Raw genomic sequence first — 44,594 nt, forward strand, 5'->3', positions numbered from 1 at the left:
CTGTTCAAAACAGAAATGGACTGCGAACGCTTAGTCATTCAAGAATCCCACCCGTACACCGCAAGGTGGAAGGCTTGTGGCTTTAGCCGTGGGAGTCTCAAGAGTGCAAAAACCATCTGTTCATGCCGCGCGTCATGACTGATAACGTCCGCGAAGCGTATGTGATGGAGCCGGGCAATGTGCGAGTCACTTTTGACAAGCAGTTGATGACCACCGTCCATTCCCTCGACATTTTTGACGAGCAGCTCATGATGGTCAACGCCATTCACCAGCCGCTGATGATTATGGAGGTCAAGTTCGAGCAGTTTCTGCCCTTCAACATCCGCTATTTGCTGCAACATGTAAGCAATCAGCGCTCGGCGATCTCCAAGTACGCCATCTGTAGAGAGGAGAGCAAAAATACGATGATTTCTAGCGCGAGGAGATCATCAGCGACAACGAAACCACCAGCGACGGGCTGAACGTCCAGTTGAAAAAACTGAAGCATGCGCAAAATCCCTTTTCGACACTCTGGTTCGGGAAGGGATTTTTTTGTGCGATGGACGGGTGACCTGTGCGCTGCCAACAACAACTGCTTTGACGGGCGTCTCCTGCGTGACGGAGAAGCGATAGCCGATCGTCGTCAAGAAGCGGTCTGCTGAACCACTCTTTTTGGCGTACAGGCATTTTGTCCCCTGCACCATTCGACAGCAACAATCTGGCGGAAAAGGTGCCGGATACAAGGAAAATGGACCTGTTTACAGCAGAAAAAAGGGAGAGAGAAAAAAAGATTTTACTAAGATAAACCAAAAATTTTCCCGTTTGCGCAACAAAATTCCCCAAATGACCGTCTGTGATGGTGAAATTTTCCTCCAAAAGAAGGGGGGAGGAGCGAGCGTGCCGACTTTGTATGTCATCGTTCCCATTCTTTTCGTAATGGCGGTGGCTGTGTACACAGACCTACGCTACCGACTGATTTACGACTGGCTGACACTGCCCGGGATCGCCTATTTTCTCATCGCGCATGCAGTGCTTCGGCCGGAAGACTGGGTGGCGCACGTCCTGGGAGTCGTCGTGCTTGTCGGACTGTCGCTCGGGATGGCCGTCATTAGCAATGGGCAGGTGGGGGGTGGCGACATCAAGCTGCTCGCAGTGGTAGGAGCAGCGCTGGGCTGGCAGGCGGGATTGTTTGCAATGGGGCTTACCTACCTGCTTGCCGGAATCATCATGCTTCCTGTGTGGCTTGTCTCCAGGCTGTCGCGAAGGGTGACTTTTGATCGGGAAATCCCGCTGGCTCCATTCATTGCGGGGGGAACCGGGCTGTTGCTGGTAATGGTTATCTATTACTAGGCGGTGATTCTTGAGGAATAGTCCGACAATAACGGTGAGTATTTTTACTTATTATGGAGGGTCAGGCGCGTGCAGCATGATTTGACATCATTCTAGCTACAGAAAAAGAGAGGGAAGCTTTTCATGTTGGAATCGAAACGACGGGCAATCATTTTTCTGGTGTTATCCTTTTTGCTTGCGGCGCTGGCGGGTTTTCTGTTTTTGAAGAAAATCAAGGACATGAACGCGCAGCTTGGGGAGATGGTGGAGATTTACGAGGCGAATGTCGATATTCCCTCTCGGGCGTTGATCCAACCCGATCAATTGACCACAAGGCAAATTCCGAAAAAGTACGCGGATGACTCGTATGTCGTCGACAAGCTCAGTCTGAAAAATCAGGTAACGGTCGTTCCTTTGTCGAAAGGCGACGTCATTACGAAAAATATTTTAAAGCCGGCGAACATGGTCCGCGATCAAAACAATCGGCTGATTACGGTGTACGCGTCGGGAAACATCATGTTTGACCAGGAACTGGAGGCGCTGGACCGCGTCGACATCATCATCTCGACGACGAAGGGCGGCCAGCCTGTAACCGAGGTGTTCATGAAAGACGTGCCCGTCGCCATGGTTGCGAAGTCGGACAACAAATTCAAAGGCGTGGCGCTGGAGCTGCCGTTCGAGGATGTGCCCAAATTCATTCATCAGCAGCACTACGCCGAACTGATGCGCATTCTAAAAGCAAACGTCGGCAAAGGAGAGCTGGGGATTCCCGATCCGTTTACTACAACCGAGCCGGGCAAGACGGAAACTGCGCCAAAGCCTGCCGAAGCAAAGCCGCAGACGCCGCCAGCCTCTGCGCCAGCGAAACCGCCAGCGACGGCACCAGCGGCTCAGCCAGCCGGGCAAACTCAGCCAGCACCGACCAATCAGCAGCCGCCAGCCAAACCGCCAACTTCGGTACAGCCGCCAACCAATCCAGCACCAAAAACCGGAGGGTAAGTCATGAGCAAAGAAGTGAAAATTCTTGTCGTCGCAGATCAGGATTCGGTCAAGGAGATGCTCACGGAGTTTCTGGCCGGGTATGAGCCGGTACGCTATACGACGTCCAGCGAAGTGAAAAAAGAAATCGACCGGATCGGACCCGATGTCGTGTTGCTCGTCCAGCCCGAGGAGGGGGCCGGAGTCGAGCTGGTGCAGTACATACAGAGCGAGCTGCCAGAGGGAATTGTCATTTTTCTGACGGAAAAGCAAGATTTTGTCCTGCTGCGGGATGTCGTCCGCGCCGGAGCAGTCGAGTACATCGTCATGCCCGACGAGTTGAACCTGCTGACCGACCGCCTCGAAAAAATATCCGAGCTGTCCCAAATCCAGCAGCGCAAAAAAGGCGCGGATGCTTCCGGCAAAGCGTTTGTGCGCGGGCGGGGCAAGGTGTATTCGTTTTACAGCGGCAAAGGAGGAAGCGGCTGCACACAGCTTGCCACCGGATTTGCCCAGTCGCTGAAGCTGGAATCGACGGCCAGCGTGCTGTTGATCGACCTCAACCTGCAGTACGGGGGCGTCGAGACGTTCCTGTCGTTTGACAGCAACCGCACGCTGGGGGACCTGATTCCGGTCATGAACGAGATGAACGAGTTTCACATCCGCAACGTAGCGCAGCGCGAGGCTCACTCCAAGCTGGAAGTGCTGGTCAGCCCGCGTGACGCCGAGATCGCGGAAAACATGTCCGAGGCGTTCGTCACGCGCCTGATCCGGGCGAGCCGCCGCAGCTATGACTTTGTCATCATCGACTTGCCCAGCCATATGAACGAGCTGGTGTATGCCGCCTTGTCGGAGGCCGACATGATTTACTACGTGATGAACCTGGATACGCCGTCTGTGCAAATTTATCGGCTCGTGGAAGACTTGTTCAGACGGCTGCGCATTGATACCGAGGGCAGGCTGGAAGTCGTCGTCAACCAGGTGGGCCGGGATAACGAGTTGGTCGTATCCGATCTGAAAGGGCTGTTCAACGCTCCGATTACTGCGGAAATCAGGAGAGATCACGCGGGAGTGCAGGCGGCCGTCAATCAGGGCAGGCCGTTGCAAAAAGAAGCGAACGAGAAAAAACTGACTCCTGCGGCAAAAGACATCCGAAAATGGGTCCAAAGCAAACTGTCTTGAGGGGGGAGCTAGATGGCTTTATTCAAGCGCAAGCAAGAGCAGAAGACAGCAGAAGACGAGTCGCCACGAGCGACGCTGGCAGCGACACTTGCGGCTCCCGCCTTCAACCCGTACATTGACGAGCTGGCAGAGCATTACAAGACGCGGCTTTTGCGGGAAACCAATCTGGAGAGGCTGACCAGCCTTGGCTCGCAGGAAATGCGGGTGGCGATTGAGCGGCTCGTGTCGCAGTACATGTCGGAAGAAAAAGTAGTGATCCCGCGCAGCGAAAAAGAATTGCTGCTGACTCGCCTGATTAACGAATCGGTGGGGCTGGGGCCGCTGGAGCCGCTGCTTGCGGACCCGGAGATTACGGAAATTTCGATCAACGGGCACAACCTCGTCTACATCGAAAAGCGCGGGCGGCTGGAGCTGACCGATCTGAAATTTCGCGACGAGGAGCATTTGCGGCACATCGTCGACCGGATCGTGGCGCCGCTCGGCAGGCGGATTGATGAGAGCTCGCCGATGGTCGACGCCCGCCTGAAGGACGGGAGCCGGGTGAATGCGGTCATCCCGCCGATCAGTTTGAACGGAACATTGGTGTCGATCCGCAAATTCCGCAAAGAGCCGTATTTAATGGAGGATTTGCAACAATTCGGCTCGTTTGACGAGGCGATGTCGCGCTACATCCAGGCAGTCGTGGAAGCGAAAATGAACGTCCTGATCTCCGGCGGGACCGGGAGCGGGAAAACGACGCTGCTCAACGCGGCCGCGCGAGCGATTCCCCACTACGAACGGATCATCACGATTGAGGACTCGGCGGAGTTGAAGCTGACCCATCCGAACTGCGTCGGGCTTGAGGCGCGCCCGCCGAACATGGAGGGAAAAGGCGAAATTACGATTCGCCAGCTTGTGCGCAACTCGCTGCGGATGCGGCCTGACCGGATCATCGTCGGGGAGGTGCGTGGCGCGGAGGCATTCGACATGCTGCAAGCGATGAACACGGGCCACGAAGGCTCGCTCACCACCGTTCACGCCAACTCGCCACTGGACGCTTTCAACCGGCTGGAAGGGATGGTCGTCATGGCGGGGATGGATTTGCCCTCTGCCATCGTCCGCGAGTACATCGTCAGTGCGCTCGACATCATCGTGCAGGTCATGCGGCTGTCGGACGGGACGCGCAAAATCGTCTCGATCTCCGAGGTGGCGAAGTCGGAGGACAAACGGGTAGAGGTGCAGGAAATTTTCCGCTTTCACCGGACCGGAATCGGCAGCAATGGCGAAGTACTCGGATATTTTACGCCGACCGGAATCATCCCGCGCAGCCTGGAGCGGCTCAAAGTATTCGGAATTGATCTGGACGAATCAATGTTTACGGCGAAGGGAGGGAGCAGACGTGAGCCTAGCTATTCTGTTTAGTCTGGCGGTGCTGTTCGGAATTTGGGGCATGTACGAATACCTCGGATACCGCTCGAAGAAAAACGAGTGGAAAAAGAAAGCGGAAGACTGGTACGAGGTAAAGACTCAGCGCAAAAGCTTCATCGTCGTCTGGGGCGACCGCTTCGACCAGAAGCCGTACGCTCAGGAGATCGGCAAAAAGCTGAAAAAAGCCAACATTCCGCTGACCCCTTCCGAATTTTTCGCGGGCATGTTCGTCGGCACGATGGGGCTTGGGTTTTTCCTGCACAGTGTAGTGGCGATTCCGGCTCCCTACAACTTCATGGCGGGCGGAGCTTCGATGTATGTCATCCAGAAAGCCGTCTTTTTTGCCCGGCGCCACAAATATTTGGAGAGATTGAACGATCAGCTCTCGGAGGTGTGCCGCCTGCTTGCCAACTCGTTGCGCGCAGGGCTGACGCTGACCCAGGGGATCGCGATTGTGGCCAAAGAGCTGAATGCTCCAGCCGGAGAAGAGTTCAAGCGGATGTCGCGGGAGCTGGCGCTTGGCGTCAGTTTTGACCGGGCGCTGCTGGAGATGGAAAAACGGATTCCGACGCGCGATTTCCGCATTTTCGCGGCGACGCTGCTCATCCAGCGCAGGGCAGGGGGCAACCTGAGCGAAGTGCTGCAGGAGATGGCCGAGACGATGGAGGAGCGCCGCCTCGTCTCGCAGGAAATCAAGACGATGACTGCCGAGCAGCGCTACGTCTCGTATCTTGTCCCGATCATGCCCGTCGCCCTGGTGCTGATGATGAACATGATTAACAAAGGCTTTATCGATCCGCTGTTTACGCCGATGGGGCTGGTGCTGCTCGGACTGTTTTTGATCGGAACGCTTTTGTCCTACATCCTGGTAAAAAAAGTGACCAACATAAAGGTGTGAAACGATGGATGCACTAATCATCACCTGCCTGTTTCTGTTTTTATTGTTCTTTGCCATATTTTTAAAGGAATGGTATTTGTTTTCTGTGCAAAAACGCACGCTGATCGAGCATATGTACGAAGTGACGGGTCATCGGACGTACGATGTGCGCAAGCCGGAAACCGCCTCGGAACGACTGGTCAAGCGGCTGCTGCGCTACGGGGATGACTATGCGGTCCTGGGCCAGCGCTTCAATTTTTTCAGCGAATCGCACGAAGTGGAGGACTGGCTGCTCAAGGCGGGCCGCCCGCTCGATCTGACGGTAGCCCGCTTTCAAGGGGTAAAAATCGTGCTGACGCTGCTCGGCATCATCGTCGGGGCGCTGCTGTTCGTCCTGGGCTTTCCCTTCGCCCAGTTCGGGCTGATTCTGTGGCCGCTGGCCGGCTATTTTTTGCCGATCCTCTGGCTGAAGAAAAAGGCGAGCGAGCGCCAGCAGCAAATTCGCTACGATCTGCCCGAATTTCTCGACACCGTCAGCGTGACGCTACAGGCCGGGGTCAGCCTCGATCATGCCCTGCGCGAAGTCATTCGCTTTTTCAGCGGACCCATTCAGGAAGAGTTCTCGCGCTTCAACCAGGAGATCGACCTTGGCGTGCCGCGGGAAAAAGCGTATGAGCAGCTGCTCAAGCGAAACGACAACCCGGAATTTCAGATGTTGATTAAGGCGCTGATCCAGGGGATGCGCCTGGGAGTGCCAATCTCGGTGACGTTCAAGGTGCAGGCGGACAACATGCGGAGAATGCGCAAAGAGCTGGTCAAGGAAAAGGCGGCGAAAGCCTCGCCAAAAGTGACGCTGATTACCACGCTCGTCGTCGCGCCAACTGCCATGCTGATGATCGGCGGGCTGATGGTGCTGAACATCCTGGAAAATGCCAAAACGTTTACCGGCATTTTTCAATGAATGAAGAAGCGGACGCCTGTAAGGGAGGTGATGCAGGCAGAGGCGTCCGGGAGTCATTTTTGTACCTATTAAATACATTCCCGTTTGGAGGAAAAAACGATGATGACAACCATGATGCAAAAACTGTTTGTAAAAGCAAGCTTTTCCCTGCGCAACCAAAAAGGCGCGCAATCAATCGAATGGATCGCACTGGCTGCGGTCGTTTTGGCGGTGCTTGGCGCTGTCGCAACCTTTTTCAGCAAAGACGAGAATGTGGGTAACGCCGTTTCCAACACGCTGTCGGAAGTCATTGGGCACATTGGTGACAAGATCACAGGTGACTAATGCCAACATGTTGATGCCAGTGCCGACGGTTAGTGGTGAAAGCTGGTTTTCACCACTAACTTCCCCGTTCTTCTGCCAGGCGAACGCCAAAGCAGCTCTGATATGACGGAGGTACATACAGATGAAAGCTATCAAGGTACTGATTGCAGCCTTCGGGCTGATGGTCTTCTTGCATGGTTGCTCCAGCGAGGAGTCGCCGAGTACGCAGGAACAGACTGAGCCGGTGGTAGCGCCCAACGAACAGGGTGGAAAGCCGATCAATCAAGAGCAGAACCTGTCGCGGGAGGAGCAGATTGCTGCCCTGAAGGCGCTGCTCCCTGAAGGGGCAAGCAAAATTCCCAAGACAGCTGCCGAGATTGCCAGCTTTCCCATCGGGCGCTATGCCGGAACGAACTTTTCCGAGCATGAACAAGAGCTTCGGACGTTTCTGAACGATTTGCCTGCGATTGAAAACCCCGATCAGGAAGTAATCGACCTGTACTACTTGGCGCTGCTCGGGCTGTTCGCCGAGGATTATCCTGACCCGGAACGGCTGATAGAAGACATCAAGATGGCTTCGTTTGGAAGTCCCGACATCGACGATCCGCGCTTTCAGTTCAAGGAGCAGTACAACGTGGAGATCATTCTCGACGCGAGTGGCAGCATGGCTGGGCAAATGGACGGCAAAACGAAAATGGATGCGGCCAAGGAAGCGATCAAAGCGTTTGCAGAGGCGTTGCCCAAAGAGGCGAATGTCGCCCTCCGCGTTTACGGGAACAAAGGGAGCGGTAAAGAGTCCGACAAGGCGCTTTCCTGCAGCAGCAGCGAGCTGGTGTACGAGTTGCAAAAATACGACGCCGGAAAGCTTGCCGCAAGTCTGAACCAATTTCAGCCGACAGGCTGGACTCCGATAGCCTATTCCTTGCAGGAGGCAGAAAAAGACTTGAGCCAGCTTGCTGGGGACAAGAACACAAACCTGATTTTTCTCGTCAGCGACGGAATCGAGACGTGCGGTGGCGATCCGGTGGCAGCAGCCAAACAGTTGGCTGACTCCAACATTACACCTATCTTGAATGTCATCGGTTTTGACGTGGATGGAGAGGGGCAAAAGCAGCTTAAGGCAGTCGCAGAAGCAGCGCGCGGCCGCTATGTGTCTATTCGCGACAAAAAAGGGCTGCAAGATGAATTTTCCAAAGCAAAAGAAATTGCTCTCGAATGGCACAATTGGAAGAGCAAAGAGTCCAGTAAAGCGCACTCCCGGAAAGTCAAGCAGCTCCTAAACAATACGCAATACAAGCTGAAGTGGAATTTTTTGGCCGACGATGAAAAGCGAAACATCGACTGGATGATTCGGCAAATCAAACGGGATAAACGGTTCCCGCAGCAGCTTGCCGAAGAGTTGGGCCGTCTGCAGGATGAGCATAAACGAAACGTGGATAAGCGGGCGGACGAACTGGAAGATTTGCTCGATTCCCTGGCCAAAAAATCTTACAAGGAAACCATTGAAGCCATTTCTGAGCAGTACGGCACCAAGGCAGGCGGTAACTAGCGCCGCCGATCGGCGGTTTGCCAGGGACTAATGAAATCGGGGTGAATGCTGTGAATCGTCATGTAAGACGCACGAACTGGGCAGCGATCGTGGCCCTGTTCATTCTGGTGATGAATCTCTTCCCCTTTGCAGCTTTTGTGCATGCAGAATCTTTGGCGCCTGGGGACGTGCGTCCAGGCGCAGTCCAGCCGGGAGAGATCGGGCCGGGAAATATTTCGCCAAATGACATACAGCCCGGTAGTTTTCAGTGGGAAATAGGAGAGATTTCGCCCGGCGAGATCCAGCCGGGGAGTCTGGATACAGGAAACACACGACCTGGCAATGTGCAGCCTGGCAACGTCACGCCGGGCAATGTGAACCCGGGAGCTTTCCAGCCGGGAAGCGTCAATCCCGGTGATACCCAACCGGGGAACGTCAATCCGGGAGATACCCGTCCGGGCAGCTTAACTCCTGGAAATACGCAGCCAGGCAGCGTCACACCGGGCAGCTTTTCCGGCAAAGGCGATTCCAAAGCATACGACTATGTCAACTGGTCGATCAACAGCGTGTTCGGCGGCAGCCTCGGCATGGCGGCTGATCTCGCGGAAGGAAATGTAGACCCGGCTACTTTTGCCAACATGCGCAGCCTGTTCCTCGTCGAGTTGGGCGTCAAGGCAATCGACATCCATCTCAAGGACACTTCCTTCGACTGGGTGAGCGGCTTGCCTGTCGACGGCTTCGACGCTGCTTCCGCCTGGATGAATTTCAAGTTCATCAAAGACACGGCAAGCGGCCTGCAAGTGACAGGGCTGGTCAAAGGCTTGAACGTCGCAACGGCGGGGATCAGTCTCGTGTTTGACAGCATCGACACCTTCACGAACTTCCAGGATGCGTTTGATTCAAGCAACAGCCAGGATGAACGCATCGACTATGCTATCGACGGAACAGGCAGTTTCGGCAGCACGCTCATGGATGCCGGCGTCATCGCCGCGATGATTCCCGGAGGACAGACGGTCGCTGTCGTGCTTGTCTCGGTCGGCGGCGTTCTGTGGGTAGGCAGCAAGCTGGCGAAATGGGGCCGCAAGCTGTTCAAACTGTTTGCCTAGCGCCTGACGCTGGCTGTGACTGGTCGCCAAAACGTTAGATGGGAATGAGTCAGAGTGAAGCATCCGATCAAAGAAAGCTTCCTGTTTTACACGCGCAACATCGAGTCCATGCTGCTCTTGTCAGCAGTCGTCGTTCTGCCTTTTTTGCTCATTCACAATTTTACCGTCAACTATATCCACTTTATCGCTGCCTTGACAGGCGGGCAGGTGGTGTCAGCCTTTTTCAACATGTTTTTGCTGCTCGTGTTTTTGTCGGTCGTTCAGCTTCCGTTTGCCCAGTATGTGCAAAGCGAGCTTGCGGGAGAGGAGCGGCCGATTCGCCAGGCACTGCGCACGTTTTTGGATCAAAGCTTTGCCGTGTTTGTCTTCGGGATCGTCTACGTGCTTGCAGTGTCGTTTGGCATGCTGCTGTTTGTGGTGCCAGGGGTGGTCATCCTCGTGCTGTTTTACTTGACCCCGTACTTGACTGTCATCAAAAAACAGCCGGTGCAGCAGTGCTGGAAAAAGGCGTTTGCGCTGGGGAAAAAGCACTTTTTCTCCATCCTTGGCGTGATTCTGCTGATTAGCGCCATCGAGTGGGCCATCAGCGTGATCGGGCTGTTTACGGTCACGTACATTACGACCAGCTTTGGCGCAGTTTTCTTTACGCAATTGCTCTTGAATGTCATTTTCTTTCCGCTCATGGCGGTGATGCTGACGATGTACACGCACAAATGGATGAGCGAGTCAGCGAACGCGGAGAGCGTGGATACTGGGAGGAGGGACACGGCTTGACGACAAAAGAAGCGAAGAGGCAGCGGTTTTGGAACGGGATCGCGATTGTTTTGTACGGCGTGCTCCTGCCGCTCTGCTGCCTGCTCATGATAGTGGGGGAGACGATTCCTTATCCGTTGCTGCTTTTCTGGTTTGCGCTGCCCTATATTGAACAGTCTGGCATGGAGTACGCACGCCGCAAAGAAGTGAAGCGGTAAAGCTTGGCGCCAAGCGAAAAAGCATGGAGGGGGAAATGACATGTCCAAGCAGGAGAAAAACTGGCAGCGTTTTTGGAATTTCATGCTGCTTTACTTTTACGCCTTGATTGTGCCTGCGACGATCATCGGCGCCATTTACCGGGGAGATTTTCCGATCCAGCTAGTCATTTTGGCGATCGGGCTGCCGTTCATGAAAAAAAATCATCTGGCTTTTCTCCGGAAGAAACATGCGTCTGTTTAACCGTACGCCCAGGCAGTGGGTGATGCCGGGCGCAAGACAGGGGCGCGCCGACGCGAGGGACGCAGGGAAGCTGGCGCGTGCGCTGTCTGATGAAAAAGGCTCGGTCACGATTGAGTTTCTCGGGATTTTGCCGCTGCTTTTTCTCATCATGCTCGTATGCTGGCAATTTTTGATCGGCGTGTACGGGGTAATCGCTGCACAATCGGCTGCCAATGAGGCGGCAAAAGTATTCGCCATTACGGGGAGCGAGTCCAGTGCGCTCGCTGCGGCGGAAAAAGTGCTCGCCGGAGCGGGCGGCGGTATCGGCTTCAATAAAGGGGAGTCGTACATCGAGTCGACAAGTGACGGGTATTTCAAGGTCATGATCGGCGCGAACCTGGAAATCGCCTTTTTGCCGGATATTTTGACGCGGAACATGGATGAAGCAGACAAGACGATTTCGTTTCAGCGCGAGATTACGAGCAGGGTGGTTCACTAGATGAGAGACTGGCTTGCGTTTTTGCGGAATGAACGAGGGAATGTCACGATTTTTACGCTTACGATCTTCATGCTCATCATGCTCGTCCTGTTCATGGCGCTGTTTAACCTCTCGACTGTTTTCGTCGTCAAGGAGCAGGCGTCAGACAGTGCGCAGCAAGCGGCGTTGGCGGCGGTCAAGCCGATCTACGACGAGATGGAAAAGGCGCTTGCTCGCTACGATCAATCTCCTATGCGCTTGAAGGACGAGGCTTACATCAAGCCGTTCGTGGATCAGGCGGAGGCTTCCATCCGCGCGAGCCATCCGGACTGGGCCAGGAGCGAGGTGCGGTACGAAGCGATTGACCAGGTGCTCTCAAACTGGCTGCCGGCAAACGTGGAGCTGCTGTTCTACGTGCAGACAGGTTTGGCACAAGCGGCTCCGAAGCTGCGGGATGTCGTCGTCACGATACTGGAGGCCAACCACGCCACAGTGCCCGGCTCGCAAATTGTCGTCACCGCGGATGAGCGCATCCAGGTGCAGACCTCTGTCCGCTTCCGCTCCACTACATTTGACTTTTCCTTCATGCCTGACCCAAAGCACGAGGAGGAAGTGTACCAGACGGGATCGAGCAGACAGATTGGCTTTCTCCATGCGGCAGGGGGCCTTTTTCTCAGTTCCATCACGCTGTAAAAGCAAAAACGGTTCATCTCGTCATATCCGATGATGCAGAACATACACACGACAAGGAGGCTATGACCGAATGCACGGTACGTACAGGCGAATGCTTGGCCTGGTAAACAGCTTGATGATAGCCCTGCTGCTGTGCGGCTGCACCCTTGGCGCATCTGGAGCAGGGCCGCGAGTAGGCGAGGTGAAATGGCCGCAAAGCACGCAGGAGTTGATCGCGGAGCAGCCCGGGCAGTTGGCGGGTACGCATTTTTACCTCGCCCAACACCCGCATCGGCCTGCCATCTCGGCTATTCTCGACAAAATGCCTACCGTGGTGGACGGGATGGACGAGGCGTATTTGCAACTGTACTGGAATCAGTTGCTCGGTTTGTTCTCCGAGGACTACCTCAGTCCGCAGATGGTTGTGGATCGCTGGAAAATGGCTTCGTTCGGAAGCCCGGACATCGGGGATGCGCGGTTTCAGTTTCGGGAGCATTTTAACGTCGAAATCATTTTGGACGCGAGCGGCAGCATGGCTGGCAAAATGGGAGACAAAACCAAAATGCAACTGGCCAAGGAAGCGATCAAGGAATTTGCCGAATCACTCCCGGAGGAAGCAAACATTTCGCTGCGCGTCTATGGACATAAAGGGAGCAATGCCGATGGGGACAGACAGCTCTCCTGCTCCAGCAGCGATCTGGTCTATCCGCTGCAATCGTACGAGCCGAAGCGGCTGGATCAGGCGCTTGCGCTGTTTGAGCCGACTGGCTGGACGTCGATCGCCCATTCTCTCAAGCTTGCCCAGCAAGATTTGGCCGCGTTTTCGGCAGATAAAAACACGAACGTCATCTACCTGGTCAGCGATGGCATTGAGACTTGCGGCGGCGATCCGGTGGCCGTAGCCAAAGATCTGTCCCAGTCGCAAATCATGCCGCTCTTAAACGTGATCGGCTTTGACGTGAACGCCGAAGGGCAGAAGCAACTGAAGGCGATTGCCCAGGCATCGGAAGGCTTGTATGCCAACGTGACGAACCGCGAGCAATTCAAAAGAGAGCTGGAGCGGGCAAAAGAAATCGCCCAGAAGTGGGAGCAGTGGAAGCGGGACGCCCTGACGGAAGTAGGCGCGGTGCTGATCGACCGCCGCAAGTGGATCGACGCCTACAACCGGGACTGGTACGACAAAAGCTGGCGGGAGAGCCTGAACCTCGGGACTGCAATCGAGTATTTGGCGGCAAGCGGCAAGATCGGCCATCAGGCCAAGGAGTATTTTACGAAGCAAAGACAGGCCAGGGAAGCGTTAGCCGCGCAATCGAAAGAGGAGCTTACCGATTACTTGGTGAACCTCACCAACAAGACGTATCAGGAAATGAAAGAAGAAATCGAGGAAAAATACAGTGGGAGCTAGTGGAAAAGTCCCGTTGCCTGAGTAAAGTGTCCTCTTTGGAATGGACATTTTTTCGCTTGTAATATTGAGAAATAAAAAGGAGAAGGAATTTTCTTCCCTCTCCTTTCACGACATTTTACCAATCAGGTTCAACTCGATAAGGCTCCGACTTCGGATCACACGCTTCCGATACTACAGGCGAGGAAAAGAACACCACAAGAGCAAAAACCACTAGTAGCTTCTGCATTAAACTCTCCTCCTTCTATATGTTACAAAATATTATCACATATGTTTTCGATTAACTCCATGTGTTCAAAGGTTAAATTTTTATTGTTGGTTCGATGATGGCGCAGGAAAAGTCGGATGCCTTCGATGACCTCTGTCGTTATGCCTATGTGCTTGTAATACTTGATACTTTCGATCAGGCTATGAAAACCCTGATCATATTTCTCCATGGAGATTAGGCACAGCGCCTTGCGTCTGTAGTATTGGGCCAGTGTCTTAATTCGGTACGGATGCTGCGGCATCTTCTCTGGCAGAAACTGATCCTCCGTTTCGAGCAAGAGCATGAGATCGTCTGTCTTTCCGGCCTGCAAATACGATTCCATGAGGTCAACGACGATGGAGATACGCCCTTCTCTGTCAGTCTCGTTTAAACAGACGTTGAACAAACTGATTGCGTCCTCATGCTGCCCTTTTTTCGCAAGCAAAGTAGCGCGAAAATGATTCTTTCGGAAATCAGCATATTTGCTGTTTTCGTACTCTTTTAGGTAGATGTCAGCAATATGGAAGTCTCCAAAATAAATACACGAGTTAAACAAGGAGATATATGCAGATGCTTTAGGTCTGCTATCTGACCGATCCTCTCGTAAACCGAGCCTGCATAAATCGATACTTTCGTCGTGTAAGTCGAGTATGTTGGCGTGAACACCCATTTTATAATAGTAGTCGATTCGATCTTCAACATAGAGATGCTCGACATAGAGAAGCAGTTCCTTCCCACGTCGATATGTTTCCTCGAAACGAGCGAAGTCGTCACGCTCAATCAAATACCTTTCATACAAGGCGTTTGCCAGATATGAGGGTATTCCCCTGCTTCTTGTGAAATTAATAATCGTATCCCACAAAATGCGTTTTATTCGTTTGTTCTCCGTATCCCTGGCAGTACGGTCGATATGATCTAACGCTCTAAATGTATCGACCTTGGGTGACTCTAAATAATGCGTAGCAACTTTGGAGACAAGAGCTTCCCATCCTTCGGTGATAACCTCTGCGAGAATGAGCTCTAATGTTCTAGGATGATGAGTAGTGTCTACAAATGCGTTAATGATGACGCTAGGTGCTATATCGATTGCCTCCGCTATCTTTCTCCAAGTGGCATAGCTGGGACGCTTGGTTTCTCCTGTTTCAATTAGCGATATGGTACTTTTACTGACTCCCGACATTTCCGAAAGGTCTGCTAGTGTTAGATTGCGTCGACTACGATGACTGCTAATTAGTGCACCTAGTGAAAGCGACACCTCACTGAGTCTCCCTTCTTCCAAAAAATGTATTTTATTTCACTTTACCATAAAAATCCGGTTGGGTATATATTTCTCCCGGAAATCCAAAAACTTTTGCTTTTTTCGTTTATACATTGTTCAATGTAAGACTATTGTAACGTTAATGAAACAAGCTGGCTCCAGGTGGGTACCGTCACCAGCTTGTTGCCCAGGGTTTACTATGTCCGTTAAATAGGGTCTTGGCCAGAGACGCTGTGTCTGGCACTACATGAGAGGCGGTCGGTCGAGTCTATCAGTCATAGGTGAAAGTGACGACCTGCTTCAACGCAGTGTCTACGCCAATCGCGATGGAGTTGTGGCCGTCTGAATAGTAAAAGTAGCGCTTGAGGTCATTGTCCGTCGGCTCTGACGTCCGAATGAGCTGAAAGTTTGCCGTTGCCAGCAAGTTTTGCGAGCGAACGAAGTCGGCTGCGGCTTTTTCCAGCTCCGCTTCGGCGATTGTTTTCGTCGCTTTTTCGCCGTCCTTGCCGATCACGTCAATCGAGAGCGAGAGAAGCTGCTTCGTCTTTGGCTCGATAATCGCGTGGTAGCCGGAAATATCGCGCTTTTCGGCTCGCCGCGAAGCAGGGCGTGAACGGGCACTCCTTTGTAGATCGGCTCGCCAGTGGCGGCATCAATCAGCTTGGCAGGGTCTTCGAGCGTAATCTCCCGGTCGGCGGTATCTACGGAAACGTGGTAATATTGACGGACAGCGGCCGCAGCGATTTGCGCCGCTTCTTCTTTTCCCAGCCCCTGCACCTGTTCGGGCGTGCTGGGCTTGGAACAGCCTATGATAAACAACGCCAGGATCGTCGTCGCGAGTAAAAATGTTGCCAGTTTTTTCATCGGTCAAGCCTCCGTGCCTGTTGCGTAATCTTTTTTTATCCTAACAGGAATCGGGATGGAGAGATATTGATTTTCCTTTCCACTACCTTACGAAGTTGTAAGCTTGCAAAGAAATAGGGCGGACAGACAGGACATAGGTATAGAAAAGACGAAAAATTCTGTGTACGGATATTTTTGCGCGAGGCGAGTTTGTTTATTCGAGGAGGAGAGCGCTATGAGTACGAGTACGATTACCGCCCTGGAGCTGAACGAGGCTATTCAGACGTATGTGCGGACGGAAACGTTTCCCGTGGGCGTTTCGATCATGCGCGAGGAAGCGGCATTGCCGTCAAAGGCAAAGCGGCCGCAGCGGGACTTGGGGTATCCGATCACGATTTGCCAGGCGGTCGGCTTTTCGCGGCGTTATGGCTGGAGTATTGCCATGAACGGGGCAGACCTGTCCTGTCCGATCGCGCAGGTGGCGTTCGGCTACGAGGAACAGCCTGCGTACTACACCGAGGGCCATCTCGCCTGCGGGATGTACACGGATTCGCTGGAGACGGGAGCGAAAAGCGAGGCGGATGTCCCGAAATTTTCGGCGGAGGAAAGCGGCTACTACGTGTCGTACCCGTTGGAGCGGGCGCAGGTCGAGCCGGATGTGGTCGTCATTTACGGAAACGCGGCACAGGTGATGCGGCTGGTGGCGGGGATGCTCTACAAGCGCGGCGGCTCGATTCCTTCCACTTTTTCCAGCCGGGCGGACTGTGCGGATATCGCGATCAAGCCGATCCAGACCGGACAGCCGCAAGTGATCGTCCCCTGTTACGGGGATCGGCTGTTTGCCCAGACGCAGGACCACGAGATGGCGTTCAGCTTTCATTTTCGCGACGCAGCCGAGCTGGTGGAGGGATTGGCCGCCACGCAAAAAGGCGGGATACGCTATCCGATCCCGTCCTTCCTGCGCTATCAGGCAGAGTTTCCGCCGACCTACCAGAAGCTCGCTGGCCTGTTCGGGGAAAAAAGCTAGCCTTTCAGCCTGTTCAATTGGTGCAGATGGTGGCGATAGTGCATCTCGACTAGCGCAAACCATTCTTTGGCAGCGAGCGGGCCGAAGCCAGAGTGCTCGACTTTGTGGTGGGCCGGGATATCGTCCACCGTCGGCGCCAGCGCGTGCATGCGCTCAAGCACAGCCTGCATGCCGTTGACCAGTTGTTCCTTGCTCGCAGGCTGGGCAGGTGTGTATTCGGGCGAGGCAGGAACGTGAATGCGAATCGGCGGCAAAGAGCCTTGGGCAAGAATCGCTTGCCCGTTTTCACGCTTCTCGGCACCCGGCATGTTTACTTCGTCCTCGCTCGGCTTTTTGTGCAGTTGCTCCATGCTGAATGCTTCGAGCTCTTGCAAGTAATGCGCGGTTATCTTTTCCAGACTGTGCACGATTTCCACTGGATTCATGAGAATGTCAGCTCCTTTTCATTTGTGTAGCCTTAGCATACAAAAACGCTACTGACAGCAGTATGTCAGTAGCGTTTCAGCATTTTTTCCGCTTCCTCGCGAATTTTTTGGCGCAGCGATTCCGGCGCAAGGACAAAGGCATTTGCCCCCAGTCCCAGTACCCAGGACGAGATTTCCTCCAGTTGCCGGACGCGCAGCGTGACCAGCACGCCGTCCGGATGCTCGGCCATCTCTTCTATATAAAAGGCCTTTGCTTCCAGCACCTGATCGGCTATCGCTGGCTGGACGAGCAGGCGGACTTCCTACACCAGATTTTCCGGGTTCAAGCCTTCCAACTCCGGCAGGACAAAGCGGCCGTCTTTTCGAATCAGCACGTCGTCGAACCAGATTTCGCCGCCGCCGTATTCAGGGCGCTGGATTTGTACCAGATCCCAGTGGACAGAGGAACGGTTTCCGTTGTCTGCTACTGTGTAGGCGTTGCCAGGCGTGAAGTGGAAGCTGCCTGCGATCTTCTCGTCGAACAGGATGTCGAGCATCGGGTGGAGGATGTGCGGGTTGAAGCCGATCGCAAATTCCCCGATGTAGCGAGCGCCTTCGTCCGTGTCGAGAATTTCATTCAGCGCTTTTGTGTTGGAACTGGTCGCTTCCACGATTTTTCCTTGCTTGAAGGTGAACTGGACATCGGTAAAGGAAATGCCGTGGTAGTTGGAAGCCGCGTTGTAGTAGATGGTGCCCTCTACAGAGTCGCGGACAGGCGCTGTGTACACTTCGCCGTCCGGAATGTTGCGTTTGCCGTCGCATTTGACCGCGTTAATGCCTTTGATGGAGAAGCGCAGGTCTGTTTTCGGTCCGACGATGCGGACGCGGTCGGTGCGCTCCATCAGCTCTTTCAGCGGAGTCATGGCCTGGGACATTTTCGCGTAGTCCAGGTTGCACACGGAGAAATAGAAGTCCTCGAAGCCTTCCAGGCTCATGTTGGACAGTTGCGCCATCGATTTGTTCGGGTAGCGCAGAACGACCCAGCGCTTGTTTGGCACGCGTTCGTTTGTATGCACAGGCTGGTACAGGATGCGGGAATAAATGCCCATCTTGTCTTCCGGAACGTCGGCGAACTCGTTGATGTTCTCGTAAGCGCGGATCGCGATGTACGCGTCCATGTCTTTCATCCGCTCGTATTCGTACTTCGCCATTAAGGCCATGTGTTCTTCACTGGTGCCCTGGTAGAGCGCGCGCAAAACTTCCTGGTCTTTCAGAGTCACGAGCGGCAGAGCGCCGACCGCAAACGATTCGCGGACGAGTGCGCGTACAAGCTCGGGTTGCAGGCCAGTGTTTTCGATCAGGACCTTTTCCCCTTTTTGCAGGTTGAGAGAGTAGCGGACGAGACGGCTGGCCAGTTCATTGATACGTGGATCTGCCATATGTACGACCTCCATATAGTAAAAAAAATTTTTATTAATTGTATTATCGCACAGGAAAGAGCGGGCTTGCCAGTATGTTCGACGTTTACAAGCACGCTCGATAGATGGCGATGACGTCATCTGCGTTCAGCTTTTTGGCGCTGGCCAGGTAGCCTGCGCCGCGTCCGCCGATGGTGACGGCTTCTTCGGCCATTTTCGGCAAGGCGTCCTCGGTCACGCCGAAGTCGGAGAGTCGTTCGGTGATGCCCATGCTTTCGTACCAGCGTGAAACAGCGGCGATAGTCGCGCGCGCTGCAGCGCCTTCGTCTTCCGCGGTGACGCCGAAGCAGTGACGGCCCATGCGCGCCAGCCGTTCCGGGCGAAGCGGCAAAATAACCTGCTCGAAGTAAGGGATGGACAAAATCGCCAGGCCGCGACCGTGGGCCATGTCGTATATTCCGCTCAGCGGGTGCTCGATGCCGTGCAGAGGCATGCCTGCGCCGCGTCCGGCGTTTGCGAACGGACTGATGCCCAGCGTGCTCGCCCATAGCAGAGTGGAGCGGGCTTCCTCGTGATCCGGATGGCGAATGGCTGTGAGGGAATGCTCGGCGACAAGCCGGATGAGCGTTTCGGTAATCCCGTCCTGCACGTTTGTTTTGTCCGCGCTGATGAGATAGGTTTCAAACAGATGGGAAAAAATATCTGCGCAAGCTTCCGCTGTGACGCGCGCAGGAACCGTAAAGGTGATGGACGGGTCGAGAATGGCGATTTTCGGGAAGAGAGCCGGGCCGTTGATGGAAGATTTTTCGTGCGTCTCCCAATGGGTCAGGACGCTGATGTTGTTCGCTTCCGATCCGGTAGCGGCTACTGTCGGAACCGTCAGGAGAGGGAGCGCCTCCTGCACAGGTACCAGCCATTTGCCTGTGCCGCTCGGATTGCCGCGCATGTAGTCGTAGATCGGACGGCCGGAAAGCGCTGCGGCTGCAATCGCTTTGGCAGCATCCATGACCGAGCCGCCGCCGAGCGCCAGCACGAAGTCGCACTGTTCTTTCCGGGCGAGCGCTGCCCCGGCATCGACGGTAGCCGTGCGCGGATTCGGTTCGATTTTGTCAAAGAGAGCAAAGGCTACTTGCGCTTCTTGCAAAAGCGTAATCGCGCGGTCGAGAAGCCCCGTGCGCTTGGCTGCGCTGCCACCCGTGACAAGAAGCGCCTTGTTGCCGAGAGTTTTCGCTGCCTGGCCCAAACGCGCAAGTTCGCCCATGCCGAAGTAGATATGGGTAGGAAACGATACTTCAAAGGGAAACATCTGATATTCCTTCTTTCACGTGTAGGTTGTACCAAAAACAGTGTAACACAAAGACGGCAAAAGGGTCTTCCGGCAGCGGGAAAACGGGGGACAGGCTGCGGAAAAAAGCATGAGCGGCTCTTCCAGCGACGGGGAACGGCCGCATAGAACGGGATGTAAAACTGATATGAATAACGCGTAAACGAATGTTAACGAAAGTTTAACATCCGATTATGCAACAATTCCCGAACGTTTGTCGAAGTCTGTTCACGCTTTTTTCGTTGATAAATGCGTATGTTTGTGTTTTAATGTAGTTGAATCGTTCGTGAATTAATCGCAACTCAACCTTTTTATCTGGGAAGGTGACTCCTACAGTGGAAAAACAGGAACAACTCTACGAAGGTAAGGCGAAACGTATTTATCGGACATCTGAGCCTGAGCAATACTGGGTAGAGTATAAAGACGACGCAACAGCATTCAACGGAGAGAAGCGGGCGCAAATCACCGGAAAAGGTGAGCTGAACAACCGCATTACCGCTATCTTTTTCACCATGCTAAAGGAGAAAGGCATCGACAACCATTTTGTCCGCCTGCTGTCCGCAACCGAGCAGGTTGTCCGCAAAGTGGAGATCATTCCTTTGGAGGTCGTTGTCCGCAATATCGCGGCAGGCTCGCTCGCCAAACGCCTTGGCATGGAAGAGGGCACCGTTCTCCCGCAGCCGGTTGTCGAGTTTTACTACAAGGACGACGCATTGGGCGACCCGTTGGTGAACCCGTCCCATATCAAAGTGTTGGGAATTGCGAGCGAAAGTGACCTGGCGACGCTTGAGCGCATGGGGCTGGCTGTAAACGAGGTTCTCGTGCCTTACCTCGCCGAGCGCAACATCACCCTGGTCGATTTTAAACTGGAATTTGGAAGAACGCCGGACGGGGAGATCCTCCTCGCCGATGAAATATCCCCGGATACATGCCGTTTCTGGGACTCGGTAACAAAAGAGAAGCTGGACAAAGACCGCTTCCGTCGTGATTTGGGCAATGTAGAAGAAGCGTACCAAGAAATGCTGAAGAGACTGGGAGGAGACGTACATGTTTAAAGCTGTTGTTTATGTAACGCTGCGCGAGAGCGTTTTGGACCCGCAAGGCCACGCTGTAAAAGGGGCTCTGCACACCCTTGGTTTTGACGAAGTAAACAATGCGCGGATCGGGAAGTACATGGAGCTTACGCTGAACTCAGCGGACCGTGCGCAGGCAGAAGAGCGTGTACGTGAGATGTGCGAAAAGCTGTTGGCCAATACGGTGGTTGAAGACTATCGCTTTGAAATCGTGGAGGGCTAAGGACATGCGAGTAGCGGTTATCGTCTTTCCAGGCTCCAATGCCGACGTAGATTTGTATAACGCAGTTGAAGACGTAATGGGAGTGCCGGTCGATTACGTATGGCATTCCGAGACAGATTTGTCCGGGTATGACGTGATTCTTTTGCCGGGCGGTTTCTCCTATGGAGACTATTTGCGCTGTGGCGCGGTCGCTCGCTTTTCGCCTGTCATGGAGCAGGTGGTCAAGGCAGCGGAGGAAGGCAAGCTGGTGATGGGAATCTGTAACGGCTTCCAAATTCTCACGGAGGTAGGGCTGTTGCCAGGAGCGCTTTTGCGCAACCGTTCCCTCAAATTCGCCTGCAAGCTGTCCGGCCTGCGCGTAGACAACAACGATACCCCGTTTACCCGCGACTACGCGGCCGGGGAAGAAATTCAGATTCCGATCGCGCACGGCGAAGGAAACTACTACTGTGATGAAGAGACGCTTGCGAAGCTGAAAGCAGGCAAGCAGATCGTATTCCGCTACAGCGGCGAGAACCCGAATGGTTCGATTGACGATATTGCAGGCATTTGCAACGAGCGCGGCAATGTGCTCGGCATGATGCCTCACCCTGAGCGCGCTGTCCACAAATGGATGACTTCCGATGACGGACGCCGCATGTTTACCTCGATCCTGAAGACGTGGAGGGAACAAAACAGTGTCACAACTCACGCATAAAGAACCGACCGCAGAACAAATTGCCGATCAGAAGCTCTATCGCGAAATCGGGCTGACTGACGAAGAATACCAACGTGTTGTCAATATTTTGGGACGCCAGCCGAACTGGACAGAGACAGGTCTGTACAGCGTGATGTGGTCTGAGCACTGCTCCTACAAAAACTCCAAGCCTGTCCTGCGCAAGTTCCCGACAAAAGGTCCTCGCGTGCTGCAAGGTCCAGGCGAAGGCGCAGGGATCGTGGACATCGGCGACAATCAGGCAGTTGTTTTCAAAATCGAAAGCCACAACCACCCGTCTGCTATCGAGCCGTACCAGGGCGCAGCGACTGGCGTGGGCGGCATTATCCGCGACGTGTTTTCCATGGGCGCGCGTCCAATCGCCCTGCTCAACTCGCTTCGCTTCGGGGAGCTGAAAACGCCGCGCGTCAAATATTTGTTTGAACACGTGGTGGCTGGTATCGCCGGTTACGGAAACTGCATCGGGATTCCTACCGTGGGCGGAGAAGTGAACTTCGACCCTACGTATGAAGGCAACCCGCTCGTCAATGCGATGTGCGTGGGCCTCATCGACCACGAAAAAATTCAAAAAGGGGTAGCCTCCGGTATCGGCAACCCTGTCATCTACGTCGGCGCAAGCACAGGCCGCGACGGGATTCACGGCGCAACGTTTGCGTCCGAGGAGCTGACAGAGGAATCGGAGAAAAAGCGTCCGGCGGTACAAGTGGGCGACCCGTTCATGGAAAAACTTTTGCTTGAAGCGTGCCTGGAGCTGATCGACACAGGAATCGTCGTCGGGATTCAGGACATGGGCGCGGCTGGCTTGACCAGCTCCAGCTCCGAGATGGCGTCCAAGGCAGGAAACGGAATCGAGATGAACCTCGACCTCGTGCCACAGCGTGAAGCGGGAATGTCCGCTTACGAGATGATGCTGTCCGAGTCCCAGGAGCGCATGCTCGTCGTCGTGGAAAAAGGCAAGGAAGCAGAAGCCATTGCTATTTTTGACAAGTGGGGCTTGGCGTCCGCTGTCGTGGGCAAAGTAACGGAAGACAGCAAGCTGCGCCTGCTGCACAAAGGCGAAGTCGTGGCAGAAGTGCCAGTAAACAGCCTGGCTGATGACGCGCCTGTCTACCACCGTCCATCCGCAGTACCTGCTTACTACGAGGCAAACGCGAATGTAGACGTGCTCGCTGCCATCCAGGAGCCGAAAGATTTGAACGAGACGCTGAAAAGCATTCTGGCACAGCCGACTGTTGCCAACAAGGCGTGGGTGTACGAGCAATACGACCACATCGTGCGGGCAAACACAGCGGTCAAGCCTGGCTCTGACGCGGCGGTTGTCATGGTGCGCGGTACGCGCAAGGCGCTTGCCATGACGACAGATTGCAACGGACGCTACGTCTACCTCGATCCAAAAGTGGGCGGCGCCATCGCTGTAGCGGAATCCGCTCGCAACGTGGTCTGCTCCGGTGCCGAGCCGCTGGCGATCACCGACTGCCTCAACTTCGGCAGCCCGGAAAAGCCGGAAGTGTTCTGGCAGTTCGAGAAAGCGTGCGAAGGCATGAGCGAGGCGTGCGTGGCACTCGACGCGCCTGTGATCGGCGGCAACGTATCTTTTTACAACGAACGCAGCGGTGACGCGATCTATCCGACTCCAACCGTCGGCATGGTCGGTCTGATTACCGATGTTGACCATATTACGACCCAAGACTTCAAAAACGAAGGCGACGCGATCATCCTGCTCGGCGAAACGTTCGCAGAGCTGGGCGGCAGCGAGTATCAAAAGCTCGCAACAGGCTCCATCTCCGGCCGTCCTCCGCAAATTGATCTGAACAAGGAAGCCGCTGTACAAAAGCTCGTGCTCACAGCGATCCGCAAAGGCTTGGTCAACTCCGCTCACGACCTGTCCGAAGGCGGTCTCGGCGTGGCTCTGGCAGAGTCTTGCTTCGGCAAAGGCATCGGCGCTCAAGTCGAGCTTAGCTCCGAACTGCGAAGCGATGTACTGTTGTTCAGCGAATCCCAATCCCGCATTTTGCTCAGCGCAAGCCCTGAGCAGGCGGAAGCGATCCTCGCATTGGCAGGTGAGCATGGCGTACCGGCTGAAAAAATCGGTACGATCGGCGGCGATCGTCTGGTAGTGAACGTGAACGGTGCAGAAGCGATCAACGCTTCGATTCAAGAGGTGAAAGCAGCCTGGAAGGATGCGATTCCATGTTTGATCGGGTAATCTGGGACAAACTTAACGAAGAATGCGGCGTCTTTGGCATCTACAACCATAAGGAAGCATCCCAACTGACTTATCTCGGTCTGCACGCCCTTCAGCATCGCGGTCAGGAGAGCGCAGGTATCTGCGCCTCCGACGGCGAGAAGTGGTATAAGCACCGCGGAATGGGGCTTGTATCGGAAGCGTTTGGCAAAGGCGACCTGGAAAAATTTCGCGGTCACATCGCCATCGGCCACACCCGCTATACGACTGCCGGCTCCAGCAAGATTGAAAATGCCCAGCCGCTGTTTTTCCGCTACGCGCAAGGCAGCATGGCTGTTGCCCATAACGGTAACCTCGTCAATGCGGCCGTCCTGCGCAAAGAGCTGGAAGCAAAAGGGTCGATTTTCCAGACGACCAGCGACACCGAGGTGATCGCGCATCTGATCGCACGCTCCGAGCGCCGCGACCTGCCAGGTGCGGTAAAAGACGCGCTGCAGCACATCAAGGGCGCGTATGCGTTGCTCGTCATGAACGAGAAGCAGCTCGTGATCGCACTCGATCCGAACGGCCTGCGTCCGCTGTCGCTCGGCCGACTGGGCGACGCGGTGACAGTCGCCTCCGAAACCTGTGCGTTTGACATCATCGGTGCCGAGTATTGGCGCGACGTGCAGCCAGGGGAAATGATCGTCATCGACCAGGACGGCATCACCGAGACGAAGCACACCGAGACGACACAACGCTCGATCTGTACGTTCGAATACATTTACTTCGCCCGCCCGGACAGCGACATCGACGGCATCAACGTCCACATGGCCCGCAAACGGCTGGGCAAGCAGCTCGCTCTGGAATCGGCAATTGACGCCGATGTAGTCACAGGCGTGCCGGACTCCAGCATTTCCGCCGCGATCGGCTTTGCGGAAGCGACAGGCATTCCGTACGAGATCGGCTTAATCAAAAACCGTTATGTAGGCCGGACGTTCATCCAGCCGAGCCAGGAGCTGCGCGAGCGCGCGGTGTACCTCAAGCTGTCGGCGGTTCGCAAAGTAGTCGAAGGCAAGCGCGTCGTCATGATTGACGATTCCATCGTGCGCGGCACGACGAGCAACCGCATTGTCCGCATGCTGCGCGAGGCTGGCGCCAAGGAAGTACACGTGCGCATCAGCTCTCCGCCTGTCATGAACTCGTGCTTTTACGGCATCGACACCTCCACGCGTGACGAACTGATTGCCGCGACCAAATCGGTAGAGGAAATTCGCCAGATCATTGAAGCCGATTCCTTGGCCTTCCTGTCTGTAGAAGGCATGATCGAAGCGATTGGCCGCCAGGATTCCGCTCCGAACAAAGGGCATTGCCTCGCCTGCTTTACCGGAGAGTATCCGACCGAGATTGAATTTGAAGAGGCGCTACCAGCGTCCAAGTGCTAATACAAGCAACCTCTTGTAAGGGGGAGAAACGATGAGTGAAGCATATAAACAAGCGGGTGTCGACATCGACGCGGGGAACGAAGCCGTCGAACGCATGAAAAAACACGTGAAGCGGACATTCCGCCCCGAAGTGCTGACCGATTTGGGCGGCTTCGGAGCGTTGTTCCGTCTGGACACGAAAAAATACGAAAAGCCGATTCTCGTATCGGGTACCGATGGGGTAGGCACCAAGCTGAAGCTGGCTTTTGCCATGGACAAACACGACACGATCGGGATCGACGCCGTCGCGATGTGCGTCAACGACGTCGTGGTGCAGGGCGCGGAGCCGCTCTTTTTCCTCGACTACCTGGCAGTAGACAAGGTGATCCCGGAAAAAATCGAAGCGATCGTAAGCGGGATCGCAGAAGGCTGCGCCCAGTCCGGCTGCTCGCTGATCGGCGGGGAGACGGCGGAAATGCCAGGCATGTACGCTGAGGGCGAATACGACATCGCCGGATTTACCGTAGGGGTTGTCGACGAGAGCAAAATGATTACGGGTGCGAACGTAGCAGCAGGCGACGTGCTGATCGGGCTGGCGTCGAGCGGCGTGCACAGCAACGGCTTCTCGCTCGTGCGCAAGGTGCTTTTGGCCGACAAGGGCATGTCTTTGCACGACCATGTAGACGTCCTCGGCAAAAAGCTCGGCGAGGAACTGCTGACGCCGACCCGCATCTACGTGAAGCAAGTACTGGCTGTGCTGGAATCGCATGAAGTCAAGGCTTTGGCTCACATCACAGGCGGCGGCTTTACGGAAAACATCCCGCGCGTGCTCCCGGAAAACACGCAAGCGGTCATCAACGTCGGCTCCTGGCCTGTTCTGCCGATCTTTTCGCTCGTGCAGGAAGCCGGAAACATTTCCTTCCCGGACATGTACAAAACGTTCAACATGGGCATCGGCATGATCTTGGTCGTGAAGGAAGCGGATGCGGCGAGCGTCATGGAAAAGCTGCAAGAACTCGGCGAGCAGCCGTACCTGATCGGAAACATTCAGGCGGGTGAGCGCAAAGTCGTGTACAACGGGGTGGAATGGTGAGAAAGCTGGCCATTTTCGCCTCAGGCAGCGGCTCCAACTTCGAAGCGATCGCGCAGGCTGTTCAGGCAGGACGGCTGCCGGGCGTGGAAGTCGCCCTGCTCGTCTGCGACAAGCCGCAGGCGAAGGTGCTGGAGCGCGCCGAACGTTTGGGAATCGAAGCTTTTGTGTTCCAACCGAAGGAGTATGCCAGCAAGGCAGCGTTTGAAGCGGAGATTGTCGCAGAGCTGCAAAAGCGCGAGATTTCTCTGGTCGTGCTGGCAGGCTACATGCGGTTGGTAGGAGAGACGCTGCTGTCCGCTTACGAAGGAAAAATCATCAACCTGCATCCGTCGCTCTTGCCTGCTTTTCCAGGCAAGGACGCGATCGGCCAGGCACTCGCTTACGGGGTAAAGATAACGGGGGTAACGGTCCATCTGGTCGATGCCGGTCTCGATACGGGTCCGATCATCGCCCAGGTTCCCGTAGCAGTGCATGACAACGACACGGCCGAGACGCTGGCAGCGCGCATCCACGAGGTGGAGCACGGGCTGCTGGTGGAAGTCATCGGCATGCTGGCGGAAGGCCGGGTGCAGGTTACAGGGCGGCAAGTTCAGGTGATAGCATAGCGTCAAAAGAAAGACCGGCACAGGATAGATGTGCTGGTCTTTTTCCTTTTTCTGTTACAATTGAGAAAGGGAGGGAGAATGATGAAAGAACCGATGACAAGAGCAGTCCTGATCGTAAGTCTCGTCATGCTGGTCGGCGCGTGGATGATTGCCGACGCTACCAGAAGTATTTCTGCCTATGCTGATTCAGCCACCCACAATACGGCAGAGATTGCGACTGCCCTCACGTCCTTCGACAATCGACTGAATGATCTGAACCAGTCTGTGCATTCAGTGGAAAAGCAAATCATGAACGCGGATGAAGTCGCTGTCTATTTGGGAATAACCGATCAGGTGCTGTCCAAATTGCTGGAAGACAAGCAGCTTCCAGCGATTCAAATCAATGGGATTTACCGCTTCTCGAAGCGGGCCATAGACGAGTGGGTGTATGAGAAATCAAAGAACAAAGCCAGCTATCAAAACTGGTAGCGCTAATTGCCCGCCAGCAGCTTCTCGTTCATCCGCCGGAACGGGCTTGCTGAAAAAATAGCCCTGCACCGTCAGGCAGCCAAGCGAACGCAAAAAAGCGAGCTGCTTCGCCGTCTCGACGCCTTCGGCCACGAGCGAGAGCTGCAGGCTGTGCGCCATGGCCGCGATGGCGGTCACGATCGGCATGTGAGACGACGAGTCCGTCATGTTGCGCATAAACGACTGGTCGATCTTCAAGGAGTTGATCGGCAAAAGCTGCAAGCAACTGAGCGAGCTGTAGCCCGTGCCAAAGTCATCAATGGAAATCTGGATGCCCATTGCCTGTAGCGTTTGCAGACGCGGGATGACGGCATCGAGCCTGTGCATGGCGATGCTCTCCGTAATCTCCAACTCCAGATAGCGCGGATGCAGCCCGGTTTTTTGCAAAATTTGCTGGACCATCGGCACCAACTGCTTGTCCTGAAGCTGGCGCATGGACAAGTTGACGGCGAGGCGAACGGGCGGCAAGCCTTGCTGCTGCCACTTCACGCATTGCTGGCAGGCCATTTCCAGCACCCAGCGACCGATCGGGACGATCTGCCCTGTCTCTTCTGTCTGCTTGCGCTCCGTAATGTCCTTGGCAATGACAAAATATCCGACCACGTTTTGGCTGACCACGATGGGAACGACGGTGACGTTCAGCTCGATTTGCGTGCCGTTTTGATGAAAGGCGGAAATATCGTAGTTATCCGATGCGCCCTGCTGAATCGTGCGGGACATGGAGAGGACGCGTCGGACGCCTTCCCGGTTCAAAAGCCGCTGGAAGGACTGGTTGCGCAGATCGCTCATCGTGTAGCCCGTCACGCTCTCGAAAGCCGGATTGACGTTCAAAAACCGGCCGGACAGATCCAGCCAGCAGACGATGTCCGGGTTGTGCTCAAACAGCGACTTGTAGCGCTGCTCGCTCACCTCCAGCCGCTGCTGGGCCCACTTGCGCTCCGTAATGTCGTGCGTGACGATCAAGGCCCCGACAGGCTCCCCGCTGGAAGCGTACAGCAGCTTGCCGTTGGCGACGAGGATGGAGACAGCTTTTCCGGGCGGCTGTACCCAAATCTCCTGATTGTAGACATTTTCTTGGTGCAACACGCGAACAGACGGCAACTCCGCAAACGATACGGGAGTGCTGCCGTCGGGATGGTAAAACGAATAGGAGCCGTACGTTCGTTCATGCAAGTCTATGGGCTCGGACATGCCAAAGCGTTTGGCTGCCTCTTTGAAAAAAGGGATGCGTCCATCCAACCCGTAGACAGTCACGCCTGCCTCCATATGCTCCAGAATGGGCTGCAGCAAGGCTTCGTGCAAGGCGGAGGATGAGGAGCCTAAGAAAGCGTCAACTGGTGGAGAAAAAAGCTGATGGCGAGTTGACTTCATGTAAGCCTTCGGGCAGATGCATGTAATCGTACCATTTATGTTAATGAAAGTGAGAATCATTGTCAATAAATGGACTGCTTTTCCCTGCCAACGATTGACAGGAATGAAAGCAAACCAAATCTGCCCTCCCGACATACTGTAAAAGGAAGCAGGAAAAGAGGAGGGGCCGATTTGAGCGGAGATTTCGTTGCGGATTTGCTGGGCAAGCTAAGCAAGAGAACAGGGCGGGAATGGACGCTGAACGATATTATGAAGCTCGCGCAAAAATTCCCCAAAGGCGGGGGCAACGTCGACGAGTTGATGAATGAGCTGTCCGAGATGGGCCTTGACGTGCCGGAGGAGACAAAAGAGCGTGTCAAGGAACGGATGAAAAGTGGAAAGTCGCTCTCCATGGAAGAATTGGTGTCGAAGGTTCCGAAAGAGGTCAAGGCAAAAAGCAGCAAGCCGAAAAAGCCATCCAAGGCTGCTGGAAAAAGCAAGCACCTTTCTCTGGCGGAGCGTGTGAAAAAGCTGTCTGGAGGAAGCAAAAAAAAGCGGTAAGCTTCCCGCGTCGGGAGCGAAACAGGGCAGTCGCGAGTGCCGAACAGGCATGGGCGGCTGCGTTTGTTTTCGCTGAGGAAACTCTTGATAAAAACGTACAATTATGTTTTAATATGAAAGGAATGTTCGTGTTTTAGTGTGGCGCGAAAAGCTTTCCGTCATGTTTTCTTATTAAAAGTCAGGAGGTTCTATCCGTGAGTGTGAAAAAGGCGTTGATTAGCGTTTCTGACAAGACAGGATTGATTCCGTTTGCCCGTCGTTTGGCAGATGCCGGAGTAGAGATCATTTCCACCGGAGGTACGGCTGCTCTCTTGAAAGCAGAGGGGGTTCCCGTCATTGGCATTTCCGAGGTGACCGGATTTCCCGAAATTTTGGACGGACGTGTCAAAACGCTGCATCCGAATATCCACAGCGGCCTCTTGGCTGTGCGTGACAACGAAGCGCATCAAAAGCAGTTGAAGGACCTGAACATCGAAACAATCGATCTGGTCGTGGTCAATCTGTATCCATTCAAGGAAACGATTGCCAAGCCGGACGTGACATACGAAGATGCGATTGAGAATATTGATATTGGTGGGCCGACGATGCTGCGCTCCGCGGCGAAAAACCATGCGTTCGTGAGCGTTGTCGTGGACGCTGCCGACTATGACAAGGTAGCCGAAGAAATCGAGGCAAACGGCGATACTACGCTGGAAACGCGCCGTCGTCTGGCAGCGAAAGTATTCCGTCACACAGCGGCCTACGATGCCCTGATCTCGCGCTATTTGAGCGAGCAGGTAGGCGAGCTGTTGCCAGAGAGCTACACGGTGACCTACGAAAAAGCGCAAGACCTGCGCTACGGCGAAAATCCGCACCAGCGCGCCGCTTTTTACCGCGAACCGCTGTCCAGCCAGTTGAGCATCGGCTATGCGGAGCAACTGCACGGCAAAGAGCTTTCCTACAACAACATCAACGACGCAGACGCGGCTCTGGCGATTGTGCGTGAATTTACCGAGCCGGCTGTTGTCGCGATCAAACACTCCAACCCTTGTGGCGTGGGGATCGGCGCAGACATTCGCCAGGCGTACCAAAAAGCGTACGAAGCGGACCCCGTATCCATTTTCGGCGGCATCGTCGCGGCGAATCGCCCGATTGACAAAGACACGGCGCTCGCGATGAAAGAAATTTTCCTGGAGATCATCATTGCTCCTGATTTTACCGAAGACGCATTGGCTGTGCTGACCGAGAAAAAGAACCTGCGTCTCTTGCGCATCCCTGCCCTGAATGAGCCAGCGAAAAAAGCGGACAATCTGTTCCGCATCGCTCCGGTCGCGGGCGGCGCGCTGATTCAGGATTACGATTACAAGCAATTGGCAGAAAGCGAAATCCAGGTCGTGACAGACCGCAAGCCTACAGCCGAAGAAATGGCCCAACTGCAATTCGCCTGGAAAGTTGTCAAGCACGTGAAGTCTAACGCGATTTTGCTGGCAAAAGACAACATGACGATCGGGGTAGGCGCTGGTCAAATGAACCGTGTCGGCGCAGCGAAAATCGCCATCGAGCAGGCGGGAGAGCTGGCAAAAGGCGCTGTGCTCGCTTCCGATGCCTTCTTCCCGATGGGAGATACCGTAGAGGCGGCGGCTGCGGCCGGAATTACCGCGATCATTCAGCCGGGCGGCTCGATTCGCGATCAGGAATCCATCGACGCCTGCAACCGTGCGGGCATCGCCATGGTGTTTACTGGCACGCGCCACTTCAAGCACTGATTCATACAGATCCCTTCAATAACAGGAGGATATCCCCATGAAAGTATTGGTAATTGGCGGCGGCGGCCGCGAACACGCCATTGCCTGGAAGCTTTTGCAAAGCCCGAAGGTAGAAAAGGTGTACTGCGCTCCGGGAAACGGCGGCACAGCCGAGATTGCCCAGAACGTACCGATTGGCGTCAATGACTTTGCGGCGCTAGCCCAGTTCGTCAAAGACGAAGGCATTGATTTGACTGTCGTAGGACCAGAAGATCCACTGCTCGGCGGCATCGTGGACTTTTTCCAGGAGCGCAACCTGCCGATCTTTGGGCCGAATGGCAAAGCGGCGATGATCGAAGGCAGCAAGTCGTTCGCGAAAAGCTTGATGAAACGCTACAACATCCCGACCTCTGCCTACGAGTCGTTCATCGACTACGAATCGGCGAGCGCGTATGTGCGCCAGCAAGGGGCGCCCATCGTCGTCAAGGCTGACGGCCTCGCCGCAGGCAAAGGCGTTGTCGTGGCCGAGACCGTAGAGGAAGCGGAAGAAGCGCTCCGCCAGATCATGCAGGAGAGCGTTTTTGGCGCAGCGGGTACGCGCGTGGTCATCGAGGAGTGCATGTTTGGCGAAGAGCTGTCCCTGCTCTCCTTTGTCGACGGCGAAACCGTGAAGCCGATGATTACCTCCCAGGATCACAAGCGCATTTTCAACGACGACCGCGGCCCGAATACAGGCGGCATGGGGACGTACGCCCCGGTTCCGCACATGTCGGCCGAACTGGTCGATACGATTGTGAAAACGATCGTTCAGCCGATGGCGTCCGGGATGGCGAAGGACGGTATTCCGTTCAAAGGCATTCTCTACACTGGACTGATGATTACCGAGCAAGGACCAAAAGTGGTCGAGTTCAACGCCCGTTTTGGCGATCCGGAGACGCAAGTGATTTTGCCGCTGCTGGAGACGGATTTGCTCGACATTTTCGTGGCGACCGTTAACGGAGAGCTGGACAGCCTGGACGTGACCTGGAAAGAAGGAAGCGCCGTCTGCGTCGTCATGGCAGCTCCCGGCTATCCGGGCGATTATCCGAAGGGCAAGCGGATCGACGGCCTGGCGCAAACGACAGAAGGCGTTACCGTATTCCATGCTGGCACCAAGCAAACAGACGAAGGCATTGTGACCAGCGGCGGCCGCGTGCTCGGCGTAGTCGGAACCGGAGCCGACCTCGAACAAGCGCGTGAAGCGGCGTACGCGTCTGTGCAGGCGATTTCGTTCGAAGGAGCGCAATACCGCACGGACATTGCGGCAAAAGCGATGAAGCACCAGCAGCAAAAGTAACAACCACCGAAAAAAAGCAAAGAGGCAGTCCCGTTCGCCGATGAGGCTCGAACGAGGACTGCCTTTTCCTTATAGACCGATATGTTCGCCTGCCAGCCGTGCCTTTTTCCCTTTGGCTGCCACAAGCTGCGACAAGACGTAAACGCCGAGGAACAACAGCATGCAGGCGGCTGACCAGCGGTACATGACCGAGTAGCTGGAATGAGTCGCAAGCACGCCGAGCAGCATGGAGCCTGCGGCGATGCCGAGGTCGATGGAATTGAAGAACAGGCCGTTTGCCATGCCGCGCTGCTCTGGCGCGACGACTTTGACCATCCAGGCTTGAATCGACGGCTGGATCATGCCGTAGCCGAGTCCGTAGAAAAAGGCCGAGATCAGCAGCAGCGATTCGCTGGTCGTCACCGACAGGAGCAGCAGGCTGACGCCCACGAAGATCGCGCCTGGCGGCAGGACGGCGATATGGCCCTTGCAATCGTACAGCTTGCCGGAAAAAGGCCGAATCAAAATCATGGCGAGCGCGTTGGCGAGGAAAAACCAGCCCACGTTGGCGATGTGGGTTTCTTTTCCGTACAAGGCCAGAAAGCTCAAGATTCCGCCGTACGTAATGGACAGGCAAAAATTCAGGCTGACGGGCAGCAGCAACTTTTTGTCAAAAAAGCGGGCAAACCCTTTGACGGGCGCTGCTTTGGGCGCTGGCGCCATGCGCAGGCTGTAGGAGCGGATCATGTGCGCCAACGGGAAAATCGCAGCCACAAGCAGCACGAGCGTCAAAAGCATCGGGCCGATTCCGAACGATTGCAGGATACCAAGGCCAATCAGCGGGCCGAGCGCCATCGCCAGACTGGTGGACAGGCCGAAGTAGCCCATCCCTTCCCCGATGCGCCGGACGGGAATGACGTTGGACACGACCGTCGGAAACGCTGTGCTGCCCATGCCAAAGCCGATGCCGACGAGAACGCGCAAAAACAAAAACAGGGCGATATGCCCGGCCCAGTAGTAGCCTGCGCTGAATATCCCGACAGTGCACAGCGCCAGCATCGCGATGACTTTGCTGTTTTTCGTTCGCAACGCTTCCCCGGTCAATGCGCGTGCCACTACGGCTGCCAACGAAAACAGGCTGATGACCAGGCTGACGACGAAATCGTTTGCCTGATACGCCTGCTTCACGTAGGCCGGAAACGTCGGCGTCTGCATCTGGATGGTGAGGAACAACAGCATGTTGCATACAGTAAGCAGGACGAAATCCTTCGTCCACAGTTTCTCTCTACTCTCTCCCAACGTGTTCACTCCTATTCTTGTGTATGGCGGTTTACATTCTCATTGATCTCCAGCAGTATTTCCCGCAAAAAAGCGAGCTTCTCCGGCGAAATCCCGGCGAAGATGTCCGCTATCGCCTTGGCCTCGGCGGGAATGGCCTTTTCAATCCACTCCCTGCCATTCGGCGTGAGCGTGATGAGATAGGCGCGGCGATCGTGTTCGCTCAGCTTTTTTTCAATCCAGCCTTTTTTCGCCAGGTTGTCGAGAATGCGCGTCATGGTCGGCTGGTCTTTGGCGGAGCGCAGAGCCAGCTCTTTCTGGTTGATTCCGTCCTCTTCCCGGAGGCGGTACAAGACGGCAAACTGCTCCGTCGTCAGGTCGAATTCGCGCAAAAACAAGGACACATAATGAATCATGCGCCTGTACGTATTGCCGATCAGAAAGCCGATCGGTTCATGTTGCCAATGGTCGATCATGAGAAGAACCTTCCTTTGCTCGCGAAATTAGTTGTTTTGACAATTATATGCATAGCAATTAATTTTGTAAATGGAAAAACCGCCTGCGACGAAACGAGGCGGTTTGTATCCTTGGGAGCTGTCAGCTTATTGCCGATAGCGCCCTTTTCGCTTGGAGGCGTAAAAGGCGTAATAGCCGACTACGCCAATGACACCGACGATCATGGCAGCGACGAACAGATTGTGGGACAGCCATTCATAGAGGGGAGTTCCGACGATCATGAGCGCGTCGCCTCTTTTCTACGAGTAAGTGGGGTAGCGTGTGCTGCTGTCGTCCTTTTCCTGCGAGCGGTAGGAAATAAACTCGCGGGCAGCTTGTTCGAGCAACTGGTCTTCGGCAGACAGCTTGCCTTTTTTGGATTCGTTTTGCTGCGTCGCGGCATGCGTGTTTGCAGCAGCAGCCTGCGGTTTTGTGTTTTGCGCGTCTGCGGCGGCTGTAGCAGTAGTGCTTGACTCCTGCTTATTGTGCTCCTTGCCTTTTGCGGAAGTGCCGCTGCCGCTAAACGCACCCGTCACCTGATTCATGACGGTTTGAATCCCTTTTTGCTTCATTTGATCCATCATGCCCGACATGCCGTTTGCCTTGATCGTGTTAATGCCCAGCGCTTTGTACATCGGGCAAAAACGGGTGGCGCCTTCCGCTACCTTCATGGCGGAAAAAGCCATTAACAGCCAGGGGGCATTGTACGGGCGACGGCTCATTTTGCCTATGCCGTAAGCCAGGCCCAAGAGGCCGCCCGTCATGCGGATGATTGCATCTGTAGTTCCAACGTTTCTTTGCATCTGTGCTCGCCTCCAGTCGCGTCTTCTACGCATTAGTCTGTGATAAAGGCAAAAGGACAACCCGTGGAAATTGCAGGTCGAAGTGTTCCGGCAAGCAGGGGAAGTCTTCGCGGGCGGCGAAGCAGTAAAGCAATGTCAATATGAACGATCATTCAGTCGATGCAGACGACGATGGACAGCGAGGGGAGAGAAAAGCATGCGAGTTCGAGCTTTATCAGAGGAAGCGTACCGGAATCTGCTCCGCGTGAGCAAAAGACAGGCGCCGGCCAGCTTGTGGATCAAGGGAGCCAGCGTCCTGAACGTATTTACAAAAGAATGGCAGGAGCATCATGTAGTCGTAGCCGGGGAGCGGATTGCCTACGTGGGGGAAAAAGAGCCGCTGACAGACGAGCATACGGTGATCGTCGAAGCGGACGGAAAGTACGTCGTGCCCGGCTACATCGAGCCGCACGCCCATCCTTTCCAATGGTACAACCCGTACACGCTGGCGGACTTTGCATTGGAGCGGGGGACGACCACGCTCGTGTCCGACACGTTGATGCTGATGAATTTGCCGCCCGAGCAGGTGGCAGCGCTGATGGAGTCTTTGTCCGGCCATCCGGTCAAACAGTTTTTCTGGGCGAGACTCGATCCGCAAACAGGTAAAGAGCACCCGCAATTCACGAAGGAAGGGCTTGCTCGCATGCTCGAGCATCCTCTCGTCGTCCAGGGCGGAGAGCTGACGAACTGGTCCGGCGTGCTGCAGGAGGACGAGACGCTGCTGTTCGGCTTGAAGCACACGCGCGATCTGGGCAAAAGAATGGAGGGGCATCATCCCGGCGCTTCCTACGAAACGCTGAACATTGCAGCGGCGGCCGGAATTACCGCCTGTCACGAAGGAATTACGGCGGAGGATTTGCTTCAGCGGCTCCGGCTTGGCATGTACGCCACCTTGCGCCATTCCTCGATTCGCCCGGATTTGCCGGAGCTAGTCAAAGGATGGCTCGCGCTCGGGTTGCCGTGGTCGCCCCGGATGATGCTGACATCAGATGGCAGCACCCCGCCGATGCACCGCAACGGCTTCCTCGACGGGACGATTCGCGTCGCGATAGAAGCGGGCATGCCGCCGGAAGAGGCGTATGTGATGGCGACGCTGAATCCGGCCGTCTACTACGGGCTAGACGCCGAACTCGGCGGAATCGCGCCGGGAAGAGTGGCAGATATGCTGCTTCTGCGAGCCAAGGACGACCCTGCGCCGCTTGTCGTCTTTGCCAACGGACAAAAGGCGGCGGAGGAAGGCAGATTGCTCATTCCCACAATCGAGCCGCGCTGGGCGGACTACTCGTTCCCAACCGTCGATTCGCTGCAGGACAAAACGCAGGCAGAATGGTTCACGCTGCGCCCTGACGAAGACGGCAAGGTGCCGGTGCTGAACATGCTGAATGCCGTTATTACCCGCATGACGCTGGAGCAGCTTCCGGTAGACGAGCACGGCTTCGTCTCGCTGGCGCACGACCCGCAGCTCGCCCTGATTGTCAGCGTCGATCCGGCAGGGAAAAGCCGCACGGTTGCAGTACTGCGCGGCTACGGCGAGCATATCGAGGGCTTGGCCAGCTCCTATACAGCGTCCGGCGACTGGCTTGTCATCGGGCGCGACCCGCAGGCGATGGCGGCAGCGCTTGCGCGAATCAGAGACATCGGCGGCGGAGTCGTGCTGATCGACGAGGGGCAGATTGCCTGCGAATGTCCGCTGCCGCTTGCCGGAAAATTTTCCCCGGCTCCGATGGAAGAAGTGATTGCCATGGCGGAGAATTTGACGGCCAAGCTGCGGGCAAAAGGCCACGCGCACCTCGATCCGCTCTATTCTCTCCTGTTTTTCACCGCCACTCACCTGCCTTATGCGAGACTTACTGCGGAAGGCATCGCAGACGTAAAAACAGGGCAAATTCTCGTCCCGGCACTCCCTCTGCAATAGAGGGAGTTTTTGTTTTGGGAGCCGTAAATATAATGGATAACATTAACGCTTTATGGCGATGAAGCAAAGATATAATTATTTGATTTCAATAGTAGGGAATGAAATCACGAGTATGTAAGCATTCGGTATATGATTGGAAAAAATATTTACCTCTTGTAAATTATCAGATTTATTTTACAATAAATAATAGCCAAGCCACATCTATCTTCCGTCCTAACAGAAAGAGTGCTCACAGAGTCGCAACCTGGTAAGTAGGGTAGATCGTCTGGCGAGGACAAAAATAAAGAATAATTAAAGGGGGATTCAATTCCGCATGAAAAAACTCTCTCACATCAGTATTTTATCTGCGGTATTGGCGACGAGTGTGGCACTCACAGGTTGCGCAGGAACCAGCAATTCATCAGGGGGAACCAACACAAGCGGAGGTGGTCAGCAGTCGGCGCAAAACCAGACGAGCACTTCCGGTAGCGGCGGCGGAGCAACAGACGGTGGTGTCATCAAAATCGCAACCCAAACCCCCCTCTCCGGGAACCAGTCCTCTCTCGGAGACGCGATCAAGACGGGTGCCGAATACGCGCTGAATCTGCGCAAGGAAGAATTCAAAAAGCTCGGCTTCGACATCCAGCTCTTCCCGCAGGATGACCAGGCGGACCCGAAGATCGGCGTATCGAACGCGGAAATGCTCATCTCCAACCCTGACGTGTACGGGGTAGTGGGCCATCTGAACTCCGGCGTAGCGATTCCTTCGTCCGTGAAGTACGAGGAAGGCAAGCTGGTCATGGTGTCTCCGGCCAATACGGCGGTGAAGCTGACCGAGGAAGGCAAGAAAACCGTACACCGGATTTGCGCTCGCGACGACGCCCAGGGACCGAAAGCGGCCATGTATGCGAAAAACACGCTCGGCGTGAAAACAGCTTTCATCATTCATGATAAGACCGCATACGGCCAGGGCTTGAGCGACCAGGTGAAGCTGCAGTTTGAAAAAGACGGCGTGCAGCTCCTCGGCTACGAAGGCATCACGCAAGGCGAAAAAGATTACAGTGCCGTACTGAACCAGGTAACGGCAAAAAACCCTGACATCATCTTTTTCGGGGGACTTTATCCGGAGGGCGGAATTTTGGTCAAGCAAGCCCGTGAAAAAGGATACAAGGGATATTTTATGGGTGGCGACGGTTTGGACTCTTCTGATATGATTAAAATAGCCGGCGATGCCGTCGAAGGTGTCGTGTTTACGTCAGTGGCAGGTGACGTGACGCAGACCGAAGAGGGCAAGAAGTGGGCCGAAGAGTACAAGAAAACGACGAACAAACCTCTTGAAACCTACTCCGTCTACGGTTTCGACTCCATGAACGTCATCCTCAACGGCGTCATGGAAGCAATCAAAGCGAATGGTGGCAAAAAACCAACACGCGAGCAAGTCCTCGAAGCAGTTCACAAAACGAAAGATTTTCAGGGGCAATTCACAAAAGTTACCTTTGATGAAAAAGGTGACAACGTAAACGCAGATGTATTCATTTACAAGTATGACAAGGACAAGTCCACTTTTGTAGGCAAGGCCGAGTAATCGCAGCCAACATCACCGTACACTCTTTCATGCCTCATACAGTCCGGGGCGGCACGCTTGTGTTCGCCCTTTTCTACTGAAACTCACGTCCAGTCATGCGAATGGATGCAGAAAATTTCTACAAGTTTATTGAGAAGTGAGGGATGGGAAAGCATGATGCTCAACATTTTGCCTCAGGTGTTGGTTGACGGATTAACACTTGGATTCATGTACGCAGTCGTGGCCTTGGGCTACACAATGGTTTACGGGATTTTGGAATTTATCAACTTTGCTCATGGAGAAATTTTCATGGTCGGGGCCTTTGTCGGTACAGAGGTATTGTTGATCTCTGACGCCCTGGGGGCTTTGGAAGGCATGAACCCTTTTGTCGCACTATTCTTGACACTGATAATCGCCATGGTGATTACGGGTGCGCTCGGAGTAGGAATCGAGCGGGTCGCCTATCGGCCGCTACGCGGAGCGCCGCGCCTCGTGCCACTGATTTCTGCCATCGGTGTATCGTTTTTGCTGCAAGACCTCGTTCGTTTTACGGAAGCGCTGGCTCGCAATGAATTTTATCTGAACAGTCCAACTCTTTTTACTGGTTCGATTTCTTTAGGCAGTTTCGCTGCGATTCCAGCCAAGGGCTTGATTGTAATTGTGCTCGCCATTGTGATGATGATTGCGCTGACGCTGTTCATTAACAAGACAAAATGGGGAATCGCCATGCGGGCCGTAGCGCAGGATCAGAGCACGGCTTCGCTGATGACCATAAATGTAGACAAAGTAATCATGCTTACGTTTTTGATCGGGTCCAGTCTCGGCGGAGCGACAGGCGTGCTGTTTGCGCAAAATTACGGGACGATCGACCCTTATATCGGCTTCATTCTCGGATTGAAGGCATTTACCGCAGCCGTTCTCGGCGGGATCGGCAACCTGCGCGGAGCCATGGTGGGCGGGGTGCTGCTCGGGCTACTGGAATCGCTGTCTGGCGCTTTCATGGGGCCGCTGACCAACGGCGCATTTGGTGCTGAGTACAAAGATGTGTTCGCGTTCAGCATTCTAATCCTCGTGCTTCTCTTCAAGCCGGAAGGGCTGTTTGGCGAAGCTGTGAAAGAGAAAGTGTAGGTGAGACCAATGGCAAATCTGGCCTGGAAAACGTTCAAAGGAATCCCGCTCGCGCTTACGTTGGTTTGGATCGCCGGCTTCGCGGCTGCTCTGCATTTCATGGACAAATCAGTCATCGCGTTTCTCGGCATTCTCTCCTCAATCGTGCTCGTCTATTACACGAATACGTCCAAGACGATCAAGATGATTGTCGGGGCCGCTGTCCTGCTGATTATCATTCCGCTGGTCGCGGGTGAAAACCGCTACTACATGGAGGTCGCTTCGCAAGTCGGCATCTACGTGGCAATGGCGCTCGGACTGAACATCGTAGTCGGATTCGCGGGGCTGCTCGATTTGGGCTACGTCGCCTTCTTCGCTGCTGGTGCGTATGCCTACGCGATTTTCTCGACCTCGCAGGCGAATGAATTTATCGCGGGCAACCTGTTCCCGCTCTCTGGTGACTGGTTTTGGCCGTTCCTCATCGTCGGCTTGATCGTGGCCGCGATTTTCGGGATATTGCTCGGTCTGCCGGTGTTACGGGTAAAAGGGGACTACCTCGCCATCGTTACGCTCGGTTTTGGTGAGATTATTCGGATTATTTTTAATAACCTGGACAAACCGATCAACATTACAAACGGTCCGCAAGGGATTACCCCGATTCCATCGCCGGAGCTGTTCGGCATCAAGATGGGGACGCCGTTTTACTTCTACTTTATCGTCCTGTTCGTAATCGCCTTTATCGTCCTGGCGAATATCCGCTTTGAGCATTCCCGTTTGGGCCGCGCGTGGATCGCCGTGCGCGAGGATGAGCTTGCGGCGCAGTCTATGGGGATCTCGCTGTTGAATACAAAGCTGGCCGCGTTTGCGACAGGCGCTTCCTTCGCAGGGGTGGTCGGGGTTATTTTCGCAGCCAAACAGACTTTTATCGATCCGACTTCGTTTACGCTGATGGAATCAATCGGGATTCTGGTCATGGTCATTCTCGGCGGAAGCGGAAGCATCCCGGGCGTCGTGCTTGGAGCCGCTTTTGTCACCATTTTGCAGGTGCAGCTCCTGAAAGAGTTCTCCAACTTCCTGCACAGCCTGCAGCAATCCGGCATCATCAACCTGCCAAACCAGTTGGACCCGTCCAAGTTCCAGCGGCTCATCTTCGGGATCATGCTGATTCTCGTCGCCTTGTATCGTCCAAACGGACTGATTCCGGCCAAGCGGAAAAAGAACGATCTCGACGCGATCAAAGAGAGCGAGTATGGCAAACAAAAGCTGGGGATTCTCGGCAAGCTGTCCCAATTGGCTTCTGGCAAGCAGTCATAGCGGACGAGGAGGGAAAAGGGCATGGCATTGTTGGAAGCAAAAAACTTGACGAAGCGCTTTGGCGGACTGGTAGCCAACCAGGACGTTTCGATTTCCATAGACAAGGGAAGCATTACGGCAGTCATCGGGCCGAACGGGGCCGGGAAAACGACTTTTTTCAACATGATTACCGGATTTTACGTGCCGGATGAAGGTGAAATTCTCCTGGACGGCAAAAGCATCAAAGGGTTGCGCCCCGATCAGATCGCAAGCCGCGGGATTACCCGGACGTTCCAAAATATCCGGCTGTTCAAAGAAATGACGGCGCTGGAAAACGTGATGGTCGGCGTTCACAGCCGCTTGTCAGCCGGGTTGCTCGGCATTTTGTTCAACACCAAGCGCGTACGGGTCGAGGAAGAAAAGGCCCGCGTAGAAGCCTATCAGCTTCTGGAGTATGTAGGCATCGCCCATATCGCCAACGAAGCGGCGGGTAGCCTGCCATACGGATTGCAGCGTCGGCTGGAAATCGCTCGGGCGATGGCGACGAATCCGCAGATTATTTTGCTCGACGAGCCGGCGGCGGGGATGAACCCGCGCGAGACAGTCGAAATGACCGACTTTATCCGCAAGCTGAAACGCGAGCTTGACCTGACGATTATCTTGATCGAGCATGACATGAAGCTGGTCATGGGACTCAGCGAATACATTCACGTACTGGATTACGGCCGGAAAATTGCGGAGGGAACACCGGAGCAAATCCGCAACAACCCGAACGTAATTGAAGCCTACCTCGGCAAAAGTGCGTCGGAAGTGTCGTAGAAGGAGGAAAAACGATGGCATTGCTAGAGCTGAATAACGTTCATACCTATTACGGCGGTATCCACGCATTGAAGGGATTGAGCATTACCGTCAACGAGGGTGAGGTCGTCACCTTGATCGGCTCCAACGGGGCGGGAAAATCGACCACCCTGAAAACGATCTGCGGCCAGACCCGCGCCAAGGAAGGCAAAGTGATCTTCAACGGCAAGGATATTACCCAGATGCGCACCCACGATATTGCCAGTGCGGGAATCGCCCATGTGCCGGAAGGCCGCCGGATTTTTCCAAAGCTGACCGTGCGCGAAAACCTGGAAATGGGAGCGTTCGGCGTATCGGATAAACAGGTGATCGAGGAAGGCATCGAGCGAGCTTTTGCTTACTTCCCGCGCCTCAAGGAACGGATCGACCAAAAAGGCGGGACGATGTCCGGCGGTGAGCAGCAAATGCTGGCGATCGCGCGCGGACTGATGATGAAGCCGAAAATTCTCATGCTCGATGAGCCGTCAATGGGCTTGGCTCCGATTCTCGTCGAACAAATTTTTGACATCGTCACAGAGCTGAACAGGGAAGGCATGACGATCCTGCTGGTAGAGCAAAACGCGAACCAGGCGCTTTCAGTGGCGCACCGCGGCTACGTGATCCAGACAGGTGAAATCATTTTGAAGGACGATGCGCAGACTCTGCTGGCAAATCCACAGGTTCGGGACGCTTATCTCGCGTAAAACATGCGATCAAAGAAGTCAGCCTGTTACGGACAATAGGGTAAGCTGGGGCCGATGGAGACTTTTCTCCGTCGGTTTTTCTTTTCCCGGAGAATAACTTTCAGGCTACGAGGCGGGTACCAGACGGTTTCCGCTATGCCGCAAAGCCGCATGCAGGCAAGTTTTCCAACCGGGAGGAAATGTGCAAATTTTCTGATATGATTAAGCATAGACTGACTTGGCCTTCGTGAACATGGACAGATTGAAAAAAAGGAGGCAGGTCAGTTGCAGGGAGAGGAGAAAACAGAACATGCTGGACATCAGTCCCCACTTGGTTGAGGACAAAGAAGCGTTGTATTTGCAGCTCTATCGGTATTTTCGCGCAGAAATCCAGGAAGGCCGGCTGCCTTCGGGAACAAGGCTGCCATCTGTGCGGGCCTTGAGCGGATTTTTGCAGGTCAGCAAAACGACCGTGGAGTGCGCCTACCATCAGCTTTTGGCAGAAGGGTACATTGAGAGCCGGGAGCGCAGCGGTTTTTATGTCGTAGATATGGAGTGGGATGGCCCGCTACCCGAACATGCGGGGAAAAAGAGCGTACCGACCGCTGGCGCGGTTGGCGTTGCCGCTGCGGGTGGGCGCGTGCCGCATGCAGCGGAGCAGCCGGAGGACGGGCAACCAGTTTCCATTCGCTACGATTTTCACCATGCCCGGGTCGATGCGGAGCACTTTCCTTACGAGCGCTGGCGCAAATACACCAACCAGTGCATGCAAAAAGAGAACCGGAGCGTGCTGTATTACGGCGACAGGCAAGGGGAGCCGCTTTTGCGAGAGGAGCTTGCCCGCTACTTGAGCCGTGCCCGCGGGGTGCAGGCGACGCCGGAGCAGATTGTCATTGGCGCGGGTACGCAGATCATGATTAGCTTGCTCGGCTTTTTGTTCGGCCCGCGCGGACAGATTGTCGCCATGGAGGAGCCCGGCTATAACGGGGTGCGTTCCGTTTTTGCCCACCTTGGCTTTGCGGTATGTCCGATTCGGCTGGAGGAGGACGGGATCGACGTGGAAGCGCTCGGGAAAAGCGGAGCGAGATATGTGTACATTACCCCGTCCCATCAGGACCCTTCGGGAATCGTCATGCCGTACGCCAAGCGGCTGAAGCTGCTGCACTGGGCGAACCAGACAGGCGGCTATATTATCGAGGACGACTACGACGGAGAGTTTCGCTATCACGGCCGACCGATTCCTTCGCTTCAAGGGCTGGACACGCACGGGCGGGTCATTTACCTCGGGACGTTTTCCAAGGCGCTGCTGCCGTCGATACGGATCAGCTACATGGTGTTGCCACAGGAGCTGCTTGCCATCTACCACGAGCAACTGGCGGATTTCGACCAGTCTGCGTCGCGGATTCATCAGGAGACATTGGCTCTGTTCATGAAACACGGCGACTGGGAGCGCCATATTCGCAAGATGCGCACGCTCTACCGCAAAAAGCACGATGCGATGCTGCACATTTTGCAGGAGCAGCTCGGGCCTTACATTTTGCTGAAAGGACAGGATGCCGGATTGTCGATGACAGTCGAGGTGGCAAGCGACTGCACGGCTTTGCAGCTTGCGCAAATCGCGGAGGCTGCGGGTGTGCGCGTCTACCCTACCTCACACAAATGGATGGAACCGCAGCCAAAAGCGCTGCCTGCTTTCCAGTTCGGCTTTGGCGGCATGACGACGGAAGAGATGGAGGCGGGCATCCGGCTTTTGCAAAAGGTGTGGGGGCCGTACTTGCGGAAGCGTTGAGACAGCTTGCACAAGGCGGTGGCAACAGAGAAGGGAGAGCATCGAGCGTGTCGCAGGCGTTGTTTGTAAAAGGAATGAAACAAATTTTTCCCGTGGCCGCCGCCGGAATCGTGGACGGGATGGTGTTTGGCATACTAGCCAGGC

47 protein-coding genes are annotated in these 44,594 nt (G+C 54.9%); 35 read left to right on the forward strand and 12 right to left on the reverse strand.

Annotated elements, in window-relative coordinates:
* Positions 1–116: 116 nt before the first annotated feature.
* The 16 genes from AC3WQH_RS20145 to AC3WQH_RS20220 all read left to right on the forward strand — a co-directional run bounded on the left by AC3WQH_RS20145 (position 117) and on the right by AC3WQH_RS20220 (position 13,396).
* Positions 117–461, forward strand: coding sequence for a VTC domain-containing protein (locus tag AC3WQH_RS20145; protein WP_268871426.1), 345 nt, complete (start codon positions 117–119; stop codon positions 459–461).
* Between the two features lie 415 nt (positions 462–876).
* Positions 877–1,329: a prepilin peptidase gene (locus AC3WQH_RS20150; protein WP_025844339.1), complete on the forward strand. Its 453-nt coding sequence runs from the start codon at positions 877–879 to the stop codon at positions 1,327–1,329.
* A gap of 123 nt (positions 1,330–1,452) precedes the next feature.
* Entirely contained in the window at positions 1,453–2,307 is an 855-nt protein-coding gene (locus AC3WQH_RS20155; RefSeq protein WP_005826715.1) for a CpaB family protein, read from the forward strand.
* Positions 2,308–2,310: 3 nt separating this feature from the next.
* Positions 2,311–3,468: a CpaE/TadZ family protein gene (locus tag AC3WQH_RS20160; protein ID WP_005826717.1), complete on the forward strand. Its 1,158-nt coding sequence runs from the start codon at positions 2,311–2,313 to the stop codon at positions 3,466–3,468.
* 12 nt (positions 3,469–3,480) lie between these two features.
* Positions 3,481–4,869 carry a TadA family conjugal transfer-associated ATPase gene (locus tag AC3WQH_RS20165; protein WP_005826720.1) on the forward strand — a complete coding sequence of 463 codons (1,389 nt, stop codon included), beginning with the start codon at positions 3,481–3,483 and terminating at the stop codon, positions 4,867–4,869.
* Positions 4,847–5,773, forward strand: a complete 927-nt coding sequence (locus AC3WQH_RS20170) for a type II secretion system F family protein (RefSeq protein ID WP_005826722.1) — start codon at positions 4,847–4,849, stop codon at positions 5,771–5,773. Before AC3WQH_RS20165 ends, AC3WQH_RS20170 begins: the two co-directional genes overlap by 23 nt.
* A gap of 4 nt (positions 5,774–5,777) precedes the next feature.
* A complete protein-coding gene (locus AC3WQH_RS20175; RefSeq protein WP_026558334.1) occupies positions 5,778–6,713 on the forward strand; it encodes a type II secretion system F family protein in 936 nt (311 codons plus the stop codon).
* A gap of 99 nt (positions 6,714–6,812) precedes the next feature.
* The gene (locus tag AC3WQH_RS20180; RefSeq protein ID WP_005826725.1) at positions 6,813–7,037 is read left to right on the forward strand and encodes a hypothetical protein; all 225 of its coding nucleotides are present in this window, start codon (positions 6,813–6,815) and stop codon (positions 7,035–7,037) included.
* A 121-nt stretch (positions 7,038–7,158) separates the two neighbouring features.
* The gene (locus AC3WQH_RS20185) at positions 7,159–8,565 is read left to right on the forward strand and encodes a VWA domain-containing protein (protein ID WP_492332228.1); all 1,407 of its coding nucleotides are present in this window, start codon (positions 7,159–7,161) and stop codon (positions 8,563–8,565) included.
* 50 nt (positions 8,566–8,615) lie between these two features.
* Positions 8,616–9,650, forward strand: a complete 1,035-nt coding sequence (locus tag AC3WQH_RS20190) for a hypothetical protein (RefSeq protein ID WP_005826728.1) — start codon at positions 8,616–8,618, stop codon at positions 9,648–9,650.
* Positions 9,651–9,704: 54 nt separating this feature from the next.
* Positions 9,705–10,424 (forward strand): hypothetical protein, encoded by a 720-nt coding sequence (locus AC3WQH_RS20195; RefSeq protein WP_005826730.1) that lies wholly within the window; start codon positions 9,705–9,707, stop codon positions 10,422–10,424.
* Positions 10,421–10,621 (forward strand): hypothetical protein, encoded by a 201-nt coding sequence (locus AC3WQH_RS20200; protein WP_005826732.1) that lies wholly within the window; start codon positions 10,421–10,423, stop codon positions 10,619–10,621. Before AC3WQH_RS20195 ends, AC3WQH_RS20200 begins: the two co-directional genes overlap by 4 nt.
* A gap of 40 nt (positions 10,622–10,661) precedes the next feature.
* Positions 10,662–10,862 carry a hypothetical protein gene (locus AC3WQH_RS20205; protein ID WP_005826733.1) on the forward strand — a complete coding sequence of 67 codons (201 nt, stop codon included), beginning with the start codon at positions 10,662–10,664 and terminating at the stop codon, positions 10,860–10,862.
* Positions 10,849–11,340 carry a TadE/TadG family type IV pilus assembly protein gene (locus tag AC3WQH_RS20210; RefSeq protein WP_007787123.1) on the forward strand — a complete coding sequence of 164 codons (492 nt, stop codon included), beginning with the start codon at positions 10,849–10,851 and terminating at the stop codon, positions 11,338–11,340. The genes AC3WQH_RS20205 and AC3WQH_RS20210 overlap by 14 nt, the downstream gene beginning before the upstream one ends.
* Positions 11,341–12,012 carry a TadE/TadG family type IV pilus assembly protein gene (locus AC3WQH_RS20215; RefSeq protein ID WP_221843683.1) on the forward strand — a complete coding sequence of 224 codons (672 nt, stop codon included), beginning with the start codon at positions 11,341–11,343 and terminating at the stop codon, positions 12,010–12,012.
* Between the two features lie 70 nt (positions 12,013–12,082).
* On the forward strand, positions 12,083–13,396 hold the full coding sequence (locus AC3WQH_RS20220) for a VWA domain-containing protein (protein ID WP_026558328.1): 1,314 nt from the start codon (positions 12,083–12,085) through the stop codon (positions 13,394–13,396).
* 248 nt (positions 13,397–13,644) lie between these two features.
* Here AC3WQH_RS20220 and AC3WQH_RS20225 read toward each other — a convergent pair whose 3' ends face one another.
* From AC3WQH_RS20225 to AC3WQH_RS20235, 3 genes are all read right to left on the reverse strand, one after another.
* Positions 13,645–14,895 carry a helix-turn-helix domain-containing protein gene (locus tag AC3WQH_RS20225; RefSeq protein ID WP_007787131.1) on the reverse strand — a complete coding sequence of 417 codons (1,251 nt, stop codon included), beginning with the start codon at positions 14,893–14,895 and terminating at the stop codon, positions 13,645–13,647.
* A gap of 274 nt (positions 14,896–15,169) precedes the next feature.
* Positions 15,170–15,412, reverse strand: coding sequence for a hypothetical protein (locus AC3WQH_RS20230; protein WP_327991607.1), 243 nt, complete (start codon positions 15,410–15,412; stop codon positions 15,170–15,172).
* On the reverse strand, positions 15,409–15,762 hold the full coding sequence (locus tag AC3WQH_RS20235) for a hypothetical protein (RefSeq protein WP_327991608.1): 354 nt from the start codon (positions 15,760–15,762) through the stop codon (positions 15,409–15,411). The genes AC3WQH_RS20230 and AC3WQH_RS20235 overlap by 4 nt, the downstream gene beginning before the upstream one ends.
* A 214-nt stretch (positions 15,763–15,976) precedes the next feature.
* Between AC3WQH_RS20235 and AC3WQH_RS20240 the strand changes: the two genes are divergently transcribed.
* On the forward strand, positions 15,977–16,768 hold the full coding sequence (locus AC3WQH_RS20240) for a DUF169 domain-containing protein (RefSeq protein WP_005826744.1): 792 nt from the start codon (positions 15,977–15,979) through the stop codon (positions 16,766–16,768).
* Here AC3WQH_RS20240 and AC3WQH_RS20245 read toward each other — a convergent pair.
* The 4 genes from AC3WQH_RS20245 to AC3WQH_RS20260 all read right to left on the reverse strand — a co-directional run bounded on the left by AC3WQH_RS20245 (position 16,765) and on the right by AC3WQH_RS20260 (position 19,896).
* The gene (locus AC3WQH_RS20245) at positions 16,765–17,193 is read right to left on the reverse strand and encodes a DinB family protein (protein WP_492332229.1); all 429 of its coding nucleotides are present in this window, start codon (positions 17,191–17,193) and stop codon (positions 16,765–16,767) included. The two genes, AC3WQH_RS20240 and AC3WQH_RS20245, sit on opposite strands and share 4 nt — an antisense overlap.
* 65 nt (positions 17,194–17,258) lie before the next feature.
* The gene (locus tag AC3WQH_RS20250; protein ID WP_081494737.1) at positions 17,259–17,486 is read right to left on the reverse strand and encodes a WYL domain-containing protein; all 228 of its coding nucleotides are present in this window, start codon (positions 17,484–17,486) and stop codon (positions 17,259–17,261) included.
* Between the two features lie 9 nt (positions 17,487–17,495).
* Positions 17,496–18,611, reverse strand: a complete 1,116-nt coding sequence (locus AC3WQH_RS20255; protein ID WP_007787140.1) for an aminopeptidase — start codon at positions 18,609–18,611, stop codon at positions 17,496–17,498.
* An 85-nt stretch (positions 18,612–18,696) separates the two neighbouring features.
* On the reverse strand, positions 18,697–19,896 hold the full coding sequence (locus tag AC3WQH_RS20260; protein ID WP_005826751.1) for an iron-containing alcohol dehydrogenase: 1,200 nt from the start codon (positions 19,894–19,896) through the stop codon (positions 18,697–18,699).
* A 353-nt stretch (positions 19,897–20,249) separates the two neighbouring features.
* Here AC3WQH_RS20260 and purC point away from each other — a divergent pair, with 353 nt between their 5' ends.
* The 8 genes from purC (at position 20,250) to AC3WQH_RS20300 (ending at position 27,679) form a co-directional block, all read left to right on the forward strand.
* A complete protein-coding gene (purC, locus tag AC3WQH_RS20265) occupies positions 20,250–20,969 on the forward strand; it encodes a phosphoribosylaminoimidazolesuccinocarboxamide synthase (RefSeq protein WP_005826753.1) in 720 nt (239 codons plus the stop codon).
* On the forward strand, positions 20,962–21,210 hold the full coding sequence (gene purS / locus AC3WQH_RS20270; RefSeq protein ID WP_026558323.1) for a phosphoribosylformylglycinamidine synthase subunit PurS: 249 nt from the start codon (positions 20,962–20,964) through the stop codon (positions 21,208–21,210). Before purC ends, purS begins: the two co-directional genes overlap by 8 nt.
* Positions 21,211–21,214: 4 nt before the next feature.
* Positions 21,215–21,907 (forward strand): phosphoribosylformylglycinamidine synthase subunit PurQ, encoded by a 693-nt coding sequence (gene purQ, locus AC3WQH_RS20275; protein ID WP_005826757.1) that lies wholly within the window; start codon positions 21,215–21,217, stop codon positions 21,905–21,907.
* Positions 21,888–24,131, forward strand: coding sequence for a phosphoribosylformylglycinamidine synthase subunit PurL (gene purL / locus AC3WQH_RS20280; RefSeq protein WP_026558322.1), 2,244 nt, complete (start codon positions 21,888–21,890; stop codon positions 24,129–24,131). Before purQ ends, purL begins: the two co-directional genes overlap by 20 nt.
* Positions 24,116–25,534, forward strand: coding sequence for an amidophosphoribosyltransferase (gene purF, locus AC3WQH_RS20285; protein WP_005826760.1), 1,419 nt, complete (start codon positions 24,116–24,118; stop codon positions 25,532–25,534). Before purL ends, purF begins: the two co-directional genes overlap by 16 nt.
* Before the next feature lie 31 nt (positions 25,535–25,565).
* Positions 25,566–26,606 carry a phosphoribosylformylglycinamidine cyclo-ligase gene (gene purM, locus AC3WQH_RS20290; protein WP_025844379.1) on the forward strand — a complete coding sequence of 347 codons (1,041 nt, stop codon included), beginning with the start codon at positions 25,566–25,568 and terminating at the stop codon, positions 26,604–26,606.
* On the forward strand, positions 26,600–27,211 hold the full coding sequence (gene purN / locus AC3WQH_RS20295; RefSeq protein ID WP_005826763.1) for a phosphoribosylglycinamide formyltransferase: 612 nt from the start codon (positions 26,600–26,602) through the stop codon (positions 27,209–27,211). Before purM ends, purN begins: the two co-directional genes overlap by 7 nt.
* 81 nt (positions 27,212–27,292) lie before the next feature.
* Complete coding sequence (locus tag AC3WQH_RS20300; RefSeq protein WP_005826765.1) at positions 27,293–27,679, forward strand: helix-turn-helix domain-containing protein; 387 nt, start codon at positions 27,293–27,295, stop codon at positions 27,677–27,679.
* Here AC3WQH_RS20300 and AC3WQH_RS20305 read toward each other — a convergent pair.
* Positions 27,647–28,972 carry a sensor domain-containing protein gene (locus tag AC3WQH_RS20305; protein WP_242507414.1) on the reverse strand — a complete coding sequence of 442 codons (1,326 nt, stop codon included), beginning with the start codon at positions 28,970–28,972 and terminating at the stop codon, positions 27,647–27,649. The two genes, AC3WQH_RS20300 and AC3WQH_RS20305, sit on opposite strands and share 33 nt — an antisense overlap.
* A gap of 288 nt (positions 28,973–29,260) precedes the next feature.
* Here AC3WQH_RS20305 and AC3WQH_RS20310 point away from each other — a divergent pair, with 288 nt between their 5' ends.
* The 3 genes from AC3WQH_RS20310 (at position 29,261) to purD (ending at position 32,689) form a co-directional block, all read left to right on the forward strand.
* A complete protein-coding gene (locus tag AC3WQH_RS20310) occupies positions 29,261–29,629 on the forward strand; it encodes a hypothetical protein (protein ID WP_005826769.1) in 369 nt (122 codons plus the stop codon).
* Positions 29,630–29,823: 194 nt separating this feature from the next.
* Positions 29,824–31,374, forward strand: a complete 1,551-nt coding sequence (gene purH, locus AC3WQH_RS20315; RefSeq protein WP_005826771.1) for a bifunctional phosphoribosylaminoimidazolecarboxamide formyltransferase/IMP cyclohydrolase — start codon at positions 29,824–29,826, stop codon at positions 31,372–31,374.
* 37 nt (positions 31,375–31,411) lie between these two features.
* The gene (gene purD / locus AC3WQH_RS20320; RefSeq protein WP_005826773.1) at positions 31,412–32,689 is read left to right on the forward strand and encodes a phosphoribosylamine--glycine ligase; all 1,278 of its coding nucleotides are present in this window, start codon (positions 31,412–31,414) and stop codon (positions 32,687–32,689) included.
* Positions 32,690–32,758: 69 nt separating this feature from the next.
* Here purD and AC3WQH_RS20325 read toward each other — a convergent pair whose 3' ends face one another.
* From AC3WQH_RS20325 to AC3WQH_RS20340, 4 genes are all read right to left on the reverse strand, one after another.
* Positions 32,759–33,967 carry an MFS transporter gene (locus tag AC3WQH_RS20325; RefSeq protein ID WP_492332230.1) on the reverse strand — a complete coding sequence of 403 codons (1,209 nt, stop codon included), beginning with the start codon at positions 33,965–33,967 and terminating at the stop codon, positions 32,759–32,761.
* 11 nt (positions 33,968–33,978) lie between these two features.
* On the reverse strand, positions 33,979–34,422 hold the full coding sequence (locus AC3WQH_RS20330; RefSeq protein WP_005826776.1) for a MarR family winged helix-turn-helix transcriptional regulator: 444 nt from the start codon (positions 34,420–34,422) through the stop codon (positions 33,979–33,981).
* A 126-nt stretch (positions 34,423–34,548) separates the two neighbouring features.
* The gene (locus AC3WQH_RS20335; protein ID WP_005826778.1) at positions 34,549–34,683 is read right to left on the reverse strand and encodes an EYxxD motif small membrane protein; all 135 of its coding nucleotides are present in this window, start codon (positions 34,681–34,683) and stop codon (positions 34,549–34,551) included.
* 18 nt (positions 34,684–34,701) lie between these two features.
* Complete coding sequence (locus AC3WQH_RS20340) at positions 34,702–35,244, reverse strand: YgaP family membrane protein (protein WP_327991616.1); 543 nt, start codon at positions 35,242–35,244, stop codon at positions 34,702–34,704.
* Positions 35,245–35,440: 196 nt separating this feature from the next.
* Here AC3WQH_RS20340 and AC3WQH_RS20345 point away from each other — a divergent pair, with 196 nt between their 5' ends.
* From AC3WQH_RS20345 to pdxR, 7 genes are all read left to right on the forward strand, one after another.
* A complete protein-coding gene (locus tag AC3WQH_RS20345; RefSeq protein WP_005826782.1) occupies positions 35,441–37,198 on the forward strand; it encodes an adenine deaminase C-terminal domain-containing protein in 1,758 nt (585 codons plus the stop codon).
* A gap of 313 nt (positions 37,199–37,511) precedes the next feature.
* Positions 37,512–38,762 carry a branched-chain amino acid ABC transporter substrate-binding protein gene (locus AC3WQH_RS20350; RefSeq protein ID WP_005826785.1) on the forward strand — a complete coding sequence of 417 codons (1,251 nt, stop codon included), beginning with the start codon at positions 37,512–37,514 and terminating at the stop codon, positions 38,760–38,762.
* 156 nt (positions 38,763–38,918) lie between these two features.
* Complete coding sequence (locus tag AC3WQH_RS20355) at positions 38,919–39,869, forward strand: branched-chain amino acid ABC transporter permease (RefSeq protein WP_025844394.1); 951 nt, start codon at positions 38,919–38,921, stop codon at positions 39,867–39,869.
* 9 nt (positions 39,870–39,878) lie between these two features.
* Positions 39,879–41,162 (forward strand): branched-chain amino acid ABC transporter permease, encoded by a 1,284-nt coding sequence (locus AC3WQH_RS20360; RefSeq protein WP_007787158.1) that lies wholly within the window; start codon positions 39,879–39,881, stop codon positions 41,160–41,162.
* 21 nt (positions 41,163–41,183) lie between these two features.
* A complete protein-coding gene (locus tag AC3WQH_RS20365) occupies positions 41,184–41,960 on the forward strand; it encodes an ABC transporter ATP-binding protein (RefSeq protein ID WP_005826793.1) in 777 nt (258 codons plus the stop codon).
* A 14-nt stretch (positions 41,961–41,974) separates the two neighbouring features.
* Positions 41,975–42,682, forward strand: coding sequence for an ABC transporter ATP-binding protein (locus tag AC3WQH_RS20370; protein WP_007787160.1), 708 nt, complete (start codon positions 41,975–41,977; stop codon positions 42,680–42,682).
* A gap of 289 nt (positions 42,683–42,971) precedes the next feature.
* Positions 42,972–44,450 (forward strand): MocR-like pyridoxine biosynthesis transcription factor PdxR, encoded by a 1,479-nt coding sequence (pdxR, locus tag AC3WQH_RS20375; RefSeq protein WP_005826797.1) that lies wholly within the window; start codon positions 42,972–42,974, stop codon positions 44,448–44,450.
* Positions 44,451–44,594: the final 144 nt, after the last annotated feature.

This window comes from Brevibacillus sp. FW301-21C12A (assembly GCF_058788915.1).

Coding starts and splice junctions, on each gene's coding strand:
- AC3WQH_RS20300 (WP_005826765.1), top strand. CDS start 27,293: ATGAAAGAACCGATGACAAGAGCAGTCCTGATCGTAAGTCTCGTCATG.
- AC3WQH_RS20335 (WP_005826778.1), bottom strand. CDS start 34,683: ATGATCGTCGGAACTCCCCTCTATGAATGGCTGTCCCACAATCTGTTC.
- purQ (WP_005826757.1), top strand. CDS start 21,215: ATGCGAGTAGCGGTTATCGTCTTTCCAGGCTCCAATGCCGACGTAGAT.
- AC3WQH_RS20240 (WP_005826744.1), top strand. CDS start 15,977: ATGAGTACGAGTACGATTACCGCCCTGGAGCTGAACGAGGCTATTCAG.
- AC3WQH_RS20180 (WP_005826725.1), top strand. CDS start 6,813: ATGATGACAACCATGATGCAAAAACTGTTTGTAAAAGCAAGCTTTTCC.
- AC3WQH_RS20255 (WP_007787140.1), bottom strand. CDS start 18,611: ATGGCAGATCCACGTATCAATGAACTGGCCAGCCGTCTCGTCCGCTAC.
- AC3WQH_RS20210 (WP_007787123.1), top strand. CDS start 10,849: ATGCGTCTGTTTAACCGTACGCCCAGGCAGTGGGTGATGCCGGGCGCA.
- AC3WQH_RS20215 (WP_221843683.1), top strand. CDS start 11,341: ATGAGAGACTGGCTTGCGTTTTTGCGGAATGAACGAGGGAATGTCACG.
- purD (WP_005826773.1), top strand. CDS start 31,412: ATGAAAGTATTGGTAATTGGCGGCGGCGGCCGCGAACACGCCATTGCC.
- AC3WQH_RS20370 (WP_007787160.1), top strand. CDS start 41,975: ATGGCATTGCTAGAGCTGAATAACGTTCATACCTATTACGGCGGTATC.
- AC3WQH_RS20360 (WP_007787158.1), top strand. CDS start 39,879: ATGGCAAATCTGGCCTGGAAAACGTTCAAAGGAATCCCGCTCGCGCTT.
- AC3WQH_RS20355 (WP_025844394.1), top strand. CDS start 38,919: ATGCTCAACATTTTGCCTCAGGTGTTGGTTGACGGATTAACACTTGGA.
- AC3WQH_RS20365 (WP_005826793.1), top strand. CDS start 41,184: ATGGCATTGTTGGAAGCAAAAAACTTGACGAAGCGCTTTGGCGGACTG.
- purM (WP_025844379.1), top strand. CDS start 25,566: ATGAGTGAAGCATATAAACAAGCGGGTGTCGACATCGACGCGGGGAAC.
- pdxR (WP_005826797.1), top strand. CDS start 42,972: ATGCTGGACATCAGTCCCCACTTGGTTGAGGACAAAGAAGCGTTGTAT.
- purN (WP_005826763.1), top strand. CDS start 26,600: ATGGTGAGAAAGCTGGCCATTTTCGCCTCAGGCAGCGGCTCCAACTTC.
- AC3WQH_RS20260 (WP_005826751.1), bottom strand. CDS start 19,896: ATGTTTCCCTTTGAAGTATCGTTTCCTACCCATATCTACTTCGGCATG.
- AC3WQH_RS20175 (WP_026558334.1), top strand. CDS start 5,778: ATGGATGCACTAATCATCACCTGCCTGTTTCTGTTTTTATTGTTCTTT.
- AC3WQH_RS20205 (WP_005826733.1), top strand. CDS start 10,662: ATGTCCAAGCAGGAGAAAAACTGGCAGCGTTTTTGGAATTTCATGCTG.
- AC3WQH_RS20220 (WP_026558328.1), top strand. CDS start 12,083: ATGCACGGTACGTACAGGCGAATGCTTGGCCTGGTAAACAGCTTGATG.
- purS (WP_026558323.1), top strand. CDS start 20,962: ATGTTTAAAGCTGTTGTTTATGTAACGCTGCGCGAGAGCGTTTTGGAC.
- AC3WQH_RS20345 (WP_005826782.1), top strand. CDS start 35,441: ATGCGAGTTCGAGCTTTATCAGAGGAAGCGTACCGGAATCTGCTCCGC.
- AC3WQH_RS20330 (WP_005826776.1), bottom strand. CDS start 34,422: ATGATCGACCATTGGCAACATGAACCGATCGGCTTTCTGATCGGCAAT.
- AC3WQH_RS20340 (WP_327991616.1), bottom strand. CDS start 35,244: ATGCAAAGAAACGTTGGAACTACAGATGCAATCATCCGCATGACGGGC.
- AC3WQH_RS20235 (WP_327991608.1), bottom strand. CDS start 15,762: ATGAAAAAACTGGCAACATTTTTACTCGCGACGACGATCCTGGCGTTG.
- AC3WQH_RS20350 (WP_005826785.1), top strand. CDS start 37,512: ATGAAAAAACTCTCTCACATCAGTATTTTATCTGCGGTATTGGCGACG.
- AC3WQH_RS20245 (WP_492332229.1), bottom strand. CDS start 17,193: ATGAATCCAGTGGAAATCGTGCACAGTCTGGAAAAGATAACCGCGCAT.
- AC3WQH_RS20165 (WP_005826720.1), top strand. CDS start 3,481: ATGGCTTTATTCAAGCGCAAGCAAGAGCAGAAGACAGCAGAAGACGAG.
- AC3WQH_RS20160 (WP_005826717.1), top strand. CDS start 2,311: ATGAGCAAAGAAGTGAAAATTCTTGTCGTCGCAGATCAGGATTCGGTC.
- AC3WQH_RS20185 (WP_492332228.1), top strand. CDS start 7,159: ATGAAAGCTATCAAGGTACTGATTGCAGCCTTCGGGCTGATGGTCTTC.
- AC3WQH_RS20155 (WP_005826715.1), top strand. CDS start 1,453: ATGTTGGAATCGAAACGACGGGCAATCATTTTTCTGGTGTTATCCTTT.
- purF (WP_005826760.1), top strand. CDS start 24,116: ATGTTTGATCGGGTAATCTGGGACAAACTTAACGAAGAATGCGGCGTC.